The organism is Gemmatimonas sp. UBA7669 (assembly GCF_002483225.1).
Lineage (GTDB): Bacteria > Gemmatimonadota > Gemmatimonadetes > Gemmatimonadales > Gemmatimonadaceae > Gemmatimonas.
This window is the reverse complement of sequence record NZ_DLHL01000011.1, coordinates 57672-115342: the sequence shown is the minus strand read 5'-3', so window position 1 is coordinate 115342 and position 57671 is coordinate 57672. Positions and strand designations below refer to the sequence as shown.

Sequence of the window (57671 nt, the reverse complement as noted above, 5' to 3'; positions counted from 1 at the left end):
GAAGCCCTGCTCACCTGGTTGCGGGAGCGCTACGGCCTGCACATCGACCGCCTGCCGCGAGGAGACGGCTTTGGCGCTCCAAGCATCGAGGACCGGGCCGCGCTGCGCGAGAACACGGCTGCCTTCACTGCGCGTCTGCGAGAGGTGGGCTTCTACCGTGACCTCTCGGACGCGTACGTCTCGCAGACGGTGACGCCGCGCTACCGCATCGAGCCCCCGACAGGCGGCAACGGGGGAACGCCATGAGCCAGGGACTTCGCACGATACAGCCTCACGACCTGGCGGCCGAGCTCGAAGCCGAGCTCTTCCCCCGACTCGCCGACCTTCTCTGCTCGCGTGGCCGCGGTCACTGCATGCGCCTCACCGATCTCGACCGCGACCTGATGGTGCGGTTGTGCGGACGGCTCCGCGCTGAGGTGCCCGAGTCCCAGGTCGTCATTCTCGGCAACGGGAACAGCACTACACCTGCGACGCTGACGGTCACCTCGACGAAGCTCGTAGAGCTGCGCAATCCCCTCCCGGATGGCGCGCTGCGGGCACCGCTCCTCGTGTTCATCCCGAACGACCTCCGCGCTGCAGCGGAAGACAGCTTCGGGATCGCGACCTTCGAGGACGTCCCGGTGGGTGATGTCTACACCCGCCTCCGCACACGCCTGATCAGCGAGCTTCCGGCGGCGATCCGCGGCGCCGTCGCCGAGAGTCTGCGCAGGCTCGAGGGGGAGACCGCATGGCCCTTCGCCGAGCCGCTGTCCGTCGTGCGCTTCCTGCTCAGCGCGAAGCTGAACGACGGAGACCCCGAGGCCGTGGGGGCCGGCCTGTTCGAGCTCGCGCTCATCCCCGACTTCGAGCTGCTGAGCGACCCGACGAAGGCGCCCGCTCGCATCGCCCGCAATCGCGACGCCGTCCGCTCGCTGACGTGGTCGGCTCGCTCGGAGCGGGGGCGCGTGCTCGAGCTGGGACTGAAGAAGGGTGCGTTCCAGGCGCAGCTGGGGGAGTTTCTGACGGACGCTGGCGTCGAGGACCCGCGCGAGTGGACGCGCCGAATCGTCCTGGACCGGGCCTGTTGGAAGTTCGCCTTCCACCGGTGGGAGTTCGAGGAGAACACCGACGAGCAGGGCCACGTGTTCATAGGGGACGTTGTCGCGGATCTTCCGACAGTTGGCGATGAGCCGTCCGACGCGAAGCTCCAGGAGCTGAAGGCCGACGAGAAGATCCTCGTCGTCGGCAAGGGAGGGCTCCGGAAGTTCAACGTGGGGTTCCGTGTCGATCCCCACCCGTCTCGCGTCGAGGGGCTGGCCAAGTTCGTCGCGCAGGTCATCTCCAAAGAGACCGGCCCGGTTGGGCTCGTGCGCAGCAAGAAGGCATGGAGCTCGTCGCGGATCACGGCGACCATCGACCTCAACAACCTGCACAAGGTCGAATGGGAAGAAGGCTGGCACTTCGTCCGTGTGCTGGCCCAGACCGAGGACGGAGAGCTCATTCCCCTGGTCGACGATGCCGGCCACCCGCTCCCGTGGGCGGTCGACGACGCCGACGCAACGGTTCCGCGGCCGAACGAGAGTGACCTGTTCTACGTGGTGACGGAGGTCGACGAGCCCCCTCCGCCGCCGCAACGAGCGGTGCAGAACGACGAGAGCCTCGAGCACGCACGACTTCGGCTGCAGTTCAGCGCCGTGGTCGACGGCCGCGACCCCACGACGATCGCGCCCCAGAGTGTCGCGTGGGCCGAGCGCCGCCGCGGACAGGGCACGGGCTCCGAGATGCTCGAGGTTCAGTTCGGGCGAGACGGGACGGTGCACGTACCCGTGTCGCGGGCGCTGAAGGGTCTCGAGCAGTCGATCCTCGCCGCGCCGACCGGTCCGGTGGCTTGGCGCATCGCGGTGCGTATGGGACAGCCCGAGAAGCCGACGGTGGAAGAAGCGCGCTGGCCGGCGACGGACGAGTGCCGCGACTTCCTGGAGACCCGCACGGCTTGGTTCGATGCCGTCCGCTCCGGCGCGAGCGAGCTCGTGACGCAGGCCGCCGATATGCGAGCGTTTCGTCCCCTGGCAGTGGCCTATGCTGATGCCTACCAGGCCCTGATCGCCGCGCTCCTACAGCGCGCGGAGGCGAGCGAGAGCCCCGAGGGCAAGACGGCGCTGAGCGACCTCTGGCGCATTCTCACCTTGGACACGGTCACCGTCGCCGTGATCGACCACCGCGGGCGCCGTCGCGAGGCTGCCCTCGTGGCCCCGACGCATCCACTCCGCGTTCTCTGGTTCGCGGCGTGGGCGGAGACCGGAACGCAGTGGCTCGAGACGGCCCGCAAAGGTCCCGCCGAGTTCGTGGTCGCCACGCGCGACGCGATCCTGAAACAGCTCGCTCCGGTGGGCCATCCGCCGGTGCTCGCCACGCCTGGCGGCCAGTCCGTGAGCGGGCGCCTGATGACGCCGATCGACAACCTATCTCCCCACTGGACGCTCTACGCGCCGGCACACGAGCCCGACCCGCGCGGGTTACTCGGGGAGGTTTGTATTGCGCTCGGTCTGCCCGAGCCGGCAATCGGGGGCGCCGCGATCGATGGCGAGGCGCTCGCAGCGCGGGTGCAGCGGTACCTGGTTCAGCACCCCTACATCACCACGCTGGTCATCAACGCGTTCAACCCCGGCCGCGCCGGCGTGCTCGCCGACATGCTGCTCGGCCTTCAGAGCCAGCCGGTGTTCGAGGACATCCGGTACGACGTTCGCCTCTTTGTCCTAGATGCGGATGCGCCCGGTGTGGGCGAAGGACTGGCCGAGCTCTTCTCGCCCTCAAGCAGCCAGGCGGGCCGCGAGGCCGACGCGTTCGCCACGCCCGGCGGCGACCACCTTCATCCGAAGCTCGCTCTCGGGATTCGCGGCACGTCGGACTTCCGTGCCAACCCGGAGCGCTTCGCGGCCCACCTTACGTTCTTGTTCGACCTCTTCCCCGCCGAGGAGGTCGGTGCGACTACCGCCTCTGTGCGTGAGTCGGCGGCGCCGGTGCACGGGCTGTTGCAGGACTATCACGTCGACTACCAGGAGGACGACGCCACCATCGCTTGGCGGCGCACGCCTCGGCACGGCGTCGCCTTGCCGCTCCTCGGCTGCGAGGAGCTGACCGACCTGCTGTCGACCCTGCCTTCGATGCTGTCGAATGCGACCTCGGCAGCGGCCACTGGTCAGGCGGGAATCGGCATGCGTCCGGTCATCGGGCTCGCTCTCGACGCGACCGAGCGCGCCCTGCTGCACCAGGTGCACGAGGTGAGCGACTGGGTAATCACGCTCGACCGCAACATGGGCATCGAGTTCTTCGACCACGGCGGCCGGCGCGATCGACCGGATTACCTGATCGACCATTCGCCTGACGTCGGGGCCTCGCTCGGCCATCGCCTGACGATCACCTCGCGCTCTGTCGCCGAGCTCGAGGCGATGCTCATGCCGGTTCTCGAGGACTACGGCCTCCCGGCCGACGGCCGCCACGTAGTCGCCGTGCTCGACCAGCTGCGCTCCCTCTCGGGGCGGCTCGCGCTGAAGCTCATCTCCGCGCCCTCGCAGCGCGCTGAAGCACTCGGCCTCGCGCTGTCGCGAATGTACCTCGAGCACCAGGGCGCCTTCCAGAGCCAGATCGCAGTGCCGCTCGATGCTCACCTCGAGCTCTACAGGTCGCTGAAGCAGGTCGCTGACGAGCTCGGAAACGACGTGAGCTTCAAGCGAACCGACCTTGGGCTCTTCGACCTCAACGCCGCCGAACGGACCATCACGTGCCGCTTGGTCGAGGTGAAGTGCTACACGGCCGTCGGAGACCTCGCTGCCTACGCCGCTCTGAAGGACCGCATCGCGGCTCAGGTGGCGCAGAGCCAAGAGGTACTGTCTACGCACTTCGATCCGCATCGCGCTCCGACTGACCGAGCAGATCGCCTCATCAAGACCCGCGAGCTCGTCGCCTTGCTCGAGTTCTACCTAGACCGAGGCGTGCGCTATGGGATCATGGATGAGCAAGCGGCCGAGGAGGCGCGCTTTCTCCTCCGCTCACTCGAGGAAGGCTACCGCCTAGTTTTCACTCGAAGCGCGCTCGTCTTCGACTTCGAGAAGGACGGAAGCGAGGTTGAACACGAGCACGGCATTCAGTTCCATCGTGTGGGGGCGAGCCTCATCCGCGAGCTTATCGATGCCGCCGCTCCGACCGCCGACGAGAAGGCCGCGAGCATCGAGGTGCTCGAGCCAGAGGCTGAAGTAAGCGAGCGCAGCGAGGCCGAGCTCACGCGTCGTCGTCTAAGGGCACTGAGCATCCCCACACTGAATTCCGCAGCGTTCCTAGGAGAAAGCCGCGACCGAAGCGTGACGTGGGAGGAGCTTATAACCTCGCGCGGGCGCGATCAGACCGCGGTCTTGCGTCCCCGCCAGCCTGGCCGTGGAATGACGGAAGCGCCCGCATTTGGTTCGACGGTGGTTGACCGCGTGAGTGTGGCTCAACCTGCCCTCTACGAGACCAAGGAGCACAAGGCCGATACGCCGCGTGAGGCGGTCGTCGTGGCCCCGGTGTGCCCTACTGACCGCTTAGTCGCGGTCGGCGCAGAGCCACGCGAGGAAGAGGCGGCGCACGTCTTGCCGAGGAACGAGGAGTTGGCCTCCGGACATGGCGAGGCCGGCGACGGTCCGTCCTACGACGTCATGCTCGGTGTGACCGGCGAGTCGCCGCAGTACGGCATCCTCGGCGAGGTCTCGGGACGCACCATCGCGCTCGATCTTAACCAGACCCACACGATCAGCCTGTTCGGTGTGCAAGGCGGCGGCAAGAGCTACACCTTGGGCACCGTTGCCGAGATGGCATCGCTGCAGATCGAAGGTATCAACCGACTTCCGCAGCCCCTGGCGACAGTCATCTTTCACTACAGTCCGACCATGGACTACGCACCGGAGTTCACCTCGATGGTGGCTCCGAACAGTGACGAGGCACAGGTCGCCGCACTCCGAGAGCGCTATGGAGCGGTGCCACGGGCCCTTGAAGATGTCCTGCTACTCGTGCCAGCCGACAAGCTCGACGAGCGTCGGGATGAGTACCCCGGCATCGAGGTGCGACCGCTCAAGTTCGCCGCATCGGAGCTGCAGGCGAGCCACTGGCGCTTCCTGATGGGCGCAGTAGGAAATCAGGCCACGTATATCCGGCAGCTCAACCGAATCATGAAGCAGCTGCGGGATGACCTCACCCTCCTTGGTCTCCAGCAGGGCATCGACGCGTCGCGTATGCCAGACCACATCAAGGAGCTCGCACGGGGGCGCCTCGAGCTGGCCGAGGAATTCATCGACGATAACACGCACCTAGGCGAAGCAATTCGTCCCGGCCGATTAGTGATCGTCGACCTTCGCGACGAGTTCATGGAGAAGGACCAAGCCCTCGGGCTTTTTGTGGTCCTCCTTCAGCTATTCGCCGAGGTCACATACGAGGGCCGCAAGTTCAACAAGCTCGTCGTGTTCGATGAGGCGCACAAATACATCGAGAGTCCCGATCTCGTCGCCGGACTTGTTGAGGTGGTCCGCGAGATGCGACACAAAGGAACGAGCATCATGGTGGCGAGCCAAGATCCGCCATCCGTGCCTGTCCAGCTGATCGAGCTCTCAAGTCAGATCATCCTCCACAGATTCAACTCGCCCGCCTGGCTCAAGCACATTCAGAAAGCGAACGCGGCGCTCGGGGGGCTCACGCCCGAGAAGATGGCGCACCTGCGCCCAGGGGAGGCCTTTGTCTGGTCGAGCAAGGCGACGGATGATGCGTTCAGCAAGGGCGCAATCAAGGTCCGCTGTCGGCCGCGCGCGACGCAGCATGGTGGGGCGACGAAGACGGCGGTCTTACCGCCGGTTCCAGACCGTCTGATCTAGGAGTATATCGGTTGCCGTCGTGATACGAGCGTGCTCCACACGGTCTGTAAGAGGACCATAGGATAGACAGGAGATTTGTCCCATTGCTGCATTGGGGTGCGAAGTGATGCCTTCGCTGTATCTCGGGTAAATCGCTAGAATCGATAGCGTTACTAAACCGTTTGCTCCGCTAAGGTATCCGGATACGGCTCAAAATCATTCCCGCCCTCCGTCAGCAGCCGCATCAGCTTCTGGTGAATGAACAGCTTCTCCCGTGACACGGTGTGTTCGGTCAGCACACCAATGGATACCAGTTGCTTCAGGTACACCGATGCCGTCTGGCGCTTGGCAATGCCGCGCTCCGTGACGCTGCTGATACGGCAGTACGGCAGCTCGAAAATCCTGTCCACTAACTCGCGGCTGTAAAGTCGTGGCAGCGCGCGCTTCACATGTTCTGCCGTATTCTCCGATAGGGCGCGGAGTCCGGCGATCGTAGTAGTGGTGCACTGCGCGGCTTCGTCTACGCCGCGCAGCATGTACAGCAGCCAGGCTTCCCAGTCGCCGTGACTGGTGACCCCTTGCAGCAATCGATAGTACTCCGAGCGGTTGGTATTGATGTAGCGGCTGAGATAGAGAATGGGCAGCGTCAGCAGCTTCTGCTCGATCAGGAACAGCACGTTGAGCACGCGACCCGTGCGCCCGTTGCCATCCGTGAACGGATGTGTGGCTTCGAACTGGTAGTGAGCCATGCCCTCGCGATCCAAGGGGGCGAGGCCAGTGGGCCCATGCATGAAGCGTTTCCGAGCTCCCTCCCGCTCGAAGCAGTGGCGATGTACTTATGAGACTTGCCAAATGTGGGAATACCTGGCGACTGGTCTCAGCCCGGCTGCCGCGGCCCGCGCCTCGATGCACTGCCTGAGATCCGCCCCAGGCTATTTCCGGATCGTAGATCAGGTCGGCAAGCCTGCTCAGTGGCTGGTCGGGCTGCCATGCAGGAACAGACATGTTCACGTTTTAGCCTTTCATCGACATATGCAGAAAATGTGTCGATCCGATCGACGTTCCCGTGATTCGTGTCGAGGATTTCCGATTTTGTCGACATAGGTTCTGGGACAGGTGATGCAGTTCTACTAATTTAGAGTGTTCCGGTGAACTCGGAACTTGATAATTATGTGGATTCAGCATAATGTCAATAAAACGCCATATTCCGGCGGCAAGAGAACCATGGAATTTCAGGAAACTCCACAACGCGAACTCGATATCCTACGCGCCGCCGTCAGCAGACTGCGGGCTTTCTTACCGCGCGCATGGACCGTCGAAACGACCATGTCCGGCCAGGATAGAGAGACGGACGCGCTGCTCCGGCTTCGGGCGCCGGACGGAACTGAGCTGACGGCGCTCATGGGTGTAAAGCGCCTGGTGGCCACCCGCGATGTTTTCACCTTGCTGGAGCGCCTGCGTCGCGGCATCGGCGCCGAAGGCCAACCGCAGATCCCGGTTGTCGTCGCTCGCTACCTGTCACCCGCCACCCGCGACAAGATTGCTGAACTTGGCGCCGGGTATCTCGACGCCACAGGCAATCTGTATCTCTCCGCGGAAAGCCCCGCCTTGCTGATTCGCGGCCAGGGTGCGGAGAAGGACCCTTGGCGTGGCCCGGGACGCCCTCGTGGCACTCTCAAGGGCCCACCGGCCGCTCGAGTGGTCAGGGCTCTGATCGACTTTGCTCCCCCATACACCGTCCCAGAGCTGGCTGCGCGTGCCGGGGCCTCTATCGGAGCCACGTATCGCGTGGTCGAGTTGCTCGAAGAGCTCCAGCTTCTCAGTCGCGAAAATCGAGGACCGATCACCACCGTCGCGTGGAGAGCGGTCCTTGAGCGCTGGAGCCGCGACTACGAGTTCGGCACGTCCAACGTCGTTGCCCGATTTCTCGAACCACGAGGCCTTCCCGCTCTGATGGAACGTCTCCGCAATCGCGACGACACAGACTACGTCATCACGGGATCGCTGGCCGCACAGTCCGTTGCGCCATACGCCGCTTCGCGTCTCGCCGTGCTTTACGTGCAAGACATCGAGGCCGCCGCGGATGCGCTTGAACTGCGTGCAGCGACCACCGGCGCCAACGTGGTGCTCGCTGTGGGTGACTACGACGTGGTGTTTGAACGTGCACGCACGCTGAACGGACTCCAATACGCGGCACTGAGCCAGGTCGCCGTCGATCTCCTCAACGGTCCTGGTCGAAACCCCAGCGAAGCCCTCGCACTCCTCGATTGGATGGAACGCAATGAATCAAACTGGAGACGCTGAACTTCTGGTGGCGGCGCGCCGAGCACTGCTCGACGCGTTGCAGGCGCTGGAGCCACATCGCGATGCCTTGGTGCTTGTGGGAGCGCAGGCCATCTATCTGCACACCGGTCGCGCCCAGGTTGCGCTCGCCGAGTCAACCAAAGACTCCGATATCGCCATTCACACCGGTCGCCTTCAGGATGACCCGTTGTTGGAAGAGGCGATGCGCGGAGCAGGTTTCAGCCACCACCCCACGTCACGTCAACCGGGAAGCTGGCTATCACCAGCTGGCATCCCGGTTGACCTGATGGTGCCGGAGCGACTTGCAGGGAAAGGGAGCCGCCGCAGCGGTCGTATACCTCCGCACAACGACCACGCGACTCGCCGCACCAAAGGCCTTGAAGCCGCTGTCGTGGATTGCTCACCCATGTGGATTGCTGCGCTTGAGGCGTCGGATGATCGATCCTTCGAGCTCAACGTGGCCGGACCAGCGGCGTTGTTGGTTGCCAAGCTCCACAAGATCAGTGAACGGCGAAGCGCCCCCGGACGCCTGATCGACAAGGACGCGCACGACATCTACCGCCTGCTGGTCGCCACCAATAGTCAGGCCATGGCTGACAGTCTGCGTGCTCTCAAGACCAACGAACTGAGTGGTGAGGTGACCAACGAGGCAATCACGTATCTCACTGAGCTCTTTGCCTCCGGGCCAAACGCCGTCGGTTCAATCATGGCAGGTCGAGCGGAAACGCTGGTCGGAGATCCGGAGCAGGTGAGCGCCTCTGTTTCACTTCTTGCTCAGGACGTGATCACGCTCGTCTGAGTTGCCCAGCAGACAAGGCCGCGTTTCAGCGAAACGGCCGCGGCTCAAATGCGCACTCGGCCGACTAGGTGCGATTCCTACGCCCCAAGAAAATTCTCCTCAGGCGGGGCCAGACGTCGCTCCAGCAATGACTCCCACACGGCATCCAGGGCCTCGAGGGCTGCGGTATCCACGGCCGCCGCGTCGAGCCGATTGCTGAGGCGACGCCGGTTGCGCTGGTAACTCTGCGCGTAGCGTCGCCGTGCCTGGTCAGGTGGCAGCTGCTTCGCATACCAGCCGGCCACCACGGCGAGGGTCGCCTCATTCCATGCGCTCGACGGCAGTGAGCCGTCCTCATACTGCAGCACCAGTTCCCATTCCCAGGAGCGGTGTTCGGCGGTGAAGGTCAGCGGGGTTTCGTCGCTCATGGCGCACTCCGGCAGGTCAGGGATGCCCGAAGATACGACGCGGACCAAGCGCGCGGCGGGCGTCCTTCACCCGCGGTCCGCAACCCACCCCAGGAACCGCGCACGCATCCGGCTCTCGATGGGCGCGCCAATCGCCGCCATGAGCCCCGCCTTGTCCCGCGGCGTCTCGTGCCACAGCCGGAACAACGCATCGATGCTCGGCCACTCGGCGCTGCCGCGTGTCACCGTCCCGGTCATGCCGGCCTCCAGCACACCCGTCCGCAGCACGCGCACGTAGGCGCCCGGTCGCACGGCCCGCGCGAAGCGCCGTACGAACTGCGGGTCGCCCATGCGCGTGGCCAGCGTGTTGCACGGAATGCGCGGCGCCGTGAGCTCCAGCAGCACCTCGCCGAACTGCACGCGGTCGCCCACACGCGGCGCGGGCCACCAGGCGTCGAGCGTGAGGTTCTCGCCAAACAGCCCTGGGCCGCATTCCCGCCCCAGCTCCGTGGTCCACCACGCGTAGTCGGAAGCGCTGTACAGATAGAGCGCCTGATCCGGGCCGCCATGATGTGTGCGGTTGCCGATCGCGTCGCCAACGAGACCCTCGGCATCGCAGAGCACGGGCCCCTGCACGGAGTGCTTGCGAATGCCACTCTTGAGCGGCCGCTCGGCTGTCAGGCGCTCGAAGGCGCCCACATTCAGGGAACGCAGCTGGACAGTTGGCGGTGAGCCGATCATGGCAAGGCAACCATGGCAAACGGTGGATTGAAGAAAGCCGCGCTGGCATACTTCACACATGACCGAATCCACGCGCAAGCCCGACCCGCTGCACGGCGTCACGCTCAAGGCCATGGTGGAGCACCTGGTGGAGCGCTACGGCTGGCCGGGACTTGGTGAGCGCATCACCATCCGCTGCTTCACACACGATCCCAGCGTCAACTCCTCGCTCAAGTTCCTGCGCAAAACACCCTGGGCTCGTGAGAAGGTGGAGTCGCTGTATCTGCACTCGGTGGCGCACCCGCGGAAGAGCAAGACATCACAGGAAGCCGCGCCCTAGGGGCAGACGTCAGCGACGCCTCGCACGACGAATGCTCGATGCCGGCGCCTGCTCTTCGAGCCACGAAAAAGCCCCGCACTCGAACCACGTCGGTAGCGCAGTCAGCACGTACGATACCGCCTCGCTTTCGTCACCAATCCCGACCGTCATGGGTGGCTCCATCGGCAACTCCGTGCGCCCAAGCAGCATGGGGACCACGTGCTTGTTGGATGCCTCCGCGGTGCGCAGCAACTTCCTGGCTGTGGCGTCGTCGCCATGCGTCCGGAATCGATGCAGGGCCGCGCTGAAGCTCCAGGCGGCACTGCGTTCGTCCGCGTACGCGGCATGCAGCGCGTCAATCTCGGCAACGGAGCCGGCGCGCATGAGCCACTCCATCAGCACGTAGCGCATGCCCTGATTGTCGCCGGGATTGAGCGCAAGCATCGCGTGGGCTTCCTCGATGGCTGGCCGGCGATCCCCCATGTTCCAGAGCGTGTTGGACAAGAGAAAACGGGCATTCATGTAAGGGCGACCAATGGGATGGTACCACACGGGCGGACGGTCGTCGTCCGCGCCCTCTGCCAGCACCCGCTGCGCCGCTGCGATGGCGTTTCGGCAATGTTGCACGGTGTCCGACGGTGCCTCCGACAACTCGGCCAGTGCGAGATGGGCCATGACACAATCCGGATCCAACGCCAGGGCCTCCGCCAGACGCTTCTGCGCCTTGGCAATGGAGCGTTCCTCCTGCGCCGCCATCACCAGATCTTCGGCCCGCTCTCGGTTGGTCGTGCCCTTCACACGCGGTAGCGGTTTGCTCATCACCTCGCGCTGCAGGAACGCGTTGACCTCTTCAATGCTGTCGAACTGCTGCTGGCCAAGCAGCCGCTGCAGATCGCGCACCTTGGCGTCGCGATCGCTGGGGTCGAACAGCGGTTCGGGCGGCTGAGTAGGAGGGCGGCGTTTGGGCATGTGTGGGTGCGGGAAGCGTTTGGGTGTCGTACATATGACCATAACCCCAGTCGCGCACCTAAGTCGGATCGCCAACGACCAGGAGTTGCCATGGTGCATCAGATGCATTATCATCTGATGCATGCGCACCACCCTCGACATCGACGACGACGTGCTCGAAGCCGCCAAGGAGCGGGCGCGCCGGGAAAAAAAGACCGCCGGTCAGGTGGTCTCGGAGTTGTTGCGCCGCGCACTGACCACGGCCGAGTCGTCGAGTGTGGTACGTGAGCCCTCGGCCGTCTATGGCTTTCGTCCGTTTCCCGCTGGTGATGCGGTGGTGACCAACGCACTCATCGATGAGTTGCGTAGGGACGACGCATACTGAGCGGCCTGCAGCCACAACTTCCTGTTGCCATGCGCGCGCTACTTGACGTGAACGTGCTGATAGCGCTGCTCGATGCGGCACATGTCTCCCATCACGTAGCAATGGAGTGGTTCGCAACGCACGGTGATCTGGGTTGGGCATCGTGTCCAATCACACAGAACGGCTGCCTGCGTATCATGTCCTCGCCAGCCTACCCGAATGCGCGACCCTTTCCGGTGGTGGCGGAACGGCTGGCGGAAGCTACCAGACACGCGGCGCACCAGTTTTGGACCGATGACGTTTCCGTACTCGATTCGCTTTACATCAACACGAGTGCGGTGCTGAATGGGCGACATCTCACGGATCTGTATCTGCTCGCACTTGCGGTCAGACACCATGGGCGCTTGGTGACCTTCGATCGCTCTATACCTGCTGCGGCCGTTTTTGGCGCTGAGCCTCGACATCTCATCGTGCTTTGACCGTATGTCCCCCGACTGGAAACCCAGCCTGAGCGGCGCGCTCGTCACCGCCCGCCCGTTCACGCCGGCCGATGCCGACGCGCTCTACGCCGTGGCCAGCGACCCGCGCATCTGGGAACAGCACCCTGAGCCCACACGCTGGCAGCGCGACGTCTTTCAGCGCTTCCTTGATTCCGGTCTCGCACTGGCGGGAACCACGAACGGCGGCATGCTCGTGGTGCACGACGCCACAACGGGCGCGCTTATTGGCAGCTCCCGTTGGTACGAGTGGAACGCCACCGCGCGCGAAGTGGCCATCGGCTACACCTTTCTCGCCTGCAGTCACTGGGGCGGGCGCTGGAACGGCGAGCTCAAGCGGCTCATGCTGGCGCACAGTTTCCAGTGGGCCGAACGGGTCTGGTTTCACGTCGGCGTGGACAACACGCGCTCACAACGGGCGCTCGAACGCATCGGCGCGCAGTTCCACTCGCGCGCCGCCTCGCCGGCTGATCCCGCACGCGAGGCCGTGTATTTCACCGTCGACCGGTCAGGTTTCGCCCGATAGGCAGACCAGCAAGGTGGTGGCAGGCTGAGAGGTAGGCCGCGCTCAACTGGCGCGGCGGTTGTCGTGACAGCCCACCTGCCAAGGGGTCGCTCATGTGCTCGTTTACCGACCAGCGTTTTGATGCCGCGCTCGACCGCGCGGTGGCCGCTCAATTGTCGAGCAATGACAGCAGCGGCTCGGCAGACCTCGTGACCGAGGCGGACCTTGTGGCACTGCCCACACCCGTGGCCACCTATCTGCGGCGCTGCGGCGTGGTAGGAAAGCCCCGAGTACACAACGCGGTCATTGACATGCATGCCACGCTGTATCGCGCCCCCGATCAGCCGCCCATGGAAACGCCCGTGCTGCAGGTGAGCTTCGTGCACCCGCCCACGCGGCTCTTTCTGTTGCACACGCACATGTTCGGGCTGCCCGTGCACGGAGTGCATGCCTACAACAGCACCGACGCCAGCATGGACATTCGCCTGCTGGGTTTGCTGCCGGTGGTTCGCGAGTCAGGTCAAGCGCTGCACCGCGCGGAGTCCGTCACGGTGCTCAACGACTGGTGCATCATGATGCCAGCCGCCCTGCTCGATTCGCGTCTCACCTGGAAGGAACAAAGCGAACGACAGGTGGACGTGGCGTTCCGGAGCGGTGGGGACACGGTGCATGCTTCACTCGAATTTGACGTCCACGGCGATCTGGTGAACTTCAGCTCCGATGACCGCCACTTTCTGGACGCGGACGGATTCCGCTGGACCACCCCGCTGCGCTTCTACCGCGACTTTGGCGGCGTGCGACTGGCCAGTCAGGGTGATGCCATCTGGCACTACCGCGACCGTGAGCCCTTTACCTACGGCACCTTCACGTTGCGGCGCGTGCGCTACAACGTGCCGGCCGACGAGCTGCCACACGCGGATCAACTGCGGCGTGTGTGAATGACACAGTGAGGATACCGGCACTGCCGACGTTCTGAGCTGCATCGCGGCTCATCACCGTCTGGTGGTACCAGGCGCACGAAGAAGGGCCGAGTGACGTGACGAGACGAAGGATGTATACCTTTTGCGCTCTTCGCGAAACTCGATCCAACCCTTTTGCGTGGTTGAGGCGTCCAACGGTCGGATTGCAACACTCCCCGTGCCCCCAACCCGCTCGCCATGCGGTTCGTCGCCTTGCTCCTGCAGATCGCGTCCGCGAATACTGCGCCTGCCACACCGCCTGTTGACGCCGCCGGCGCCATGCCCATCCCGATCATGGTGGGCCTTACGCCCCGTGATCCCGACAAGGCCATTCGCGCGCCACGCATTGATGGTCGCGCTGACGACGACACCTGGCTGTCGGCCACACCCATTACGGCGTTCCGTCAGTGGGAGCCAACGGAAGACGGTGATCCGTCGTTCCGCACCGAGGCGCGCATTGCCTATGACACGCGCAATCTCTACGTGCTCGTGCGCGCCTACGATCCGCATCCCGACAGCCTGCTGTCCGTGTTGCAGCGGCGCGACGGCATGGCGCTGTCCGATGATGTGATCATCGGCATTGACTCGTACAACGACAAGCGAACCGGCTACATGTTCCGTCTCACGCCGGCCGGTACCATGTCCGACGGCTACATGTTCAACGACGGCAACGAGGACTGGGGCTGGAACGCCGTGTGGGAAGGCGCGGCGCAGATCGACTCGCTCGGCTGGACCGCAGAGTACCGCATTCCACTCAGTCAGCTGCGCTACGTCCCGCAGGGCGACAACACGTTCGGTCTGCTGGTCATGCGGCGTATCGCCCGACGTGGGGAGCGCATTTCGTGGCCGCTCTTCCGTCGCTCCAAGACCGGCATGGTGAGTCAGTGGGCCTCGGTGCCTGGCTTCTCCAACCTGCCCGCGCCGCGCCGCATGGAACTCATGCCCTATAGCGTGGCCAAGTACGGCGCGAGCCCGTTGGGCAATGGCACGCCGCGCAATGCCGCGGCCACGCAGGTCGGCGCAGACATCAAGGTGGGGCTCACATCCAACATCACGCTCGACGCGGCGGTGAATCCCGACTTCGGTCAGGTGGAAGCCGACCCGGGTGTGCTCAACCTCTCGGCCTTCGAGCAGTTCTTCGCCGAGCGTCGCCCCTTCTTTCTGGAAGGTGTGGGCATCTTCCGCTACGACATCGACTGCAACGACGGCCAGTGCACGGGCCTCTTCTATTCACGACGCATCGGGCGCTCACCACAGCTGCGCGGAAACTTCGGTGACGCAGCGTCACCACTGCAGTCGCGCATCATTGGCGCCGCCAAGGTCACCGGTCGACTGGGCAACGGCCTGTCGGTGGGTTTCATCGATGCCATCACGCAGCGCGAACAGGGCACACAGCTCCGCACCATCGAGCCGCAGACCAACTATGCCGTGCTGCGTTTGCAGCAGGATTTGCGCGGTGGTAACAGCGGCATCGGGCTCATGGTCACCAACACCGCGCGCCAAACCGATCAGTGGACGCAGGACATTCTGCGCGGCACTGCGTGGAGCGGCGGTCTCGATGGCCGGCACCGCTTCGGCAACAACCGCTGGCAGGTGTCCGGACAGATGGCCGGCTCGCATGTGACCGGCACCGCCAAGTCCATCGCGCTCACACAGCGCTCGAACGTGCATCTCTATCAGCGCCCGGACGCTGACCATCTCACCTACGACAGCACACGCACCAGTCTCTCGGGCATGATGGTGCAGGGGGCGCTCGAGAAGCAGGGCGGCGGCATCACGCGGCTGCATACGAGTGTGTGGTACATGACGCCAGGTTTCGAGATCAACGACCTCGGCTTCCGCACGCGCAGTGACGAGATGGGCCAGTCGCTGTGGTTTGCCCTGCGTCCGGTTACGCCGGTAGCCATGTTCCGTCGCGCCCAGGCCAACTTCAATGCCTGGCAGTTCCGCAACACCTCGGGCCTCCTGTTGGGCAATGGCGGCAACGTGAACGGCTGGGGCGAACTCAAGAACTTCTGGAACGTCAACGGTGGCATCGGCTTCAATGACCTCGTGCCGGCCTATTCCGACCGTGACTCCCGCGGCGGGCCGGAAATCTTCCGCCCCGCGCGTCTCAACAGCTGGTTCAACCTCAACGGTGATGGGCGCAAGAGCGTGGCACCCAACATCGGCGGCAGCGTGGGACGCCGACTCGATGGGCTGGGCAGCAGCTGGAACATCCATACCGGCGCCAATGTGCGCTTCGGCACCCAGTTCAACGGCAGTATCAACCTGAACTACACGCGCAACATCGACGATCAACAGTGGAACGGCAACTTCGTCGACAACGGCGTCACGTCGTACACCTTTGCTCGCCTGTACCAGCGCACCGGCTCGGTCACGGCACGCATCAATTACACGCTCACGCCAACGCTGAGCGTCGAGAGCTACGTGCAACCCTTCGTGAGCACCGGCTACTACACCGACTGGCGGGCGTTGGCTGATGGTCGTTCGTCCGATCGCGACGAGCGCTTCCGGCCTTACACGGCGCGTGGCAACCCGCAGGGTTTCCGCTTCGGGCAGTTGCGCACCAACAACGTCGTGCGCTGGGAGTATCGTCCCGGCTCGGTGCTGTTCTTCGTCTGGACGCAGGGCCGGGACGCGAGCGATGCCAACCCCGATCAGTTCGGCGTCACCCAGGGTTACTCGCGCATCTTCGAACGCCGGCCCGACAACGTCTTCCTGGTCAAGGCCAGCTACTGGCTCGGTCGCTGACGCGCCAATCGGTTCCACGTATTGCCAGATCAAAGCGCATGAGGCGAGAATAGCCTCATGCGCTTTGGCTTTGGAGCTTTCGTATACCATGTGTGGGCTGCAAGCATGTCCACCTTCTGCGCGCTGCACGCAGCAGAGGCGCAGGGGCCAGCCGTTGATGAACGCATTCGGGTGCTGACGCCCGACAGTGGAGTCACAGCCACTGTGGTGATGCCTACGGGGCGTGGGATGAGCGACACCATTGGCCTGGTGTTCTATGCCCTGCCCAACGGCAACAGCACGGCCGAGACCATGGGCCGTGCGATGGTCGACTCCACGATCTGGCGCTTCGACATTCAGCACATCGCCGCACAAACGCGCGCCGCCCGTGCGCGCGGACTGTCCAATCTGGTGGTGGTCTATCTCGAAGCGGCCGGCAAGAGCTGGCCGGCGTGGCGACAAAACCGCGGGTACACCGACGCCAACCGGCGCATTCGCCTACTGCTGCAAGCGCTGCGCGACTCGGTCGCTGCAGAGGTGACGGCGCAGTACGGCCACTCGCCCCACCTGCGCGTGACGCTGAGTGGGCATAGCGGCGGCGGGTCACTGATGTTCGGGCTCATCGAATCGCAGGACACCTTGCCGGCATGGCTTGATCGTCTGGCTTTTCTCGATGCCAACTACAACTTCGAAGCGCGGCATGGGCCCACTTTGGATGCCTGGCTGGCCGCGCACACCGCACGCCGACTGTACGTAGTCGCCTATGACGACCGCGAGATTCGCTTGGACGGTCGCAAGGTGGTCTCGGACTCCGGCGGCACCTGGCGCGCCACGGAGCGCATGCGGACCTGGTGGGGTCGGACAGCCTCAGCGCGCGTGCTGCGCCACGACTCGTCCGGCGCGTTCCACCGTTGGCGCGACCTCGCGAGCCAGGTTGAACTGCTTGCACATCCCAATCCGGACAACCGTATCCTGCATACGGAGCTGGTGGGGGAAATGAACGGATTCCTGTATGTGCTGCTGGCCGGTCGGGTGACTGGGTCCAACGCCCTGCCTGTCCCAGCGCCCCCGCGCCAATACACATCATTCATACGGGACTGATCGGTCCGTCCACACTTCCGGCGCTGGTGCGTTATTCTGAGAGGATGGCTGCGCCCGCGCCGGGCAGCCTGTCGTACCTCCCACCTCCATTCTGATCGACGGAAATGGTCGTTCGACCCAACACGCGGCGTCTTGGCCTCGTGCTCTGTGCCGCCATGCAACTCGCGGCCTGCAGCAGCAACCCTGCGCCTTCCCCCGCTGCCGCCCCAGTAGCCCCTGTCGCCGACGCGCACGCCGGTCACGCGCCGGCGGCCGCGCATGACCACGGCGCCGGCCTGCCACCGGTCACACTGCCGAGCGGCTCGCTCATCACCGAAGCCGACGTGCGCTTCATGCAGGGCATGATTGCGCATCACGCACAGGCGGTGGCCATGACGCGCCTGGCCGGCGCGGCCGGTGCCAATCCACGCGTGCTCAAGCTCGCCCAGAAGATCGATCTCTCGCAGGCCGGCGAGATCGTGCTCATGCAGGACTGGCTGCGGCACTACAAGCAGTTTGTGCCCGATACGTCCTCGTGGCGCAGCATGACCATGCACGGCATGCTCACGGCCGAAGAAATGGATCGCCTGGCCGCCGCCAAGGGCGGCGAGTTCGATCGCCTCTTCCTCACCTACATGATCCGCCACCACGAAGGTGCGTTGACGATGGTGCGGGATCTCTTTGCGGCCCCGCGCGCCGGTCAGGAAGTGGACATCTCGGTGTTTGCCAACGACGTGGAGTCCACGCAGTCGGCCGAAATCGGTCTCATGCGCGTGATGCTGTTGGACCTGTAGTCTGCACCCTGCTTCGCCGTGCTTCGGCATGGTGCTGCCCGTACGTTCCCGCCTCAATTCCCCACCAGGAGTTTCACACGATGCCTGCTGTCCGTTCGCTCAGGACGTCACTCGTCCTGCTTGCTCTGGCTGCGTCCACACCATCACTGGTGTCGGCCCAGACGTATCCCTCGGGCCCCGATCCGCGCAACGGGCTCAAGCACGGCCTGCATGACGCGGGCGAAGCCATCAAGGGCATGCGTCTGGTGTCCACCACCAGGAAGGCGGCCGAGTTCGATACGCTGCAGGGTCTGACCTTTGTGAACTCGGACCTCGCCTTCAAGGGCAACCTGGTCTATCAGGGCAACTTCGCCGGCTTCTCCATCTGGGACGTGAGCAACCCGGCCAAGCCGAGCATGGTGTCCGTGGTGCCCTGCATCACCTCGCAGGGTGACCCCAGCATCTACGGCAACCTGCTGTTCGTGTCGGCAGAGGGCGCGGGCAATCGCAATGACTGCGCCAAGGGCGGTGTGGCCGACCCCAAGGATCACATGGCCGGCGTGCGCATCTACGATGTGTCCAACCCGCGCGCGCCGAAGCTCATCAAGAACGTGCAGACCTGCAAAGGCTCGCACACGCACACGCTGATTCCCGACCCGAAGAACAAGAACGTCGTGTACATCTACGTGTCGGGTCAGCAGGGCGCGCGTCCTGCCACCGAGATGGCGGAGTGCAAGAACGGCGCCGATCCGGCTGACGAAAGCAACTCGCTTTACCGTCTCGACGTCATCAAGGTCGACGTCACCCGTCCGCAGGACGCCGCCGTAGTGACCGGTGCGCGCATCTTCACCGGCCTCACGCCGGCACCGGTGCGTGGTGGTGGCCGTCGCTCGCCGCGTGCGCTCACGGGTGCCGATAGCGCCATGATGGCGCAGATGGCGGCCGCGGGACCGCGCAACTGCCACGACGTGACGTCGTATCCGGAGATGGGCCTGCTGGCCGGCTCCTGCGGCAGCCACGGTTTGCTGGTGGACGTGTCCAACCCCGAGAAGCCCGTGCGTCTCGACGCCGTCGCCGACACCAACTTCTCGCTCTGGCACACGGCCGTGTTCAGCAACGATGGCAAGAAGGTCGTCTTCACCGACGAGTGGGGCGGCGGCACTTCGCCCAACTGTCAGGCCATGCATCCGCTCGAAATGGGCGGCAATACCACGCTGGTCATTGGTGAAGATCGCAAGTACAAGCAGCACGCCTACTTCAAGATCGGCACCGCGCAGAGCGCCCAGGAAAACTGTGTCTCGCACAATGGTGGGCTCATCCCCGTGCCCGGTCGTGACCTCATGGTGCAAGGCTGGTATCAGGGTGGCGTGAACCTCATCGACTTCACCGATCCCGACAAGCCGTACGAGGTGGGCTTCTTCGATCGCGGACCGGTGGATGCGCCGGCTGCCGAGGCCAACACGCGCGCACGTGGCACCATTGCCGGCTCATGGGGCGCGTACTGGTACAACGGCTACATCTACTCGTCGGAAATGGCGCGCGGTCTCGACATCCTCGAACTCGTGCCCAACGAACACCTCTCGGCCAACGAAATCGCCGCCGCCAAGCTGGTGCGCATGGCCGAGTACAATCCGCAGGCGCAGCCCAAGCTCGTGTGGCCGGCTGCCTTCCCGGTGGTGCGTTCGTACCTCGACCAGTTGGTGCGTGGCAACGGTCTCGCGAGCGCGCGAACCACGGCCATTGCCTCGGCGCTCGATGCTGCCGAAAAGCAGTCCGGCGCGGCGCGCAAGTCGGCGCTGACCTCGCTTGCCGCCGCGGTGGCAGGTGATGTGGCGGGTGCCAGCGACAAGGCGCGTGTGACCGCCATGGCCGCGGCCATTCGCGATCTCGCGAACGCGACGCGGTAACGCGACGCGGTAAGTCACGAGTCGCTACGGCGGAGAGGGCTGGCTGCGCTGCACATCAATACGCGCGGCCAGCCACACCGCCTGTGGTGTAATAACCAGCGTGTCCGGTGTGGCGCGTACCTCCACGCGCCTGTCGGTCATGGGCAGGGCGCCCTCAATGGACACCGGCAATCGCACGGCGCGAAAGAACTTCTGCGGAATGCGCACCGCGAATCCGCGTCCCACCAGTGCGAGAATGCGCTCCTCCACATTGGCCTTCTCCACCGCCATGTCGCAGAGACGGGACTTCTCTGCCAGCGTACGCTCGAGCGCCCGCACACTGGCGGCCGAGGGCTTGATTCGCAGGCGCAACTGCAGGCCCGGGAAATCGGGATCTATCAGCACGCCGCCGTTGGAGGCACTGAGCTTGAGACGACCGCGCGCCACATAGTCGGCCGGAATCACCGTCCCCGAGATGTTCTCGGCCGTCGTGAGATCACCGCACACCATGTTGGCCAGTCCGCGCGAGTCCCACTCGAACGTCATGCGACCACGCCCTTCGCCCTGCGTGAGTCGCACCGGCAGCACGATGCCAATCGTGTCGCCACCGAACGAAAGGGTGGGGGCGCCGGGTTCAAGACGACCACGCAGATCCGCTACGTCGAGCTGCAGGCTGTAGGTGCCGACACGACGGCGCCCCAGCAAACCCAGTCGGGCCTTCACTTCGCCCTGCTTGCGCACGCGCAGATTGGTGAGATGCAAGTCGACCCGGTCGAACCATCCCACAATCACCCCCGTCACCATGCGCTGCACGAAGGGGGTGGGCAGCGCCAGCAGCACGTCGCCCTCGGGACGACGATCGAGCAGCGCACTGTATTGCTGCGCCACTTCCAGCTCGGCCTGCAGGGCGTCGCGCTGCTCCTTGAGAACGCGCAGCTCCTCCACCACCACGCGTCGGTCCACTCCGCGGGTGGGTGAGGTGCTCCACCACCAGGCGGTAGCGCCTGCCACGACAAGCAGCAGCACGGCACCCAGGGCAAGCGCAATGCGACGCTTGCGAATGCGGAGAAAACGAATGCGCGATGCCGTGATGCGCGGCGTCATGGACGCGCCGCCTGCTTTCGCGGCGATCCGATGGTGTCCCGGGTTGCGTCAGACGCCGTATCGGCAACAAACGGACTGCGCTCCACCTTGAGCACCACCGTCAGGCGGTCCTGAAACGCCAGCACACGGCTGGCACTGATGGTGAGATCGGCACGCGCCGGCTCCACCGCCAACGCGCCCTCCGGACCAAATCCCGGCAGGCGCAGATCGTGATCGAAGCGAATCGGCAAGGTGACGTTGGGCAGGGCCGATCCGATCTGCGGCAAGGCCCGGTCCACCAGGCGCTGCAGAATGCCCAAGGCGAGATCGTTGAACGCCGACGGTACATCACGTGGCGAGGTGAGCACCGCGTCGTCGAGCCGAATGCGAGAATGCAGGGACCGTGTGCGATCCACCGCGAATTCATCGAGTGTGCCACGCACCGTGAGATCGGCCGTGGCACGCGGGAAGGCCGCGCGGTACACACGGCCCGCCACATTCACGCGGGCCACGTTGCCGCGGAAGGCGAGTTGCGCGTCGGTGAGTTGCACGGTCAGCGTGCCCGGAATGACCAGCGTCACCGGCAACGAGGCGGAGAGCATGCGTTGCAGGACCGAGTCGGCCACACTGAGCACCAGCTCATCGGGGTGACGCACCAATCCGCTGTCGCTGACGTGACGCAGGTCGCGCAGGCCCGCGACTTCACGCGTCAACTGTGCACGTTCTGCCAGCAGTGCCGCCGTAGCGCGATCGCTCGTGCAGCCAAGGATGCCGCACATCAGGAGCAAGACCACACTGGCGGCGATTCGCTTCACGGAATCCGGTCCTGCGCCACCAGGCGCGCAATGGCCGCGGCGCCCAGCTCACCGATGTCGAGACTGAAGCGATTCACGTAGAGCGCGATGTGTTGCGCACAGACGTCATCGGACATTTCCTGCGCGTGCGCACGCACGTAGTCGGCGCTGGCCTCCGGATGATCGAAGGCGTATTGCACGGACGCGCGGATGGCCTGCTCCATCTCCTGCGCGAGCGTCGGGTCGATGTCTTCGCGCACGGTAATGCCGGCCAGCGGCACGGGCAGCGAGGTCTCGCGCTCCCACCAGTCGCCGAGGTCGAGGATGCGCACCAGGCCGTGATCGGCGTAGGTGAAGCGACTCTCGTGGATGATGAGACCCGCGTCCACTTCGCCATCGGCGACGGCGCGGAGAATGCGGTCGTAGCGCAGCTCGTGGACGTCCTGCAAGGGCGGCGCCGCGAGGCGCAGCAGGCGATACGCGGTGGTCTCGCGTCCGGGAATGGCGAGACGTCCCTGGGCCACGTCGGCCAGTGGGCGCGGCGTGCGCGCCACCACAAGGGGCCCCACACCGTTGCCGAGCGCGGCGCCGCTCCGCAGCAGACGATAGCGCGAGCCCACGGCGGTCATGGCGCCCACACTGAGTTTGGTGAGGGCAAACGCACCCGTGTGTGCCTGGCGATTCAGTTCCTCGATGTCCAGCAGCACCGGCTCAACTGGCAGCGGCGAAGGAACCAGACCATGCACGAGCGCGTGAAACGCGAATGTGTCGTTGGGGCAGGGCGAAAAACCGAAGGTCAGTCGGCTCATGCGCGCGGCTCGGCAGCAAGGGCCCGGTCGAAGGCTTCGAGCAGGGGGGGCACGAGGGCGTGTACGACGCCGAAGGCTTCTTCGAAATGCCACTTCGTGCGGTCACGCTCCTCGATGGCATTGGAAATGACGCGAACCTCGAGCGCTGGCACCTTCGCGAGCTGACAGGCGCGCAGCACGGCAAAGCCCTCCATTGCTTCGACCTCGCCGCTCATCATCTCGCCGTCCGTGGTGCCACCCACGCGCGCGCTCGTGCCAATGTCCCGCAGCACGGCGTCTGGCAAGGTGTTCTGTGCGGCCTGCAGCAGAGTGGCGCTGGCCTCCACGATGCGCGGCGCGAAGCGGGCATCGATCACGAGGTCGTGGTACAGCGCACGCTGCCCGATCACCACCTGACCGGGCGCGAGCCCACTCGCCCGTCTGGCCCCGGCAATGCCCACGTGCAGAACGGCGCGCGGTGCGTACTGCTGGAGTGCGGCAGCCGTGTGCGCCGCCGCATCCACCGGGCCAACGCCGCAGCAGATCGCCACCTGCGCCGGAGTCGCAGGTGAGGGGGGCAATTCCATGGCCGTGGCGGCAATGAGCATCAGTGGAGCGGATTGCAGCATGAATCAAAACTAGGGGATGGCTGGGCCGCGCGGTCAATCGCTTAGATTTCCCTTGATGTATCCGAGTTCCAAAGTTCAGGCTGGCCTGCGCCTCCGACGGGTCGCCAGCGGTGGCGTGCTGATGGTGGCGGGCCTGCTTGGCCTGCCCTGTGCTGACGTGAGCGCCCAGGAGCGCGTCTCGCCCTCGCCGCGTGACTCGTTGGCCGGTGCGCTGTTTGCGTCAGCCATGCGTGCCGATTCGCTCGGACAGTTGAGTGAGGCGCTGGCCGGATTCCGTCGTGCGCTCGCCCGGGCGGAAGCGGTGCAGGATGCCCAGACATTGGGTGACGCCTGGCACAATGGTGGTGTGACGCATTGGACGCGGGCCAACTACGACAGCGCACTCGTGTGGCTGCAGCAGGCCCAGCGCTACCGCGAGTTCAGCGGTGACCGCGCGGCCTACGGGCGCACCATGAACACGCTCGGCTCGTCCTACTATCAGCTCGGACAGTACGGACCGGCGCTGGAGGCCTTCTTCCGCTCGCTCACCGTGTGGCAGCAGGCGCACGATTCGGTGGGGGTGGTGCGAACGCAGGTGAACATCGGCAAGACCTTTCAGGACTGGGGCCAGCTGGACCGGGCGCAGCAAGTGCTCAAGGAGGCTGAGGCGCTGGCGCGGCGATTGCCAGGACGGCACGCAACGCTCGGCTATGCGCTCAACAGCCTCGCCATGCTGGCCATTGATCGCGGTGACTACGCCTCGGTCCCGGCGCTGGTGGCTGAGTCCCGCGAGAACTACTCCACCCGTCATGCCGATGTGAGCCCCGCCGACTCGGCCGGAGCCTGGTCGCTCAACACCTCGGCCGAGGGTCTGCTCCTTATCAGGCAGGGTCGCCCGGCCGAGGCCCTGCCGTTGCTGGATAGTGTCTATCGCGTGGCCCTCGAACGACAGAGTGTTCGAGGGCTTGCTCGGGTTCAGCTGTATCTGGGTGAAGCGCATGCGGCGCTCGGGCATACCGATATGGCGCGCGAGGCGCTGCAGGCCTCGCTCGAGGCGTCCGCGTCAGTGAGTCAGCGCATTCTCAGTCTGGCCGCGCTGCGTGAATTGGCCACGTTGGAGGAGCGGACCGGCAACAGTCGTCTCGCCCTGGCGCGCCTGCGCGCGTATCAGGCGTTGCGGGACACGGTGTTCGATCAGGACGCGGCGCAGCGCATCGCCATCATGCAGGCGCGGGTGGAGACCGATCGCGCACGCATGGCCAACGTGCATTTGCGTGAGGCGCAGCAGGCGCAGGACGCCATCATCGCGCGGCAACGTACGGCGGTGGGCATGGGCGGTGTGGTGCTGGTTCTCGCGCTGTCGCTGGCGGGTGTGCTGGTGTCTACCAACCGCCGCGGACGGCAGCGCGAACTGGCGTTGGGTCTCGCCAATATTGAACTCAATGATGCCAACACCAGACTGCGTGGCGCGCTGTCCGAGGTGCGCACGCTCAGTGGTCTCATTCCGATCTGCGCCAACTGCAAGAACGTGCGCGATGACCAGGGCTACTGGGCGGCCGTAGAGACCTACGTCAGTCAGCATTCCGATGCGCGATTCAGCCATGGCATCTGCCAATCCTGTGGTCCGGCGCTGTACGGCGAGCTGTGGGGTGAAACGGAGGGCGGCGGCTCCAGGATGGTGGAGCCACCGCCCTCCCGCGCCGCGACGGACGAGCCGCACGGCGCACATCAATAAGGTCACACAGGCTATTCATTGCCGATTGGGGGCAGTGCTCGCCGCGTGCGGGGCGGCGGAGGTGATGCTGTCGCGGGGGGACGCTGCGCTACCGCTCAGACCTGCGAGAGCTCGCCCATCCAGCGGGCCAGTTCGGCGCGGCTGTGAATGCCAAGCTTGGCGTAGACCCGCTCGGTGTGGCGCTTGGCGGTGTGCACCGAAATGGCGAGATCGGCGGCGACTTCCGGGATGGCCCGGCCGGTGGAGAGCAGGGACGCGATTTCCCGCTCCCGTCCGGTGAGTTGCCGTGCCTCGAACAGGCGCCGCATGGGGTCCGGCGGCTCCGGACTCAGTACCATGAGGATTTCCGAATCGGCATCGGGAGATCCGATTTGTACGGCGCGTACCTTGAGGGCACCGCAGTGCCGGAGCCCAATGCGGGCCTCGGCCGCCCGCGGGCTGGCCCGCTGTGGTGGGATGCGCCAGTGACGCGGGCCGGCTGCCGTATCGCGGGCCAGTTCGGCGAGTTCGCGCAGCACCTGCGGTTCGTCGCCTCCCATTTGACGGCTGGCCGCCGGGGAGACTTCGAGGATTTCGCCGCGCACGGAAGCGCGGATGTAGGGTAGACCGAATTCGGTGAGGATCGTTGCCAGAGCGAGCATGGGCGGGGCCGGAGAAAGGTCCAGGCGGTCATGCGAACGGGAGGAAAGTGCGAGAAACCCCTCAATCCCCCCTCGTCAGGCGATCAATTCGTCATCAATTTTGAGTTTGCGGCAAAATTCTTCGATCAACTCCTCCCATCCGGCCACTCCTCAGGTGTAGATTCGGGCACTTTGACTGAATCGACCCGCCTCAGCTCTTTCGAACTTCGCCTGTTTGACGGCGTCCGCCTTCTGGAAGGCGGCGACGTCGTGCGGTCGAAAGCCACCCAGCGTCGCCGTCTCGCGGTGCTGGCGTACTTGGCGCTGTCCCCGAATCGCACCGCCACGCGGGAAGCCATCATGGGGCTTCTCTGGGCGGAGCTGTCGCCGGATAACGCGAAGCGCAATATGGCTGAGGCCGTCTACCAGATCCGCCGGGAGCTGGATCAGGACGTCCTGCGGTCTGAGGGTGAGGACCTGACGCTGTCGCCGCTGGTCCGCTGCGACGTCGACGCGTTCGAGCTGGCCATGAAGGCTGGAGATCTTCCAGCAGTGGTGGATGTCTACCAAGGGCCCTTGTTCGGTACGTGGTCCGTCGGTGACGCGCCAGAATACGAACAGTGGGCTGAAAACGTGCGCAGTGCACTGCGCCGTCGATTCCAGCAGGTCCTGCAGAAGGGAGCGGAGGAGGCGCTGGCTGCCGGCCAGTTCGAGGCCGCCTATCGCTGGTATGAGCGACTGGCCGTCGATGACCCGGACCTGGTGGCGGCGGTCGAAGGCAAGGCTCGCGCGCTGGTGGGGCAGGGCGAGCCGCGGCAGGCCGTGCGGGTGCTCGACGACTACGCCGCGCGCCTCGAGAAAAACGAGGACGGGCCGGTGCCGGCGGTACTCAAGCTGCTTCGGCAGGAGCTGGTCAACCGGACATCCGAGATGCCGACCTCCGTTCGGCCGCTCCCGGAGAGGCCCCAGCCGGAAATGCCGCGAGCGGCGGATCCATTGCCCGCGACTCCGGTCTCAGCGAGTCCGGCGTCAGCGACACCCACGTTGGCGACACCCTTGCTGGCGACACCCTTGCTGGCGACACCCTCGCCGGCGACGAGCACCAACGTTCCCGCACCCAAACCGCAGGCCGCCCGTGCGCCGAGCTCCGCGATCGGCCGCTGGGGCTGGGTGGGCCTCGCCGCGGTGCTGGTGCTTCTATTGGGAGCCACCCAGCTGTTCCGCGATCGCTCGACGCGTCCGGCGGCAGCGGGTATGGACGAGATGCCCGCGACGCGTGTCGCGGTGCTGCCAGCGCCCCTGCCGGCCGGTGACAGCTCGCTGGCGTATCTGCAGGATGCGCTGCTGACAGGTGTCACTGATCAGCTCACGACCAACTCGCTGTCCGTAACCACGCGCGGTGAGGTTCGCGCAGTGGAAAACGGCCGCGTGTCCTTGGATTCGTTGATCATGCTGCGCCGGATCGGGACGCTGGTGGAACTCGGTATGAGTCGGGTTGGCAGCACCGTGCGGATGACGGTGCGCTTGCTCGATGCGGCAACGCGTGAAGAGCTCGCATCCCAGATTTTCGGGAGCAACGGAAGCGACGCGCTGGCATTGGAAACCGACATCTCGCGCTATGTGGCCCAAGTGCTCGGGCGGCGCATGAACCAGGTGGTCGTGCTCCGCGACACCATGCAATTCAAGCGGGATGCATATGCGCGGAAGCTGCTGGTGGCGGCCGTGCGAACGCGTGAAGATGTCGAAGCTGTGTCAAGAAGCGTAGAAGGTACGGATCGGGACGCGGCTGTGCGTGCGCTCCGAAGCGCAGACTCACTGCTGGTACGCGCGCTGTCCCAAGAGCCTACCTGGTCTGCCCTTCGTGTCGAGCGAGCCCGTCTACGCGTTACACTGGCGCCCTTTGTGCCCTCGCGTGCAGTCCTCGATACGGGCATGAGGCTGATGGATAGCGTCCTTCGCAGCACGCCGGACGATCCGTCCGCCTTGATCGTGAGAGGTCAGCTGCGACTGATGGCCGCCAACCATGAAGGACAGTCCATCAGCGATACGACCCTGTTTCGGCTCGCCGCAGATGACCTCATGCGCGCCAGCGCACTGGCGCCGTATCGTGCGGATGCGTGGCTATCGCTATGGAATCTCTACAACAAGCGCGGCGAGTACGAGATGGCGCGCGGTGCCGCGCTGCGTGCTCTTGAAAACGATGCCTTTATGTACAACAGTGAGCGGGCATATTTCGCGCTCTTCGCGGCTGCCATCGGCACCAATGACCTGGAAGAGGCGTATCGGTGGTGTGAGCGTGGAAGGGTGGCGTTTCCCGATCATGCGACGTACTGGCTTTGCGAGCTCACATTGATGCGCGAGCGACCGCATCGTACTGGAGATGTGCAGCGAGCCCGGTATCTGGTTGCCGTCCTCGACTCGTTGGCTCAGCGGCCACGCGTGCCGACGGTCGACGTATATCAGCCAATCTATCCGCGCGTAGTTTTTGCCGGCGTATTGGCTCGTGGTGGCGATACCGTCGCGGCGCGTCGGGCGCTGGAACAGGCGCGTCGACTTTTGCCGGACGATCGCCGGGTGCCGCGCCAGAATTTCGCCTTCGATGAAGCATGGGTCCATTTGCAACTCGGAGATTCAATCCGCGGACTTCAGCTTTTGAACAACCTTATTCGCGAAGAGCCGCTCGTGCACAAGCGACTCCTGTCGGTACCAATGTATCGGGGCATTCGCGATCGGCTGCCGCCCTTGAAGGCGACAGCCGATGGTGAGTCCGCTACTTCTGCGACGCCAACCACTCGCTGAGTGGGACGAACTTGCCGTTCAGCGTAGCGCCTGCTGACGGCAGCACCAGCACGTGGTCGGTGATGGGGTCAAAGTTGGTCGGATACTCGTGCGCAATGGCAATGATCTCCTCGTTCGTGATGGCTTCACGCAACGTTTGCATGAAACCCTCCGACTGGAAGCGCACATAGTACGGCACGAGAAACTTCTCGATGGCCGCCTCGCCCCAGAATACGGCATCGAACTTTTCCGTATCGATGTAGATCATCTCGCCCGTACCGGGGTGCTGGACATACACCGCCTTGGGGCGTGGCTTGCCGGGCGCCTTGAGCGGCGTCACGACACGAATCTCGCCCGGCGCGGTCGGCGCCTTGGGGTCCACGGGCACAAGGCCAAGGCCGGTACCGCCGTCGCGCAGCGGGGCATTGGCCGACAGCGTATATGTCGTACCACGCAGGCCGTCAGCCGCTTCGGCAACCCGGCGCAAGTCGTTGGCTGTGACAGTCACGGATGGTGTGGTCGAGTCGGGTTCCTGGGGCATCGTCGCTTCTCCGATAGGTGGGCCTGACCTCGGGGTGCGTATAGTATGGACGAGGTCGGCGGAATCGGAGATAGGACGATCGACCTATTGGTGGCGTCCCGGAATGGTGGCAAGCTTCCTTGCACTCGCAGCAATCCATTGGGAGGGCCCATGGCCAAGCATTTGCCTGTGCAGTTGATGACCGTGCCCCTGCTCGCCTGTGTCGTGTCTGGCGCTGCATCGGCTGACCTTTCGCATGCCGCCGAAGACGGGGCATATGGGTCAGCCATGAGCGAGCCGGTCTGCGTCACGGCGGTCTTGTCGCCTACGCAAGCGCAGTGGGTCGACGCCCCCGGAGTGAGTGGGGCACAGTTCGCCGTCGTCTGGGACGCACAATTCCAGACGTACGACATCCTCTGGGCCAATCGCACGCGGGCGCCATTGCGGCTGCACTTTGTGGCTGATTCGCTGGCCCGCACCGACGATGCCGAGACCAGCGCCAAATCGCGTCTGGCTCGCCGTGAGCTGGGGCCGCGTGAGGTGGAGTCGTTGCCCGGGGCCACCGTGGTGCCGTCGCAGGCCAGCAAGTCGGTGTGTGTCCGCACCCTCCGGCCCGCCGACGGAAACAGCCCCTAGCTCGTCGGGGATCTCCGGTCGGGGATTTCCGGTCGAGGATTTCCCGTCGGGGAATGCCCTGCACGCCTACGGCCCGACCGCGATATGTTCCCGGCATGGACTCCAATGCCATTCGCTCGGCGGCGCTGCTCGACAAGTTGTCGGCGCAAGTGCCCGGTGTCATTTACCAGTTTCTGCTCCGGCCCGATGGGACCTCGTGTTTCCCGTTCGCCAGCAACGGCATCGTGGACATCTACGAAGTCGCGCCGGAGGAAGTGCAGCACGACGCGTCGGCCGTCTTCTCGCGACTGCATGCCGATGACCTGCCGCATGTGGCCGCGTCCATCAGTGAGTCGGCCCGCGAGCTGACCCGCTGGCAGTGCGAGTATCGCGTGCAACTGCCACGCGCCGGCCAGCGCTGGCTGCGTGGTGATGCCCGTCCTGAACGTCTGCCCGACGGCAGCACCCTCTGGCACGGCTACATCGGTGACATCACGGCGCAGCGGTACACACTCGAGGCCCTGGCGGAAAGTGAGGCGCGCTACCGGGTGCAGGTGGAGCACGCCCCGGAGGCCATCATCGTGTATGACGCCGACACCGGCGTCTTCACCGAACTCAATGGCAATGCGGTCACGCTGTTTGGCTATCCGCGTGATGTGCTGCTGCGCAAGACGCCCATGGCGCTCTGTCCGCCCGTGCAGCCCGATGGACGTCCCAGTCTGCCGGCCGCGCTTGAAGCCATGCAGGCGGCACTCGACGGTCAGACCGTCGTGCAGCGCTGGACCTATCGGCACGCCGACGGCCACGACATTCCCTGCGAAGTGCGCCTCGTGCGCATGCCGGCCGAGGGACGGCGACTGGTGCGCGGCAGCATCACGGACATCACGGCGCAGCAGCGCCTGCAGGATGAGCTGCTGCAGGCCAAGAAGATGGAATCGGTGGGACGTCTGGCCGGTGGCATCGCGCACGACTTCAACAACGTACTCACCATCATTCGCACCTCGGTGGATCTCGCGCTCAGCGGCCTGGCCGTCGATGATCCGCTACGCGACGATCTGACGCGCGTGGCCGAGGCCACCACGTCGGCCACCAGTCTCACGCGACACTTGCTGGCTTTCTCTCGGCGTCAGGTCATCGCGCCGGTGGTCCTCGACGTGAATCAGGTGGTACAGCGTGTCTCCGGCATGCTTCGGCGGGTGATGGGCGAATCCATCAGTCTGCGTCTGGCCACCGCCACGCGTCCAGCCATGGTGCGCTTCGACGAAGGCCAACTCGAGCAGATCCTCGTGAATCTCGCCATCAACGCCCGCGACGCGATGCCGGGCGGTGGGGTGCTATCCATCGCGGTGGATGTAATGCCGGACGAACTCGAGAGCCGTCATCAGGAATTCGTGCGCCTGCAGGTGACCGACACCGGACAGGGGATGACCGCCGACGTGCGCGAACGCGCCTTCGAACCGTTCTTCACCACAAAAGACGTGGGGCACGGCACCGGTCTCGGTCTCGCCATGATTCACGGGGCGGTGTCACAGAACGGCGGACGCATTCAGCTCGACAGCGAGCCCGGTCACGGCACGCGATTCACCATTCTGCTGCCGCATGTCAAGGCGGTGGCGAGCGGACCCGAAGCGGGTCAGGATGCCATGTTACCGACCGGGAGCGAGCAGGTGTTGGTGGCCGAAGACGACGAACGTGTTCGCACGCTCATCGTGCGGCTGCTCACACGACAGGGCTATGTCGTGCGGGCCTTTGCCTCAGCCGAAGAGTTGCTGGACTGGACCGCGCAGCATCCGGGATCGTTCGATCTCCTGCTGACCGACGTCATGATGCCCGGCATGAACGGCCGCGAACTGGTGCACTATCTGCGGCTGGCGCACCCGGACGTGCCCGTGCTATACACGTCCGGATACACCGCCGATATCATTGGGGCTCATGGCGTGCCATTGAATGGCACGCCCATGAGCGGTGCGTCATTCCTGGCCAAGCCGTTCACGGCGGCGGACCTGGCCGTCAAGGTCCGCGCCGTGCTCGATGAGGCGAAGCGCTGACGCGAAGCGCTCAGGCCGCGACCAGCGAGCGAGCGGACCGGCGTGACCGTCCGGCGTGGCGGTTGCTGCCAGAAATGGCAGACCGCGACGCCGATTCCTGTCCACTCAGCGCAAACTCGCCGATGAGCGCCGTCATGGTCGTGGCCTGACTCGCGAGTTCCTCGGCCGCGCTGGCCGATTCTTCCGCGTTGGCCGCCACCTGCTGCGTGACGCCGTTCATGAGCTCCACAGCCTTCTCGATGGTCGTGATGCCCTCGCGCTGCTGCTGGCTGGCGGTGGCCACTTCCACCATCACCGCTCCGACGCGCGTGACCTGACGATCGATCTCGTGCAGCTGCTCGAGCACGAGTTCGTTGCGTGTCACGCCTTCCGCCGCCGTGGTGACCGCCTGCTCGATGAGGTCCGAGGTTTGCCGCGCGGCCTCGGCGCTGCGCAGCGCGAGGCTGCGCACCTCTTCGGCCACCACTGCGAAGCCGCGGCCCGCGTCACCCGCACGCGCCGCTTCCACGGCCGCGTTGAGCGCCAGCAGGTTGGTCTGGAAGGCAATCTCGTCGATGGTTTTCACGATACGGGCCGTGGCGTCGCTGGCCTGCTTGATGCGCGCAATGGCATCGGACAGACGACCCATCTCCTCCACCCCGCGGCTTGAAGTCTGCTGCGCCTCGTGCGTGAGTTGCTGCGCCTCAGCGGCGTACTGCGCGTTCTGACGCGTGACCGCGCCCACTTCCTGCAGACCGGAGGCCACTTCTTCAAGCGACGCGGCCTGGTCGGAGGCAGAACGCGCCAGACCCTGACTGCCGTCGGCAATCTGCAGCGAGGCGGCGTTCACCTGTTGCGCCGACGACGCGACCTCAGCCAGCGTGCTGTCGAGGGCCTCGGCCGCCGTGTTGAGCGCGGTGGCCAATACGCCATGATCACCCTGCCAGGTGGTGCGCATGCGCGCCGAGAGGTCGCGGGTGGCCAGGCGCTCCAGCGTGCCACGCGCTTCGTTCACCGGCTCGAGCAGATTGTCGAGCACCGTATTGAGACCAATGGCGAGCTCGCGGAAGGAGCCACGGAACTGTTCCGTCTCCGCGCGCACCTGCAAGCGGCCAGCCACCGCGGCCTCCGTGAGTGTGCGCATCTCACCGTCGAGCGCCACGAGCGTCTGTTGCACGCGCGTCATGGCCTGACCAAGCACGTCCCGCTCCGAGCGCACATGCACCGTCACCGACGCATCGCCATCGGCGAGATGCTGCGCCACATCGGCCAGTCGGGCGTCGGCTGCGGCCATGCGCTGCATGGCCACTGCCAACTCCGCCACTTCGTCACGCGCGCCCTGCTGATCGATGGAGACATTGCAGTCGCCCTCGGCCAACTGATCCGCCACGCGCGTGAGCTGCGCGAGGGGGACGGTGATGCTGCGATAGATGAACCAGGCAACGGTCAGACCGGCCACGATGGCCACGAGGCAGAGCGCCACGATGAGCACGATGCCCCGAACCGCCTGTGCCTCCGCGGTGGCCGCCTCGGCGGCCAGCGCCGCGTCCTGCGCGTCGACCAGCGCGGAAATGGCGGCCACATACGTTGACAGTGATGGCAGCACTTCGCTCGTGAGCATGGCTTCGGCGCGGGCGACATCACCGCTCTTGCGTACTTCGGCCGCCGCGTCGAACGAGGCTGCATGTACCTTGCGCAAGGCCTTGATCTCGGCCACCTGGCGCGCCATGGCGGTGTCGGCACTGCCGCCAGAATCCGCCACGACGGAATCGAGACGCGCATAGGCCGCGTTGATGCGTTCGCGTGAGTGCGTTACGCCCTCGGACGAGCTGGCAATCAATTCCTCCGAGCTGGCAGCAAACAGCGCGAGCTTGAAGCGCGCTGCTTCGTTCACTGCGTCGATGAGTTCGTTGGCGGCGCGCACCTTGCCAGCCACGTCGCGCGTGGCGAGATCGACCGTGTGGCGCAACGAGTACACGCGCAACGTGGCGATGCTGCCCACGGCGGCCAGAAGAATGAGCAGAAAGCTGAAGCCGGCAAGCAGCCGGGTGCGGACGGTCCAGTGGCGCATGTGATGCTCTATGAAGAGGGGAGTGATGGAGCGCTCAGAACGTGAAGGCTGTGCCGACGAAGCCCCAACGCTCCGTTCGCGCACCACCCGGTGTGTTTCGCAGGAAGGCGCCCGGCAGCACGAGCGCGCCGCCGAAGATCACCTGCGTGTGTGCGGTGGCCTTCCACACACCGGTCAGATCCAGCTCATCGGCGGCATGCCGCGCCGTATTCCCACTGGCTGCGCGGAACACCGAGTTCTGCTTCGTCCACACCCCGTCGTCGAGACGGAGGCGGTCGAAACGATAGGCGGCAAAGCGCAGGTTCACGCTGCGCACCGGTGACCAGGTGCTGAAGAGGTGCAGCTCACGCACGTTGGTGCGACCGATGACATCGGCATAGCCACCGTGTGCATGCGCGGCCGGATACAGCACGGCGAACGCCTCCTGCCGATCGCCGGTGCTGCGATTCTCACCGCTCGCCTCTTCAATGCCAAGGGCGAGACTGGGTGCGCCACGCAACCTGGTCCAGCGCACTGTGGCTTCACCGACCCAGAACCAGCCATCCAGACGGCGCGCGCCGATCGCCCCGCCCTGTTTCGCGCCTTCGAATTCCAGTGAACGCGCGAGCGCCGACTTCTTGCCCCAATCCCACATCAGGCGGCCGCCGGTGGTAAGGCGGCGAACCGGTGCGCTGGCGGACTCAATCTGCTGCTCATACCAATACGCCTGCCACGTGGCAGGCAAGCCACGCCACAGCGGCGCCGCGCCAGTCGCGTTGCCCAGCGAGAGTGTGCGAAACTGCTGCGTCGTATCTGCGTGATTGCGCGCATACTGGCGCACGACCATGGGACGGGCCTGAATGCCCTCGAGCGCGAAACGTCCACGTTCCGTGTACAAGCGCACACCCTGTGAGCCGCGGCGCGTATTGGACCAGTCGGGTACGCCAAACAGGCGCTGTGCACCGAGGGCGATCTCCTGTCGTCCGACGCGCACGTACGACTTGTTGCTGCCCAGATCGATCCAGAGATTCTGCACGTCGCTGCGGTCGGCGTCATTCGGGCGCGCACCACCAGGCAGCGTACGGCCATAGCTCTGCGCGTCCCGGCCTTCGGCGAAGAGACGCGCGTAGCGCCCCTTGCGCTCACCGACTACGAGATCCGCGCTGATGAGCAGGCGCGACTGGCCGTGATCGTCATCGAGTTCGCCGGTGTTGAAGGCGCGGAAGAACTCCTCGCGCCAACGGGCCTGACCGCTGATGGTGAGGGTGATCGGACGCTCGCCGGCCAGTGGGATGTCCTTGATGACATCATCCCACTGCTCGAGCAGCCGTGCCTTGGGCGCGGCAGCCTCTGACGATACCGGGGCGGTTGAAACCGCCGAGGTCGTCGAAGAAACCGTTGTAGTAGTCGCTGTGGTACGTGATGCTGCTGCTGGCGCCTGGGACGACTGTGCCAGCGCCGGCACCGCCACGACCAACAACAGCGTGCACGCCCACCGGGTCGCTGTCAGCATGTGCTTCCTGACTCCGGGGTGGTGATTCGCTGTCTACGAGGGGCGCATCACGCGCCCATACACAGGGTATCGGCAGCTTCGGGGGAAGCTGTACTTTCCTGTGACTGAAACACTGGCGCCGCGCGCACCGCGTGCGCGTGAGAAATGCCAGTGCCACGGGTGTGATGTTGCGGTGTCACGAAACGGCCACTCATGTCACGAATTCTGATCGCTCTCAACGCGGCGCTGTTGTGGGCTGCGCCGTCGTCGCCGGCTCCCCTGCCGGCGGTGTCGGGCATCTCCCGTAGGGTCGAAACCTGTGACGGGCGACCGGTCACGCGCGTGGAGGTCGTACGCTCGTCGCGACAGGTGCTCGATCGCGCCCGTGTGCCCGGTGGGCTGCGTCAGCTGGTGGCACCACTGTTGATTGGTACCCCGAGCCGTTCCAACTCCATCACACCGTGGCTGTTGCTGCGCGAGGGGCAGGAGTGCACGGAATGGCGACGCGCCGAGTCGGAGCGTCTGCTGCGCACCCTGCCGTATATTGCCGACGCCACGGTGTCCGTGGTGGAAGAAGGCAATGGCGTGGCCATCGTAGTCGAAACCGTCGACGACCTGCGACCGATCCTCGGGCTCGGAGTGCGCGGCGCCGCCGTCACGTCGGCGGAGCTTGGCTCCACGAGTATAGACGGATCAGGGCAGCTCGCGAGTGTGCGATGGCGGGACGGGCGCGCGTATCGCGATGGCTTTGGTCTGCGATATACGCACTACCATGCGTTGGGTGGCCCAAACCTCGCGAGTCTCGTGGCGCAGCGCGCGCCGCAGGGCAGTGTGCTCTCGGCCACGCTGACGCGTCCTTTCGCGTCGTCGGTGCAGCGGCTGGCCGCGTTCACTGGCGTGTCCCGCGAAGATGACTATGTGCGCTTCGTACGCGAGTCTGACGAGCCGCTGGCGGTCGCCGTGCGTCGTGAGCGCGCCGACATTGGCTTCGCTTCACGCGTCACGGCCGCTAGCCGTGAAACCTGGTTGCTTGGCGCGGTCATGGGATGGGATCGCCGGCGCGTGGATGGGCAGGCGGTGTCGCTCACCGACACCGGCCGAGTCGCCGTACCCAATACGGAACTGGACAATCGCTTCGCCGACGGCGAGGCGTTCCGAGTGGGCGTGGTGGGGGGATTGCGGGCCCTGTCATTCGCCAAGGCCCGCGCTTTCGACGGGCTGGAGGCCGTGCAGGATGTCGCGCGTGGTGCCCAGCTTCTGTTGCAGGTGGGGCGCAGTCTGCAGGGCACCGAAGTGGGCCCCTTTGTGCGTGGCGATCTGTTCCTGGGTGTCGGCACGGCGTCGTCGTATCTCGGACTGCAACTGCGTGGCGATGCCCGGCGTGTGGGCAGCGACTTTCGTGAGAGTGTGCTGAGTGGTCGGCTGGCCTGGTACGCTCGCCCCACGGAAAGGCAGACGCGGGTGTGGTCGGCCGAGTACGCCGGTGCGTCGACGGCGCGTGTGCCGTATCAGCTCAGTTTTGGCGATGACGAGACCGGGCTTCGCGGATATCGTGCGTCGCGGGTTGGCGGTGGGCGGCGGCTGGTGCTACGCGCGGAGCGTCGCCTGTTGTTGCCGTCATTGGGCGAATCATTGGCATCCGGTGTGGCCGCATTCACTGATGTGGGGCAATTGTGGGCCGGTGGTGTGCCGTTCGGTGTGAACGCCTTCCGCGCGGGAGCCGGGATATCGCTGCTGGCCGCCGTGCCACGCCGCTCGCGCTCTGTAGCCCGCGTGGACCTTGCGTATCCGCTGGTGCCGGACGCCCAGGCGAAAGGTCTCGATGTGCGTGTGACCTATCGCCTGGCGTCTCGATTGTTCTGGCGTGAGCCCGCCGGTATTTCACGGGCGCGATCGGCGGCTCCCACGAGCGATGTGTTCAGTTGGCCGTGAGCCCTGGTTGGCTACGGCCGTGTGTCGATCAAGGCACGATCTTGCCGGGCGGCACGGTCTTGATGCCGTCGGCGAACGTCGCGGTGAGCAGATAGAGCAGCTTGGTGGACGGCAGCGCCGTTGACGCCAGCGCGTACTCGGTCAGCTGATGTGCGCCATTGGCGCGTGAACCACCAATGGCAATGCTCGGAATCTTGCGCACCACGCCCGGGTTGGCATCGGTGGCACCTGTCGGTACCGCTTCCCGTGCGCCCGGCATGCCCGAGCTGATGCCGAGAAAGCGGTTGATGTCCACGGCCGTCTGCACCAGCGGATGGGCGCGCGCGCCTTCGAGCTGCTTCTCGGTGCCACCGGCCTGATTCTTCTGGTCGACTTCGACACGCAGCCCCACCTTGTGCTTCTCTGCGACTTCTTTGGTGACGCGCGTGATGGTGCGATCGAGGGAGTCGAGCAGCACCGGGTCGGGGCTGCGCAGGTCCACCGTGAAGTACAGCTCCTGCGGCACCGAGTTGAAGATCTCGCCACCGTGGATCTGTCCGATGTTCATGACCGCGCCATCGGGCAGCGCAGGGAACTCGATCTCGTAGAGTCGCTGCACGGCTTCCGCCACCGCGCGCACCGGCGTGGGCCGGCCGCGCGACGCCAGCGTATGGGCACCAGGGCTGGTGAACACGTACTTGGTCCAGAAGATGCCCAGTGCGCCATAGGACACACTGCCAAACGCGCCATCGGGTACGATGAGCAGATCGGGACGCGGGTTGTGGGCCAGCCAGTATTCCGCGCCCTTGAGACCGACTTCTTCCTGCACGGTGCCAATGAAGATGATGTCGCCCTTGTGCGTGAACCTGGTGGCGTTCATGGTGCGCAGCGTGGACAGCATGTTGGCCACTGACGCGGTGTTGTCACCAACACCCGGTGCAAACAGCGTGTCCCCGCTGCGCCGGACCTTCTTGGGCGTGGTGTTTTCGAACACCACGTCCATGTGAGCCATGATGACAATGGTGGGGCCACCGCCGGTGCCCTTGCGCACACCAATCACGTTGCCGATGGAGTCCACCGACGTGCGCAACCCCTCCTTCTCGAACGCGGCCTTCACGTGCGCCGCGCGTGCCTCTTCCTTGCCCGACTTGGCGGGCATCTCGGTGAGGCGGATCCACTCCTCCACCTGCTGCGGGAAGTTCTGTTCAAGGCGCGCCATGGCGGCCTTGATATCGGCGCGCTGCATGAGCGCCGGATCCCAGCTCGTGGGATACTGCGTGGCCGGTTGCGCGGTGGCCGTGGCCGAGAGCGTCAGGCTGGCGGCCACGCCGAGGATCAGGCGATGGGAACGTGTCACGGGAGGCTTGGGCAGGTGGGAACGGACGTGCGGCTACCGAAATCTAACTGGCGGTGCGCGAATGCATGATTGGAACTGATTACCACGGATTTCGCGGACAACCCACGGAAACAACAGGACACTGCGTCGGAATGATCACGCAGTCAGGGCCACTGCGCGGCAACTTGAGTCATGCGATCCCGAAACGAAGAACCCCACTCAACAAGCCAATGCGACTCATCCACGGCGAGGTGACCGACGCGATATTGGCCGTGTACTACGAGCTGTACAATGAACTTGGATGGGGATTCTCAGAGTCGGTCTACGGCAGTGTGATGGCGTCCCTGTTGGCGCAACGCGGGCTCACCGTCGAGAGGGAGCAGGTATTGCGCGTGCGCTTCCGGGGCGAGGATCACGGAGAGTTCAGGGCGGACCTCGTGGTGGCCGGGCGCGTTCTCATAGAGCTCAAATCGTGCAAGCAGATCATTCCTGCTCATGAGGCGCAGTTGCTCAATTACCTCCGGGCGTCGGGCCTGGAGGTAGGATTGTTGCTCAACTTTGGTCCAAAGCCCGAGATCCGTCGACTTGTCTGGAGCCAAACCTCTCGACGACTTGAGGTCTCGTGATTGGCGAGACTGTTCAACTACCTTGTCGCGGATTTCACGGATGAGGCGGAAACAGCACGGATACTGCAACAGCTTGAACTGTTGTTCATCCGTGCTGTTTCCGCCTTATCCGCGTCATCCGCGACAAAGTGGTTCAACTACCTGCCGCACACGAAGTCCTGCCGATGCAGGGCAGGACGTGTTGGCCTCACGCCAGCACCGGCAGCCCCTTGCGGATCTTGTCCTGCCACTCGGCCGGGCCGCTTTCATGGACGTTGTCACCCGCCGAGTCGACGGCCACGGTCACGGGCATGTCCTCCACCGTGAACTCGTAGATGGCCTCCATGCCGAGGTCTTCGAAGGCCACCACACGCGAGTGGCGGATGGCCTTGGACACCAGGTACGCCGCACCACCGACGGCCATGAGATACGCCGCCTTGTGCTTGCGAATGGCCTCGAGCCCCATGGTGCCGCGTTCCGCCTTGCCGATCATGGCGATGAGCCCCGTCTTGGCCAGCATCATCTCCGTGAACTTGTCCATGCGGGTGGCCGTGGTGGGGCCCGCCGGGCCCACCGCTTCATCGCGCACCGGATCCACGGGGCCCACGTAGTAGATCACGCGGTTGGTGAAGTCCACTCCCGCAGGCAGTCCCTCGCCGCTGGCGTAGAGGTCCGCGATGCGCTTGTGCGCCGCGTCGCGGCCCGTGAGCATGCGGCCGTTGAGCAGCAATCGGTCGCCCGCCTTCCACGTGGCCACCACTTCCGGCGTGAGCGTGTCGAGATCCACGCGCTTCGCATTCACATCCGGACGCCAGGTGACGTTGGGCCAGTCGCTGAGGCTGGGCACCGGCAGTTCCGCCACACCGCTGCCGTCGAGCACGAAGTGCGCGTGCCGCGTGGCCGCACAGTTCGGAATCATGGCAATGGGCTTGGAGGCCGCATGGGTGGGGTAGTCCCAGATCTTGACGTCGAGCACCGTGCTGAGCCCACCCAGACCCTGCGCCCCGATGCCCAGCGCGTTGATCTTGTCGCAGAGCTCGATGCGCAGTTCCTCGATCTTGTTCTGCGGGCCGCGCGCCTTGAGCTGCGCCATGTCGATGTGCTCCATAAGCGATTCCTTCGCCATGAGCATGGCCTTCTCCGCGCTGCCGCCAATGCCGATGCCCAGCATGCCGGGCGGGCACCAGCCGGCGCCCATGAGCGGCACCGTCTTCAGCACCCAGTCCACGATGTTGTCGCTGGGATTGAGCATGGCAAACTTGCTCTTGTTCTCCGAGCCGCCCCCCTTGGCGCCAAGCTTGACGTCCACCGTGTCGCCCGGCACCAGCTCCACGTGCACCACCGCCGGCGTGTTGTCGCGCGTGTTCTTGCGCGAGAACGCCGGGTCGGACACGATGGACGCCCGCAGAATGTTGTCTGGCTGCAGGTAGGCCCGGCGCACGCCCTCGTCCACCATCTCCTGGATGGACAGCGTGGCGTCCCAACGCACATTCATGCCCACCTTGAGGAAGACCACCACACTGCCCGTGTCCTGGCAGATGGGGCGATGCCCCTCGGCGCACATGCGCGAGTTGGTGAGGATCTGCGCGATCGCGTCCTTCGCGGCGGGCGACTGTTCCTTGTCGTAGGCGTCAGCCAGCGCGTGAATGTAGTCCAGCGGGTGATAATAGGAGATGTGCTGGAGTGCGTCCGCGATGGACTGGATGAAGTCGGCTTGGGTGATGGTGGTCATACCTGAAAAATAGTGGAGGGGTGCCGGCGGGGCACCGCTCGCCCCCGTGCCGGGGTTGGGCTAACTTGAAGCGCGCCTCATCGACGACAGGTGAGCCGTACGCTGCTCCCGCGGTCCGGTCGCCGATGTTACCAACGCCTCTCAACTTGCGAGTGCCATCCAAGCTCCGGACGCGGTCGCGCCTTGGCGTTTGGCTCGCCACTGTGGCCGTTGCCTATGGGGCGGTTGCACACCCGGCTAGTGGGCAGAGCGCGCCGGATCTGCGGCGGCGCGCAGACTCATTGGCCAGCACGGGCCGGGATGACAAGTCGGCGAGTGCTGCGTACCTGCAACTCGGCCTTGTCCTTGAAAATGTGGAGGACCTCGCGCCGGCACTTGGTGCGTATGACAGCGGGCGGCGATACGCCGACCGGGCAAGCGATTCTCTGGGGCTGGCCGACATCGAGCATCGCATCGGTCTGCTTTTCTGGCGCTCAAATCAGTACGACAGTGCGCTCGTTCACCTCGATCTCGCCAAGCGTCTGCGAATCGCCGTGAATGACCAGCGGGGCCTGTCGTCCGAGTACAACAGCATCGGCGCGTCGTACTATCAGCTGGGCGTGTATGAACCGGCGCTGGAAGCCTTCCTCGAGGCGCTCACGCTGCGTCGCGCCGCCGGGGACTCTGCCGGTGTGGCGCGCACGCTCACCAACATCGGCAAGACCTATCACGACTGGCGTCAATACAGCCGTGCACGCGAGATGTTGGAGATGGCGGTGAACGCGTCTCGCCATTCGGACAGTCCGGCCGCTGTCGGTTACGCCCTCAACACGTTTGCGCAACTCGAGATCGACCTGCGCCGATTCAGCGACGCGCGTCGTCTGCTCCAGCAATCCATCGAGGCGTACAGCCTGCCAGGAGCGTTGCCCCAGCGGGCTGACACGCTGGATGCGTGGACGCTCAATGCCGTAACGAGCGCGCTGCTGCTCGTGCGTGAGGGGCGACCAGCCGAGGCGCTCCCGGTACTGGACTCGGTGCTGCGCGTCGGGGCTGATCGTGGAAGTGTACGTGGTCAGGCACGCACACTGGCCATTCAGGCCGAGGCGCACGCCACCATGGGCCACCGTGATGTCGCCCGCAGGCTGTATGTCGAGTCGCTGCGGCTCGCGCGCAGTGTGGTACAGCGCGTAATGGCACTGGATGCCCTGCAGCATCTTGCCAGCCTCGAGGAACAGGCCGGCAACAGTGCACAGGCGCTGCGCTACCTGCGGGAGTACCAGGCCCTCGGTGATACCATTTTCGATCAGGCGGCTGCCCAGCGCATCGCGTCCATGGAAGCGCGTGAGGAAACCCAGCGGGCACGGGAGGCCAATGCGGCGCTCATGGCCACGCAGGCGGCGCAGGAAGCCGTCATCGCGCGGCAGCGTCTGGTGGTGACACTGGGCTCGCTCATTCTGGTGTTGGTGGTGGCGCTGCTGGCCGTGCTGGTGCGATTCAATCGGCGCGACCGGGCCCGCCTCGCGGTGCTGTCGCAAACCAATGCCGAACTCGAGAAAGCCAACGGCGAGCTGGCGGTGGCGCTCAAGGAAGTCCGGACCCTGTCCGGGCTCATTCCCATCTGCGCCAACTGCAAGAACATCCGTGACGACCAGGGCTACTGGGCGTCCGTGGAGTCCTACCTGGCCCAGCATTCGGGGGCGACGTTCAGTCACAGCATCTGTGAAACCTGCGGCCCGCAGCTCTATGGTCCGATGTGGAAGGACGGGGCGGAAGCCGTCAGCGACGCCAATGCTTGAAGTTTGAAGTATCGGGCCCTATCGTGGCCCCATGCGCATCGTTTGTGTCGGCGGCGGACCCGCCGGCCTGTATTTCGCCCTCCTGATGAAACGGCTCGACCCGCGCCACCACATCACCGTGGTGGAGCGGAATCGGCCCTACGACACGTTCGGCTGGGGTGTCGTCTTCTCCGACGCCACCATGGACACCATGCGGCGCTGGGATCGCGAAACGGCCGACGCCATTGAGGCGGCCTTCGCGCACTGGGATGACATCGAGCTGCGCTTCAAGGGACGCCGTATCCGATCGGGGGGCCACGGCTTCGTGGGCATCGGGCGAAAGCACCTGCTCAACCTGTTGCAGGCCCGCTGCGAAGCGCTCGGCGTGGAACTGCGCTTTGAGCAGGAGGTGGACTCCGATCTCGATTTCCCGGACGCCGATCTCATCATCGCATCCGACGGCATCAACTCGAAGATCCGTACGGCCTACGCCGAGCACTTCCGGCCTGACATCGTGGTACGGCCCAATCGCTTCATCTGGCTGGGCACACCGCGGCGCTTCGAGGCCTTCACCTTCGATTTCCGCCGCACCGAGCACGGTTGGTTCCAGGCGCACATCTACCAGTTCGATGCCGAGACGTCCACATGCATCGTGGAGTGTCCGGAGCATGTCTGGCGGGCGCACGGACTCGATGAAGCCGACCAGGACACGTCGGTGGCCTTCTGCGAGCAGCTCTTCGCCGAGACGCTGGACGGATCGCCGCTCCTCACCAACAGCCGGCATCTGCGCGGCTCGGCCTGGCTCAACTTTCAGCGCGTGGTGTGTGAGCAGTGGTGGCTGCAGAATGCGAACGGCAGTCATGTGGTGCTCATGGGCGATGCGGTGCATACGGCACACTTTGCCATTGGGTCGGGCACCAAGCTGGCGCTTGAGGATGCCGTGGAGCTGGTGCGTCAGTTTCAGCGTCTCGGTGACGAGCCCGCGCAGTTGCCCACGGTGTTGGCGGCCTTTCAGGAAGCACGACGAATCGAAACGCTGCGCATTCAGAATGCGGCCTGGAACGCCATGGAATGGTTTGAAGTGTGCGGCGCGCGGTACTGCGATCAGCTCGAGCCCGAGCAGTTCATGTACTCGCTGCTCACGCGCAGTCAGCGCATCAGTCACGAAAACCTGCGTGTGCGCGACAGGGCCTGGCTGGAGGGCTACGAGCGCTGGTTTGCGGCGCGTCGCCTGAGTCCTGCACAGAACGCCGATGAGTCACACGCGCCCACGCCGCCCATGTTCACGCCGTACACCGTGCGGTCGGTCACCCTCAAGAACCGCGTGATGGTGTCGCCCATGGCCCAGTACATGGCGGTCCATGGCGTGCCCGGAGATTTCCATCTGATCCATCTCGGCGCCCGCGCCTTGGGCGGCGCCGCGCTGATCATGGCCGAGATGACCTGTCCGTCGCCTGAGGCCCGCATCACGCCGGGCTGTCCGGGTCTCTGGAATGACGAGCAGCAGGCGGCATGGACGCGCATCGTGGACTTTGTGCACCGTCATAGCGACGCCAGAATGGCGCTGCAGCTCGGACATAGCGGTGCCAAGGGGTCCACACGCCGTGGCTGGGACGGCATCGATCTCCCGCTGCCCGACGACGGGCCCGAGTCCAACTGGCGACTGGTGAGCGCGTCGCCGCAACAGTACCTCGCCGGTGTGAGTGCCGTCGCACACGAAATCACGCGTGACGAGATGACCGTGGTGCGCGACCAGTTCGTGGCCAGTGCACGCCGCGCTGCGGCCGCCGGCTTCGATTGGCTCGAGCTGCACTGCGCGCACGGGTATCTGCTGTCGAGCTTCATCTCGCCGCTCACCAATCAGCGTCGTGACGAGTATGGCGGCCCACTCGAACATCGCCTGCGCTATCCGCTGGAGGTGTTCACCGCCATACGCGCCGTGTGGCCGGATCATCTGCCCATGTCGGTACGTATTTCCGCGCACGACTGGGTGGAGGGCGGCATCACACCCGCCGACGCGGTCCACATCGCACGAGCGTTCAAGAACGCCGGCGCTGATCTCATCGACTGCTCATCCGGCCAGGTGACCTCACGGGAGAAGCCCACCTACGGACGCATGTACCAGACGCCGTTTGCCGATCGCATCCGGCAGGAAGCCGGAATCGACACCATTGCGGTTGGTGCCATCAGCGAAGCCGATCACGTGAATTCCATCATTGCGGCCGGCCGTGCGGATCTCTGCGCGGTGGCGCGTCCGCATCTCGCCAACCCCGCCTGGACGCTGACCGAGGCGGCGCGCATCGGCTACACGGCCATTGACTGGCCCAATCCCTATCTGCGCGGCAAGCCGCAACTGGAAGCCGGGTTTGCGCGCGCCCAGGCCGCCGCCGCGCCGGCCGCTGCCGATGGGTTCGACGTCTTACGGAGCACCGCATGACGACATCGACCACACCGTTTCTCTCCGTGTCCGATCGCCCGCTCCACGGGCGTCATGCCCTGATCACTGGTGCCAGTCGTGGCATTGGAGCAGCCGTTGCGCGCCGGCTGGCACAGGACGGCGCCACGGTGAGCCTGCTGGGCCGTGATCGTGCCGCCCTGGAGGCGCAGGCGGCGCAGCTTGGCCATGCCGCCGGTCAGGTGCTCGTGTGTGACGTGGCGGATGCCGATGCCGTGAGTGCCGCGCTGGGCGCGCTGCCAACGGTACACGTGCTGGTCAACAACGCCGGACAGGCAGAGAGTGCGCCGCTCGTGCGCACGACCGATGCGCTCTGGGCGCGCATGCTGGGCGTCAACTTGAGCGGCACGTTTCACTGCACGCGTGCGGTGTTGCCTGGCATGCTGGCGGCGGGCTGGGGTCGCGTGGTGAACGTGGCCAGTACCGCGGGGCTTCGCGGTTACGCTTACACGGCGGCCTACAGCGCCGCCAAACACGGCGTCATCGGCCTCACGCGGGCGCTGGCACAGGAGGTGGCCGCCAAGGGCATCACGGTCAATGCCGTCTGCCCCGGCTTCACCGAAACGGATCTGCTGGCCGAAAGTATTGCGCACATCGTGCAGCGCACGGGGCGCAGCGAGGACGAGGCGCGGGGCACACTGGCCGCCCTGAATCCGCAGGGACGCTTCATCACGCCGGACGACGTGGCCAACACCGTCGCGTGGCTGGTTGGCCCTGGAAGCGCCGCCGTGACTGGCGTGGCGCTGCCGGTCAGCGGCGGGGAGGTGAGCTGACATGGCCACCCGCAAGTTCTCGCGTGTCCACGTTGTCAACGACGCGGACATCGGTCAGGAAGCGCGCGCCACGGTGGACGATCATTCGGCCGTGCGCCTGTGGCTCCGGCTCTTTTCCTGCAGCGCACAGGTTGAACGGCTCATTCGCAGCCGCTTGCGTGAGCAGTTCGATATCTCGCTGCCGCGTTTCGACTATCTGGCGCAACTGGAACGCCATCCGGGCGGGCTGCGCCTGAGTGATCTGTCGCGCTATCTCATGGTAACCGGTGGCAATGTCACCGCGCTCACCACGCAGCTCGTGGCGGCCGGATTTGTGGAACGCCTCCCGGATCCGAGTGACGCCCGGTCCGCCCATGTGCGGCTGACACCCAGAGGGCGGCGTCGCTTTCTCCGCATGGCTGCGGCGCATGAACAGTGGCTCGTCGAGTTGTTTGATGGCTTCGAGACGCCACATCGTGACGCGCTCTACGCGCTGCTCGGCCGACTTCGCGTGCAGTTGGCCACGCCACAACCCACCCGTTCCTCCACACCGCGCAAGGCGCGTGCGTCATGAGCACTTCGCTATGAACACGACACTCCATGCAGGACTCGATGCCGGCACCCTGCGGCAGATGGCGTCGTACCGCGCCACGCACTTCGGCTGGTCACTGCATGAGAGCGTGGCCACCATCACGCTCTCGCGACCCGAGCGCAAGAATCCCCTGACGTTCGAGAGTTACGCCGAACTGCGCGACTGCTTTCGGAGTCTGCGGCAGGCGACGGATGTGCACGCCGTGGTGCTGACCGGCGCCGGTGAGAACTTCTGTTCGGGCGGTGATGTGCACGAGATCATCGCGCCACTGGTGGCGCTCGAGGCTCCCGATCTCCTGCGCTTCACCCGGTTGACCGGTGATCTGGTGTTGGCCATGCGCGCCTGTCCGCAACCCATTGTGGCGGCGGTGGACGGCGTCTGTGCCGGAGCTGGCGCCATACTCGCCATGGCCTCCGACCTCCGTGTCGGCACGGCGCGCGCGAGTGTGGCCTTTCTGTTCAATCGGGTCGGGCTGGCCGGATGCGACATGGGTGCCTGCGCCATGTTGCCTCGCATCATCGGGCAGGGCCGCGCCAGCGAACTGTTGTTCACGGGTCGCAGTCTGCGCGGTGAGGAGGCGGAGCGCTGGGGCTTCTTCAATCGGCTCGTGGCTCCCGAAAGCCTGATGGCCGACGCGACCAGCCTGGCGGAGAGCCTGGCCAAGGGGCCCACATTTGCCAATGGTCTCACCAAGACCATGCTGCACCAGGAATGGAGCATGGGCATCGAGCAGGCCATCGAGGCCGAGGCGCAGGCGCAGGCGCTCTGCATGCTGACCGAAGACTTTCGCGCCGCCTACGAAGCCTTTGTGGCCAAACAGCGCCCTGTGTTCACGGGTCGTTGAACCATGGCCGACACTCAGTATCTGCACTGGCCGTTCTTTGCGCCGCATCATGCCCGGTTCGCGTCCACTTTGGATGCCTGGGCTGCGGAGCACGTCGATGCCGCGTCGGCCCCCGAGGCAAATGGGCGAAACGTCGACGATCGCTGCCGGCACTACGTGCGCGTGCTGGGAGAGGGAGGTTGGCTGCGGCACGCGGTGGCCGGTCAGGCGTACGGCGGGGCATCCGATGTCATCGACACCCGCGCGGTATGCCTTGCGCGCGAGACGCTCGCGCGGCATGACGCGCTGCTGGACTTCGCATTCGCCATGCAGGGGCTCGGATCGGGCGCCATTTCGCTGGCCGGAACCCACGAGCAGCGTGTGCGCTATCTGCCGCGCGTGGCAGGTGGTGAGGCAATCGCCGCCTTTGCGCTGTCCGAACCGGATGCGGGCTCTGACGTGGCTGCGCTGCAGTGCGCCGCCACCGTTCACGCCGACCACGTGCTGCTCAACGGCGAAAAGACCTGGATCTCCAATGGTGGAATCGCAGACTTCTACGTGGTGTTCGCACGCACGGGTGACGCGCCGGGCGCCCGTGGCATCTCCGCGTTTGTGGTGGACGCCGATACACCGGGTCTCGAGGTGGCCGAACGCCTCGATGTGATGGCGCCGCATCCACTGGCCCGTCTGCGGTTCACTGATTGCCGCGTGCCGCTCAGGGCACGCATCGGCGCATCCGGTGAGGGATTCAAGATTGCCATGCGGACGCTTGACGTGTTCCGCACCTCCGTGGCGGCCGCCGCGCTGGGCATGGCGCGGCGTGCCCTTGACGAGGCGCTGGCCCGCACCACGTCCCGCCGTCTCTTTGGTGGCGTGCTCTCCGATCTGCAGCTCACGCAGGCCAGTCTGGCGCAAATGGCCATCACCATCGACTCGGCGGCCCTGCTCACCTATCGCGCGGCGTGGCAACGGGATCAGGGGCGGCCGGTCACCCGTGAGGCGGCCATGGCCAAGTATGCTGCCACGGAAGGGGCGCAGCAGGTCATCGATGCCGCCGTGCAGTTGTGGGGAGGACTCGGTGTGTTGCACGACATGCCGGTGGAGCGACTGTATCGCGAGATTCGTGCGCTGCGCATCTACGAGGGAGCTAGCGAGGTGCAACAGCTGATCATTGCGCGTGAGTTGCTGCGTGAGACCGCATCGGCCGGGGCCGCTCCGGCCCCCAGCACCTGAGCGGTGCCCATGCCGAGTGCCCACGTCGATACCTTCGCCCGGGATCATCTGCCGCCGCCCGAGACCCAGCCGGAGTTTCTGTTCGAGCTGCCGGCGCTGCAGTTCCCGCCAACACTCAACTGTGCGGCGGCGTTGCTGGATGCGCCGGTGGCCGCAGGTCGCGGTGACCGGCCGTGTCTCATCGCGCCGGGGCTGCGGTGGACCTACCGGGACTTGCAGGCGCAGTGCGACCGTATCGCGCATGTGCTCGTGCACGACATGGGGGTAGTGCCCGGCAACCGCGTACTGTTGCGCGGTGGCAATCATCCCATGCTGGTGGCGTGCTGGTTCGCCGTCATGAAGGTGGGGGCCATTGCCGTCACCACGATGCCCATGCTCCGGGCCAAGGAGCTCAGCACGATGATCGCGATTGCCGAGGTCACGCACGCGCTGTGTGACGCGGCACTGCGGGAAGAACTGGATGCGGCGCGTGCCGTGACACCGGTGCTGCAGCATATCTGCTGCTATCACGACGAGGGTCCCGACGGGCTCGAGCAGGCCATGTCGCGCCATGAGGCGCCGTTCGTGGCAGTCGACACAGCGGCCGACGACACCTGTTTGCTGGCCTTCACGTCGGGTACGACGGGCATTCCGAAGGCCACCATGCACTTTCACCGTGATGTGCTGGCCATCTGTGCCTGCTGGCCGCCACACGTGCTGCGGGCCACCGAGGACGATGTGTTCATCGGCAGTCCGCCACTGGGGTTCACCTTTGGCCTCGGGGGATTGGTGCTCTTCCCCATGTCCATTGGTGCCTCGGCCGTGCTGTTGGAGAAGGCCACGCCACCGCATCTGCTCGACGCCATTCGTGCATTCGGTGCCACGGTGCTCTTCACCGCGCCCACGTCATATCGCGCCATGGCGGCTCATCCCGAGGCGTTGCAGGGCACCTCGCTGCGCAAGTGTGTCTCGGCCGGTGAGGCCCTGCCTGCCGCCACGCGGGCCCTGTGGCGCAACGTGACGGGACTGGAACTCATCGACGGCATTGGGGCCACGGAGCTTCTGCACATTTTCATCTCGGCCGATGAAGCCCATGCGCGGCCCGGGGCCACCGGTGTCCCGGTGCCCGGCTATCGGGCGGAAGTGGTGGACGAGCAAGGCGTGCCCGTGCCGCCGGGCACCGTGGGACGTCTGCGCGTCAAAGGCCCGACGGGCTGCCGCTACCTGCGCGATGAGCGCCAGCGGCAGTATGTGCAAGACGGTTGGAACTACACCGGTGACGCCTACGTCATGGACGGCGACGGGTATTTTCACTATCAGGCGCGCACCGACGACATCATCATCTCGTCGGGCTACAACATCGCGGGGCCTGAGGTGGAGAACGTGCTGCTGCTGCATCCGGCCGTCGCGGAATGTGGCGTCATCGGAGTGCCAGACGAGGAGCGCGGTCAACTCGTGAAGGCCTTTGTCGTGTTGCGCCCCGGATATGAACCGACACCGGAAACGACCAAGGCCCTGCAGGACTTTGTGAAACAGTCGGTGGCCCCCTACAAGTATCCGCGCGCGGTGGCGTATGTGCCGGCCTTGCCACGCACCGATACCGGCAAACTGCAGCGCTTTCGCCTGCGTGACCTCGAACCTCCCGTCGCCTCATGAACACGCCACTGCTTCCGCCACACTGGCCGCGGCCCCGCGGCTACGCCAACGGCGTGCTTGCCACCGGCCGGCAGGTGCATGTGGCCGGCATGGTCGGCTGGGACGCGCAGCAGGTCTTTCACAGTGACGACATGGCCGAGCAGACCCGGCAGGCGCTGGAAAACGTGCTGGCGGTTCTGGCGGTGGCCGGCGCCGGGCCACAGCACATCGTTCGCATGACCTGGTACGTAACCGATCGGGCAGCGTATCGCGCCGCATTGCCTGCCATAGGAAAGCATTTCCGTGAGCTGATCGGCCACTACGATATTGCCATGACCGCCGTGCAGGTCGTGGCGCTCATGGAAGATCAGGCCCTCGTGGAAATCGAAGTCACGGCGGTCATCCCGGAGTAACCGACGCCGGTTGCCTCCGCGCAGTTGTGGTACGCAGGACCCGACACTCCCCTCCTCTCCCCGTGTTTCCCATGACGCTCGTACTGCGGGCGCTGCTGCTGGCATCAGCGGCGGTGCTGACGCCTGCCGTTCTTTCGGCGCAGCCCAACACCGGCAACGCCACGCCCATTCGTCTCGATGCCGCGGTGGCGGATTCGTTTGCCCGCGCCGCCCGCGCCCGCCCCCTGCCCACGGCTGCCGCCCTGCGCATCACGACGGCGCCCACCATTGACGGCCGTCTCGACGAAGCATTCTGGCGTGAGGGCACACCCATCAGCGAGTTCGTGCAGCGCGAACTCAACGAGGGCGTGCCAGCCTCGGAGCGCACCGAAGTGCGGCTTGCCACCGATGGGGTGAATCTCTACATCGGTGCGCGCATGTACGACCGCGAGCCGCGGCTCATCGTACCCGGCGAAAAGATTCGCGACGTGCAGCTCGCCAACAGCGACTACATCGCCTTCATCTTCGACACCTATCGCGACCGACAGAACGGCTTCGTCTTTGCCACCACACCCGCTGGTGTGGAGTACGATGGCCAGGTCATTCGCGAAGGTGAGGGCGGCGGCGCCAACGTGGCCGGTCAGAACCGCATGATGGCTGGCGCCATGGGCGGCTTCAACGTCAACTGGGACGCCTCCTGGACGGTGGCCACACGCATTGACTCGCTGGGGTGGACGGCCGAGTTCCGCATCCCTTTCTCCACGCTGCGCTACCAGTCGGGTGACGACGAGCAGTCGTGGGGGCACAATGTGTCGCGCATGATCCGGCGCAAGAACGAAGAGTTGTACTGGGCGTTCATTCCGCGGCAGTTCAATCTGTATCGCTTGTCGCTGGCCGGCACGCTCGACAATCTCAAGGTGCCGGTGCGCCGCATTCAGACCATCACGCCCTACGTGCTCACCTCAAGCCAGGCGCAGTGGACCGATGGAGTGCGCGCCACGCGCAGTCCCTCGGACTTCGGTGGCGAGATCAAGTACGGTGTCACGCCGTCGCTGACACTCGATCTCACGTACAACACCGACTTTGCCCAGGTGGAGGTGGACGATCAGCGGGTCAACCTCACGCGCTTCCCGGTGTTCTTCCCCGAGAAGCGGCCGTTCTTCCTCGAGAACGCCGGCGTGTTCAGTGCCGGGACGCCGCAGGCCGTGGATCTGTTCTTCTCCCGGCGCATTGGCATTGCCGAGAACGGTGCGCCGCAGCCCATCCTGGGTGGTGGGCGCCTGTCGGGTCGCATTGGATCGACCACGGTGGGCCTGCTGCAGATGGTCACCGATGCGCCCGATCAGTTCAGCACCGGACAGTCCTTCTCGGTGGGTCGTGTCATCCGCGAGTTGTCGTCGCGTTCGCGAGTGGGTGCGATGTTCGTGCAGCGCATGAGCACGGACAGCAGCGCCGATGTGAATCGCACCTATGCGCTCGACGGCCGCATCGGTATTGGGCAGGCCTGGACCAGTGACCTCTGGGCGGCACGGACGGAAACGCCTGGCCGCGCCGGCGACGAATATGCGTACAGTGCGCGTGTGGCCTACCAGACGAACGTGTGGAACCACAGTGCGCGCGTGGCCCAGGTGGGCGACGGCTTCAACCCCGAGGTGGGCTTCATGAGCCGGCCCGGTGGTTATCGCAGCTACGATGTGTCCATGATGCGCCTGGTGCGCAAGCCGGAGTGGTCCTAGTTCCGTCAGTGGAATCCACACGCCAGCTATCGCGGCGTGTTCGGACAGCGCGACGGTTTCTACCAGACGGGCTACTGGCACATCGATGTCACGGAGATCGAGTTTGCCAACAGCTCGCGCTTCGGGCCCGAGTACAACATCTCGCACGAGGGGCTGCAGGCGCCGTTTGAGATTGCGCCCGGTGTGGTGCTGCAGCCGGGGCAGTACAGCTGGGGCACGCTGGGCTTCGACTATCAGACCGACCCCAGTGAGAACATCTGGGCCAACGGCCGCTTCGATGTGGGTGATTTCTGGACGGGCACGCGGCGCGGCGGATCGGGTACCGTGACGCTGCGGCGTGGCGCGACCTTCTCCGGTTCGCTCACGGTAGAGCACAACGACGTGCGACTGCCCGAGGGGGACTTCAAGCGCACGCTCGAAGCCGTGCGACTCAACTACTTCTTCACGCCACGCGTGTTCGTGCAAACGCTCACGCAGTTCAACAACCAGCAGCGCATCTGGTCCGCCAACGTGCGATTCGGTTGGCTCAACACGGCAGGTACCGGTCTCTTCGTGGTGTTCAACGACGGCCGCGAGGCCAACGGTTTCTTCGACTGGGTGCGGCCGCAGCAGCGCACGGTGTTCGTGAAGTTCACGCGGCAGTTCGGCACGGGCGGATGAGCCAGCGACGTGGAGGTCGCGCGGTCGAGGTCGCGTAAAGGATTCCCCTATGGCGACAAGGCCCGAACGGTTGCACTATGGTCGTGCAGAGTGAGGGCGATGCCTCCACGATGCCTCGGCGGGTCGGGGATCGATCCCGATTCCTCGGGGTGAAAGAGGCGTAGCGAGACGGCACCGCGCGCATCGACCCGCTGCAACATTCCACCGCAGTGTGGAACGCGCCGTTGGCCGGGCTGCATGCCCGCCCAATCGGGTGTCAACGGGGACTCAGATGGCTGCAGGCGCCATCACGACCACAGGTCGTCACGAACCTCCTCGGACGGCACAGAGAAGCGCCGACTCAGCTGAGTCGGCGCTTCTTGCTGTGCGGTCATGGCGTTCTCGGCGCTATCTTTTGGACATGGCCGACATCTCCGCCACCATTCGCGCGCTGCGCAAGCAGTCCAACGCCGCCATCGCATCACTCGACGCGCACTACGTGGTGTCGTTCATGAGTGAAGACATCGAAGTGCAAGTGGCAGGCGGGCCGCTCCTGCGCGGACGTGCCGCCAACCAGGACGCCTGGGAAGCCCAAATGCAGGACCGGGGATTCGGGGGCTATGTGCGCTCGCCCGAGGTGGTACATGTCGCCGCTGACGGCCGCACCGCCAACGAGCGCGGGCAGTGGGTTGGCCGTTGGCGACAAGGCGGGCGCACCCGTGAGCAGCATGGGCAGTACACCGCCGAATGGCGGCTCGGCGCCATGGGCTGGGAAATCACGCGCGAAACCTACATCGAACGGTGATGACGAAATTCCTCTCCCTCCTCGTCGCCGGGCTGCAGGCCACGGCACTCGCCGCCCAGCCGGCCCCGCCATTGGCGGTGCAGGTGGAGGTGCAGCTGCCAGCCGGCAAGGCCACCACGCCACTCGATGGGCGATTGCTGCTGCTCATCTCCACCGACAGCACCCGTGAGCCACGCTTTCAGGTCAGCGACGACGTGGCCACGCAGCAGGTGTTCGGTGTCGATGTGGAAGGATGGGCGCCTGGCGGTACGCGGCTGGTGGACGCCCGCGCCGATGGCTATCCGCTGGTTTCCCTGCGTGAGTTGCCGCGTGGACGCTACTGGGTGCAGGCCGTCCTCAATCGCTACGAGACCTTTCGCCTGAGCACGGGCCACAGCGTCAAGCTGCCGCCCGACAAGGGGGAGGGGCAGCAGTGGAGCCGCAAGCCGGGCAATCTCTACTCGACGCCGCGCTGGATCACACTCGATGCGCGGCAACGCATGCGCCCGCGCGTCGTGCTTGAGCGTGAGATCGCTCCCATCGCGCCGCCAGAGGACACGCGCTGGATCAAGCACGTCACCATCCGTAGCGAGCGCCTCTCGAAGTTCTGGGGGCGCGACATGTTCATCGGCGCCAACGTGTTGCTGCCGGCGGGCTTCGATACACATCCCAACGCCCGCTACCCGCTGGTGGTCTATCACGGACATTTCCCCGCCACCTTCGAGGGATTTCGCGAAACACCACCCGATCCCAATCTGGCCCCGGACTTCTCCGCCCGCTTCAATCTGCGCGGCTACAATCGCATCCAGCAGGAACTGCATCACCAGTTCTACAAGGACTGGACGGGGCCGGACTTCCCGCGTGTGCTGCTCATGGAAGTCCGTCATCCCACGCCCTATTACGATGACTCGTATGCGGTGAACTCCGCATCGCAGGGGCCCTGGGGCGACGCCATCATGTACGAACTCATCCCCGAGATTGAGCGCCGTTTTCGCGGCATCGGTCAGGGGTGGGCGCGCATCACCTACGGCGGCAGCACGGGTGGCTGGGAAGCCATGGCGGTGCAGGTGTTCTATCCCGACGAATTCAACGGCGCCTACATCGCGTGTCCCGATCCCATTGATTTCCGCGCCAACACGGTCTTCAACCTCTACGAAGATCGCAACGCCTACTTTGCCGAAGGGCCGTGGCGGCGCACGCCGCGTCCGGGCCAGCGCAATTGGCTCGGTCAGGTGCGCAACACCATGGAGGAAGCCAATCGCCGCGAGGCCGCGCTGGGCAGCAAGGGGCGCAGCGGCGATCAATGGGACATCTGGCAGGCCACCTACTCGCCCATGGGGCCTGACGGCTACCCCAAGCCCATCTGGGACAAGAAAACCGGGGTGATCGACACCGCCGTCGCCCGCTACTGGCGCGACAACTACGACCTGTCCTACATCCTGCGGCGCGATTGGAACACGCTCGGGCCCAAGGTCCACGACAAGATCAACATCTACGTGGGCGACATGGACAACTACTACCTCAACAACGCCGTGTATCTCACCGAGGAGTTTCTGCGCTCCACCAGCAACCCGAAGTGGACCGGGGAAATTCTCTACGGAGATCGTGCGGAACATTGCTGGAACGGTGACCCCACGCGCAGCAACGCCTACTCGCGTCTGCGCTATCACCAGATGTACATCCCGCGCATTCTCGATCGCATGCGTGCCCGTGCGCCCCGTGGCGCGGACACGCTGAGTTGGCGCTACTGACTTCCACCCTTACCCCTCGCTGAACGTGTCACGCAAGAAACATCCGGATCACCACGACGCCGAGCTGGTCCTCAAACTCTATGAGCTCCGCCGCGAGGCGGTCATGCGCGAATCGCGGCGGGCGCTCGTGGCCAACTTTCTCCCGCGCAGTCTCGACGACGTCATGGCGGTGATGGCCCCTGACCATCCGCTCAACGCCGCCTTCCGACAGGTGTTCTCGTACTGGGAGATGGCCTACGCCATGGCGCGGCACGGCATCGTGAACGCCGACTATCTGCTGGAGAGCAACAACGGCGAAGGCATCCTGCTCTTCACGCGGGTCGAGCCCTGGCTGGCCGGCTATCGTGAGGCCTCGGGCAATCCGGTGGCCCTGCGCAACGCCGAATGGGTGGCCACGGAGTGCGACATGGGTCGCCTGCTGGCCGAGCGATTCCGCAAGCGCGTGCAGGCGTATCTCAAGAGCTGAGTCGGGCGTTACAGAACGGGCGATCTGTCGGTCACTATGACCGCTGGATCGCCCGTTTGTCGTTGGCAGGTCCGGCCTTCTGCAACGGACCGTCCACGGCTGTGTAACGGACCTGTCACGCAAGCCATTTGTGTGTAACGGTCCGTTACGGTTCGGTCGCAGTACGCCGGTGAATCGGTGACCGACCTCAAACCGTGGCCATGATCCGCAAGCGCTCGACTCCGCTCCTCCTGAACTCCAAACAGCCCATGGGGCTGCTCCGGCCAGCCGTGCTCGCCATCGCGATCACCGTAACCGGGTTGGTGCAACCGGCACACCTGCGCGCCCAGACCACGGCGCAAGGGCAGAGCCAGGGAGCCAGGACTGACACCACGGTGGCCGCGCAGGCCAAGCCGGCGAAGGCCAAGGCCTGGTACGAAAACATTCGCATCCGCGGCTATGGGCAGGTCCGCTACAACCGGCTGCTCGAGAACAACCCCCAGTTGCAGTGCGAGCAGTGTGACCGCAGTTGGGGGGAGAACGGCGGGTTCTTCATTCGTCGGGCGCGCATCATCTTTCAGGGGTACGTGCACCCGCAGGTGTTCATCTACCTGCAACCCGATTTCGCTTCCTCGGCCGGCACCACGGGCAACATCGCGCAACTGCGTGACTGGTACGTGGACCTGGGCCTCGACAAGGCCAACGAGTTCCGTCTGCGCGTCGGGCAAAGCAAGGTGCCGTTCAGCTTCGAGAACATGCAAAGCAGTCAGAACCGACTGCCGCTCGATCGCGCCGACGGTACGAACAGCGCCAACGCCAATGAGCGCGACCTCGGTGTGTTCTTCATGTGGGCGCCGCGCGTGGTGCGTGAGCGGTTCGCGCATCTGGTCAACGACAATCTCAAGGGTAGCGGCGACTATGGGGTCGTCACCGTAGGCGTCTACAATGGCCAGACGGCCAACCGGGCCGAGGCCAACGACAATCAGCATGTGGTGGCGCGTGTCACCTATCCCTTCCTGGTGCGCGGACAGATCATCGAGCCCTCAGTGGCCGCCTACACGGGCATGTATCGCATCACCCCCGATCAGCGAACCGCCGGTGTGAAGGGGCGCGCCGACTGGGATTACCGCGACGAACGGGTGCTGGCCACGCTGGCCATCGCGCCACAGCCGCTGGGTGTTTTGGCCGAGTACAACGTGGGCCGTGGCCCGGAGTACAATCCCGCGACGGACAGCATCGAAACGCAGTCTCTCCGGGGTGGCTTCGTCACCGTCACCTGGCAGCACCGGGCGCGTACGCAGGTCTGGTCGCCCTTCGTGCGATACCAGGTGTACGATGGGGGCAAAAAGCACGAGCGCGATGCCCGCAGCTACGACGTGAACGACGTGGAGTTCGGCGTCGAGTGGCAGCCTCATGCCAACTTCGAGCTGGTGGCCGCGTGGTACCAGGGCGATCGGCGCTTCGAAGACAAGACGCGCCCCATCAACGAGCAGGTGGGCCGCCTCATGCGTTTGCAGGCCCAGTTCAACTTCTGAGCGCGACCCGGACGCCTGGGCCTGCCAGACCAGTGACGGAATGGGTCACGCCGGGGTAGCATGGGTATGCTGTCATCCCGCCTGCGTCGTCACATGGTCCCGCTGCTTCTGCTGGGGGTGGTGTCCACCTTCACCGGCTGCGGTAGCGATGCGCCACCCGCCGGTGTGGTGGAGCTGCGGGACCTCGAGCGCGCCGAACTGCTGTGGAAGCAGCGCGGCTTCCGCAACTACCGCATGGTGGCGGCCAAAGAGTGCTTCTGTCTGCGGGAGATGGTACAGCCGGCGCTGGTGACGGTGCACGGCAGTACCATTGTGGACGTGCGCCGCGTCGATGGCACGCCCAT

Annotated in this window: 47 protein-coding genes and 1 pseudogene (2 of these 48 cut by a window edge); 34 read left to right on the top strand and 14 right to left on the bottom strand. The window is 65.3% G+C overall.

The window, feature by feature from the left end:
• Both mads7 and mads8 read left to right on the top strand, forming a co-directional pair.
• A protein-coding gene (gene mads7 / locus B2747_RS02920; RefSeq protein ID WP_291156685.1) for a methylation-associated defense system protein MAD7 crosses the window boundary here: on the top strand, window positions 1-246 show its 3' portion. 1440 nt of this gene lie to the left of the window's left edge; only the last 246 of its 1686 coding nucleotides appear in the window; its start codon lies off the left edge, out of view; its stop codon occupies window positions 244-246.
• Window positions 243-5876: a methylation-associated defense system ATP-binding protein MAD8 gene (gene mads8, locus B2747_RS02915; RefSeq protein WP_291156682.1), complete on the top strand. Its 5634-nt coding sequence runs from the start codon at window positions 243-245 to the stop codon at window positions 5874-5876. The genes mads7 and mads8 overlap by 4 nt, the downstream gene beginning before the upstream one ends.
• A 152-nt stretch (window positions 5877-6028) precedes the next feature.
• Here the strand turns inward: mads8 and B2747_RS02910 are convergent.
• Window positions 6029-6655, bottom strand: a pseudogene (locus tag B2747_RS02910) (Fic family protein); the annotation flags it as partial.
• 370 nt (window positions 6656-7025) lie between these two features.
• Between B2747_RS02910 and B2747_RS02905 the strand changes: the two are divergent.
• A complete protein-coding gene (locus B2747_RS02905; protein ID WP_291156677.1) occupies window positions 7026-8159 on the top strand; it encodes a hypothetical protein in 1134 nt (377 codons plus the stop codon).
• Complete coding sequence (locus B2747_RS02900) at window positions 8137-8958, top strand: GSU2403 family nucleotidyltransferase fold protein (RefSeq protein WP_291156675.1); 822 nt, start codon at window positions 8137-8139, stop codon at window positions 8956-8958. The genes B2747_RS02905 and B2747_RS02900 overlap by 23 nt, the downstream gene beginning before the upstream one ends.
• Window positions 8959-9035: 77 nt before the next feature.
• Here the strand turns inward: B2747_RS02900 and B2747_RS02895 are convergent, their stop codons facing one another.
• Together B2747_RS02895 and B2747_RS02890 are read right to left on the bottom strand one after the other, a co-directional pair.
• Entirely contained in the window at window positions 9036-9365 is a 330-nt protein-coding gene (locus tag B2747_RS02895) for a hypothetical protein (RefSeq protein ID WP_291156672.1), read from the bottom strand.
• Window positions 9366-9431: 66 nt separating this feature from the next.
• On the bottom strand, window positions 9432-10085 hold the full coding sequence (locus B2747_RS02890; RefSeq protein ID WP_291156670.1) for an MOSC domain-containing protein: 654 nt from the start codon (window positions 10083-10085) through the stop codon (window positions 9432-9434).
• A gap of 58 nt (window positions 10086-10143) precedes the next feature.
• On the opposite strand from B2747_RS02890, the gene B2747_RS02885 reads away from it, so the two are divergent.
• Window positions 10144-10404, top strand: coding sequence for a VF530 family protein (locus B2747_RS02885; protein ID WP_291156668.1), 261 nt, complete (start codon window positions 10144-10146; stop codon window positions 10402-10404).
• A 9-nt stretch (window positions 10405-10413) separates the two neighbouring features.
• On the opposite strand, the gene B2747_RS02880 is transcribed toward B2747_RS02885, so the two are convergent.
• Window positions 10414-11352, bottom strand: coding sequence for a hypothetical protein (locus B2747_RS02880; RefSeq protein WP_291156666.1), 939 nt, complete (start codon window positions 11350-11352; stop codon window positions 10414-10416).
• Between the two features lie 121 nt (window positions 11353-11473).
• On the opposite strand from B2747_RS02880, the gene B2747_RS02875 reads away from it, so the two are divergent.
• The 8 genes from B2747_RS02875 to B2747_RS02840 all read left to right on the top strand — a co-directional run bounded on the left by B2747_RS02875 (window position 11474) and on the right by B2747_RS02840 (window position 20149).
• Window positions 11474-11716, top strand: coding sequence for a hypothetical protein (locus tag B2747_RS02875; protein WP_291156664.1), 243 nt, complete (start codon window positions 11474-11476; stop codon window positions 11714-11716).
• Window positions 11717-11745: 29 nt separating this feature from the next.
• Window positions 11746-12174 (top strand): TA system VapC family ribonuclease toxin, encoded by a 429-nt coding sequence (locus B2747_RS02870; RefSeq protein WP_291156663.1) that lies wholly within the window; start codon window positions 11746-11748, stop codon window positions 12172-12174.
• A 4-nt stretch (window positions 12175-12178) separates the two neighbouring features.
• Window positions 12179-12718 carry a GNAT family N-acetyltransferase gene (locus B2747_RS02865; protein WP_291156661.1) on the top strand — a complete coding sequence of 180 codons (540 nt, stop codon included), beginning with the start codon at window positions 12179-12181 and terminating at the stop codon, window positions 12716-12718.
• 92 nt (window positions 12719-12810) lie between these two features.
• Window positions 12811-13635: a DUF6544 family protein gene (locus B2747_RS02860; protein WP_291156658.1), complete on the top strand. Its 825-nt coding sequence runs from the start codon at window positions 12811-12813 to the stop codon at window positions 13633-13635.
• A 219-nt stretch (window positions 13636-13854) separates the two neighbouring features.
• The gene (locus B2747_RS02855) at window positions 13855-16410 is read left to right on the top strand and encodes a DUF5916 domain-containing protein (RefSeq protein ID WP_291156656.1); all 2556 of its coding nucleotides are present in this window, start codon (window positions 13855-13857) and stop codon (window positions 16408-16410) included.
• A gap of 105 nt (window positions 16411-16515) precedes the next feature.
• Window positions 16516-17490, top strand: a complete 975-nt coding sequence (locus B2747_RS02850) for a hypothetical protein (RefSeq protein ID WP_291156654.1) — start codon at window positions 16516-16518, stop codon at window positions 17488-17490.
• A gap of 104 nt (window positions 17491-17594) precedes the next feature.
• Window positions 17595-18263 (top strand): DUF305 domain-containing protein, encoded by a 669-nt coding sequence (locus tag B2747_RS02845; protein WP_291156652.1) that lies wholly within the window; start codon window positions 17595-17597, stop codon window positions 18261-18263.
• A gap of 80 nt (window positions 18264-18343) precedes the next feature.
• Window positions 18344-20149, top strand: a complete 1806-nt coding sequence (locus tag B2747_RS02840; protein ID WP_291156650.1) for an LVIVD repeat-containing protein — start codon at window positions 18344-18346, stop codon at window positions 20147-20149.
• Window positions 20150-20173: 24 nt separating this feature from the next.
• On the opposite strand, the gene B2747_RS02835 is transcribed toward B2747_RS02840, so the two are convergent.
• From B2747_RS02835 to B2747_RS02820, 4 genes are read right to left on the bottom strand one after another with little or no spacing between them, the layout of a single operon-like run.
• The gene (locus B2747_RS02835) at window positions 20174-21232 is read right to left on the bottom strand and encodes a hypothetical protein (protein WP_291156647.1); all 1059 of its coding nucleotides are present in this window, start codon (window positions 21230-21232) and stop codon (window positions 20174-20176) included.
• A complete protein-coding gene (locus tag B2747_RS02830) occupies window positions 21229-22026 on the bottom strand; it encodes a hypothetical protein (protein ID WP_291156643.1) in 798 nt (265 codons plus the stop codon). Before B2747_RS02830 ends, B2747_RS02835 begins: the two co-directional genes overlap by 4 nt.
• Window positions 22023-22814 (bottom strand): 1,4-dihydroxy-6-naphthoate synthase, encoded by a 792-nt coding sequence (locus B2747_RS02825; RefSeq protein WP_291156640.1) that lies wholly within the window; start codon window positions 22812-22814, stop codon window positions 22023-22025. Before B2747_RS02825 ends, B2747_RS02830 begins: the two co-directional genes overlap by 4 nt.
• Complete coding sequence (locus tag B2747_RS02820; protein ID WP_291156638.1) at window positions 22811-23422, bottom strand: hypothetical protein; 612 nt, start codon at window positions 23420-23422, stop codon at window positions 22811-22813. Before B2747_RS02820 ends, B2747_RS02825 begins: the two co-directional genes overlap by 4 nt.
• A gap of 55 nt (window positions 23423-23477) precedes the next feature.
• On the opposite strand from B2747_RS02820, the gene B2747_RS02815 reads away from it, so the two are divergent.
• Window positions 23478-25136 (top strand): tetratricopeptide repeat protein, encoded by a 1659-nt coding sequence (locus B2747_RS02815; protein WP_291156635.1) that lies wholly within the window; start codon window positions 23478-23480, stop codon window positions 25134-25136.
• Between the two features lie 95 nt (window positions 25137-25231).
• Here the strand turns inward: B2747_RS02815 and B2747_RS02810 are convergent, their stop codons facing one another.
• Window positions 25232-25777, bottom strand: coding sequence for a helix-turn-helix transcriptional regulator (locus B2747_RS02810; protein ID WP_291156632.1), 546 nt, complete (start codon window positions 25775-25777; stop codon window positions 25232-25234).
• Window positions 25778-25948: 171 nt separating this feature from the next.
• On the opposite strand from B2747_RS02810, the gene B2747_RS02805 reads away from it, so the two are divergent.
• Complete coding sequence (locus tag B2747_RS02805; RefSeq protein WP_291156628.1) at window positions 25949-28555, top strand: hypothetical protein; 2607 nt, start codon at window positions 25949-25951, stop codon at window positions 28553-28555.
• Here the strand turns inward: B2747_RS02805 and B2747_RS02800 are convergent.
• Entirely contained in the window at window positions 28527-29075 is a 549-nt protein-coding gene (locus B2747_RS02800) for a hypothetical protein (RefSeq protein ID WP_291156626.1), read from the bottom strand. The two genes, B2747_RS02805 and B2747_RS02800, sit on opposite strands and share 29 nt — an antisense overlap.
• 150 nt (window positions 29076-29225) lie before the next feature.
• Between B2747_RS02800 and B2747_RS02795 the strand changes: the two genes are divergently transcribed.
• On the top strand, window positions 29226-29690 hold the full coding sequence (locus tag B2747_RS02795) for a hypothetical protein (RefSeq protein WP_291156623.1): 465 nt from the start codon (window positions 29226-29228) through the stop codon (window positions 29688-29690).
• 95 nt (window positions 29691-29785) lie between these two features.
• Window positions 29786-31717, top strand: a complete 1932-nt coding sequence (locus B2747_RS02790; RefSeq protein WP_291156620.1) for an ATP-binding protein — start codon at window positions 29786-29788, stop codon at window positions 31715-31717.
• A gap of 10 nt (window positions 31718-31727) precedes the next feature.
• Here B2747_RS02790 and B2747_RS02785 read toward each other — a convergent pair whose 3' ends face one another.
• Both B2747_RS02785 and B2747_RS02780 read right to left on the bottom strand, forming a co-directional pair.
• Window positions 31728-33767: a methyl-accepting chemotaxis protein gene (locus tag B2747_RS02785; protein WP_291156617.1), complete on the bottom strand. Its 2040-nt coding sequence runs from the start codon at window positions 33765-33767 to the stop codon at window positions 31728-31730.
• Window positions 33768-33801: 34 nt separating this feature from the next.
• The gene (locus tag B2747_RS02780; protein ID WP_291156614.1) at window positions 33802-35259 is read right to left on the bottom strand and encodes an alginate export family protein; all 1458 of its coding nucleotides are present in this window, start codon (window positions 35257-35259) and stop codon (window positions 33802-33804) included.
• Between the two features lie 192 nt (window positions 35260-35451).
• On the opposite strand from B2747_RS02780, the gene B2747_RS02775 reads away from it, so the two are divergent.
• Window positions 35452-37170, top strand: coding sequence for a hypothetical protein (locus B2747_RS02775; RefSeq protein WP_291156611.1), 1719 nt, complete (start codon window positions 35452-35454; stop codon window positions 37168-37170).
• A gap of 28 nt (window positions 37171-37198) precedes the next feature.
• Here the strand turns inward: B2747_RS02775 and B2747_RS02770 are convergent, their stop codons facing one another.
• Window positions 37199-38506 (bottom strand): M20 family metallopeptidase, encoded by a 1308-nt coding sequence (locus B2747_RS02770; RefSeq protein ID WP_291156608.1) that lies wholly within the window; start codon window positions 38504-38506, stop codon window positions 37199-37201.
• A gap of 209 nt (window positions 38507-38715) precedes the next feature.
• On the opposite strand from B2747_RS02770, the gene B2747_RS02765 reads away from it, so the two are divergent.
• Entirely contained in the window at window positions 38716-39111 is a 396-nt protein-coding gene (locus tag B2747_RS02765; RefSeq protein WP_291156605.1) for a GxxExxY protein, read from the top strand.
• A 187-nt stretch (window positions 39112-39298) separates the two neighbouring features.
• Here B2747_RS02765 and B2747_RS02760 read toward each other — a convergent pair whose 3' ends face one another.
• Window positions 39299-40822 carry a fumarate hydratase gene (locus tag B2747_RS02760; protein ID WP_291156602.1) on the bottom strand — a complete coding sequence of 508 codons (1524 nt, stop codon included), beginning with the start codon at window positions 40820-40822 and terminating at the stop codon, window positions 39299-39301.
• 353 nt (window positions 40823-41175) lie between these two features.
• Here B2747_RS02760 and B2747_RS02755 point away from each other — a divergent pair, with 353 nt between their 5' ends.
• From B2747_RS02755 to B2747_RS02685, 15 genes are all read left to right on the top strand, one after another.
• Window positions 41176-42597, top strand: coding sequence for a tetratricopeptide repeat protein (locus tag B2747_RS02755; RefSeq protein WP_291156600.1), 1422 nt, complete (start codon window positions 41176-41178; stop codon window positions 42595-42597).
• A 31-nt stretch (window positions 42598-42628) separates the two neighbouring features.
• Complete coding sequence (locus tag B2747_RS02750) at window positions 42629-45013, top strand: bifunctional salicylyl-CoA 5-hydroxylase/oxidoreductase (protein WP_291156598.1); 2385 nt, start codon at window positions 42629-42631, stop codon at window positions 45011-45013.
• Complete coding sequence (locus B2747_RS02745; RefSeq protein WP_291156596.1) at window positions 45010-45804, top strand: SDR family NAD(P)-dependent oxidoreductase; 795 nt, start codon at window positions 45010-45012, stop codon at window positions 45802-45804. Before B2747_RS02750 ends, B2747_RS02745 begins: the two co-directional genes overlap by 4 nt.
• A 1-nt stretch (window position 45805) precedes the next feature.
• Window positions 45806-46357: a MarR family winged helix-turn-helix transcriptional regulator gene (locus B2747_RS02740; protein ID WP_291156594.1), complete on the top strand. Its 552-nt coding sequence runs from the start codon at window positions 45806-45808 to the stop codon at window positions 46355-46357.
• 10 nt (window positions 46358-46367) lie between these two features.
• Window positions 46368-47219: an enoyl-CoA hydratase family protein gene (locus tag B2747_RS02735; protein ID WP_291156591.1), complete on the top strand. Its 852-nt coding sequence runs from the start codon at window positions 46368-46370 to the stop codon at window positions 47217-47219.
• Between the two features lie 3 nt (window positions 47220-47222).
• Window positions 47223-48431 (top strand): acyl-CoA dehydrogenase family protein, encoded by a 1209-nt coding sequence (locus B2747_RS02730; RefSeq protein WP_291156589.1) that lies wholly within the window; start codon window positions 47223-47225, stop codon window positions 48429-48431.
• Between the two features lie 9 nt (window positions 48432-48440).
• On the top strand, window positions 48441-50066 hold the full coding sequence (locus tag B2747_RS02725) for an AMP-binding protein (RefSeq protein WP_291156586.1): 1626 nt from the start codon (window positions 48441-48443) through the stop codon (window positions 50064-50066).
• Window positions 50063-50458 (top strand): RidA family protein, encoded by a 396-nt coding sequence (locus B2747_RS02720; protein ID WP_291156584.1) that lies wholly within the window; start codon window positions 50063-50065, stop codon window positions 50456-50458. Before B2747_RS02725 ends, B2747_RS02720 begins: the two co-directional genes overlap by 4 nt.
• A gap of 71 nt (window positions 50459-50529) precedes the next feature.
• Entirely contained in the window at window positions 50530-52173 is a 1644-nt protein-coding gene (locus tag B2747_RS02715) for a carbohydrate binding family 9 domain-containing protein (RefSeq protein ID WP_291156581.1), read from the top strand.
• 36 nt (window positions 52174-52209) lie between these two features.
• Window positions 52210-52833, top strand: a complete 624-nt coding sequence (locus B2747_RS02710) for a hypothetical protein (RefSeq protein ID WP_291156578.1) — start codon at window positions 52210-52212, stop codon at window positions 52831-52833.
• 400 nt (window positions 52834-53233) lie between these two features.
• Window positions 53234-53617: a YybH family protein gene (locus tag B2747_RS02705; RefSeq protein ID WP_291156575.1), complete on the top strand. Its 384-nt coding sequence runs from the start codon at window positions 53234-53236 to the stop codon at window positions 53615-53617.
• Window positions 53617-55347 carry a hypothetical protein gene (locus B2747_RS02700; RefSeq protein WP_343125854.1) on the top strand — a complete coding sequence of 577 codons (1731 nt, stop codon included), beginning with the start codon at window positions 53617-53619 and terminating at the stop codon, window positions 55345-55347. The genes B2747_RS02705 and B2747_RS02700 overlap by 1 nt, the downstream gene beginning before the upstream one ends.
• Window positions 55348-55372: 25 nt before the next feature.
• Window positions 55373-55813, top strand: coding sequence for a DUF4760 domain-containing protein (locus B2747_RS02695; RefSeq protein ID WP_291156570.1), 441 nt, complete (start codon window positions 55373-55375; stop codon window positions 55811-55813).
• A 200-nt stretch (window positions 55814-56013) separates the two neighbouring features.
• Window positions 56014-57327 (top strand): porin, encoded by a 1314-nt coding sequence (locus tag B2747_RS02690; protein WP_291156567.1) that lies wholly within the window; start codon window positions 56014-56016, stop codon window positions 57325-57327.
• Between the two features lie 66 nt (window positions 57328-57393).
• Window positions 57394-57671 carry the 5' portion of a DUF6174 domain-containing protein gene (locus tag B2747_RS02685; RefSeq protein ID WP_291156564.1) on the top strand. The gene runs 208 nt beyond the window's last position, so only the first 278 of its 486 coding nucleotides appear in the window; it begins with the start codon at window positions 57394-57396; its stop codon lies off the right edge, out of view.

What these genes read in the sequence shown, in the direction of transcription:
- mads8 (WP_291156682.1), top strand. Translation starts at nt 243, where the DNA reads ATGAGCCAGGGACTTCGCACGATACAGCCTCACGACCTGGCGGCCGAG.
- B2747_RS02905 (WP_291156677.1), top strand. Translation starts at nt 7,026, where the DNA reads ATGTGGATTCAGCATAATGTCAATAAAACGCCATATTCCGGCGGCAAG.
- B2747_RS02900 (WP_291156675.1), top strand. Translation starts at nt 8,137, where the DNA reads ATGAATCAAACTGGAGACGCTGAACTTCTGGTGGCGGCGCGCCGAGCA.
- B2747_RS02895 (WP_291156672.1), bottom strand. Translation starts at nt 9,365, where the DNA reads ATGAGCGACGAAACCCCGCTGACCTTCACCGCCGAACACCGCTCCTGG.
- B2747_RS02890 (WP_291156670.1), bottom strand. Translation starts at nt 10,085, where the DNA reads ATGATCGGCTCACCGCCAACTGTCCAGCTGCGTTCCCTGAATGTGGGC.
- B2747_RS02885 (WP_291156668.1), top strand. Translation starts at nt 10,144, where the DNA reads ATGACCGAATCCACGCGCAAGCCCGACCCGCTGCACGGCGTCACGCTC.
- B2747_RS02880 (WP_291156666.1), bottom strand. Translation starts at nt 11,352, where the DNA reads ATGCCCAAACGCCGCCCTCCTACTCAGCCGCCCGAACCGCTGTTCGAC.
- B2747_RS02875 (WP_291156664.1), top strand. Translation starts at nt 11,474, where the DNA reads ATGCGCACCACCCTCGACATCGACGACGACGTGCTCGAAGCCGCCAAG.
- B2747_RS02870 (WP_291156663.1), top strand. Translation starts at nt 11,746, where the DNA reads ATGCGCGCGCTACTTGACGTGAACGTGCTGATAGCGCTGCTCGATGCG.
- B2747_RS02865 (WP_291156661.1), top strand. Translation starts at nt 12,179, where the DNA reads ATGTCCCCCGACTGGAAACCCAGCCTGAGCGGCGCGCTCGTCACCGCC.
- B2747_RS02860 (WP_291156658.1), top strand. Translation starts at nt 12,811, where the DNA reads ATGTGCTCGTTTACCGACCAGCGTTTTGATGCCGCGCTCGACCGCGCG.
- B2747_RS02855 (WP_291156656.1), top strand. Translation starts at nt 13,855, where the DNA reads ATGCGGTTCGTCGCCTTGCTCCTGCAGATCGCGTCCGCGAATACTGCG.
- B2747_RS02850 (WP_291156654.1), top strand. Translation starts at nt 16,516, where the DNA reads ATGTCCACCTTCTGCGCGCTGCACGCAGCAGAGGCGCAGGGGCCAGCC.
- B2747_RS02845 (WP_291156652.1), top strand. Translation starts at nt 17,595, where the DNA reads ATGGTCGTTCGACCCAACACGCGGCGTCTTGGCCTCGTGCTCTGTGCC.
- B2747_RS02840 (WP_291156650.1), top strand. Translation starts at nt 18,344, where the DNA reads ATGCCTGCTGTCCGTTCGCTCAGGACGTCACTCGTCCTGCTTGCTCTG.
- B2747_RS02835 (WP_291156647.1), bottom strand. Translation starts at nt 21,232, where the DNA reads ATGACGCCGCGCATCACGGCATCGCGCATTCGTTTTCTCCGCATTCGC.
- B2747_RS02825 (WP_291156640.1), bottom strand. Translation starts at nt 22,814, where the DNA reads ATGAGCCGACTGACCTTCGGTTTTTCGCCCTGCCCCAACGACACATTC.
- B2747_RS02820 (WP_291156638.1), bottom strand. Translation starts at nt 23,422, where the DNA reads ATGCTGCAATCCGCTCCACTGATGCTCATTGCCGCCACGGCCATGGAA.
- B2747_RS02815 (WP_291156635.1), top strand. Translation starts at nt 23,478, where the DNA reads ATGTATCCGAGTTCCAAAGTTCAGGCTGGCCTGCGCCTCCGACGGGTC.
- B2747_RS02810 (WP_291156632.1), bottom strand. Translation starts at nt 25,777, where the DNA reads ATGCTCGCTCTGGCAACGATCCTCACCGAATTCGGTCTACCCTACATC.
- B2747_RS02800 (WP_291156626.1), bottom strand. Translation starts at nt 29,075, where the DNA reads ATGCCCCAGGAACCCGACTCGACCACACCATCCGTGACTGTCACAGCC.
- B2747_RS02795 (WP_291156623.1), top strand. Translation starts at nt 29,226, where the DNA reads ATGGCCAAGCATTTGCCTGTGCAGTTGATGACCGTGCCCCTGCTCGCC.
- B2747_RS02790 (WP_291156620.1), top strand. Translation starts at nt 29,786, where the DNA reads ATGGACTCCAATGCCATTCGCTCGGCGGCGCTGCTCGACAAGTTGTCG.
- B2747_RS02785 (WP_291156617.1), bottom strand. Translation starts at nt 33,767, where the DNA reads ATGCGCCACTGGACCGTCCGCACCCGGCTGCTTGCCGGCTTCAGCTTT.
- B2747_RS02780 (WP_291156614.1), bottom strand. Translation starts at nt 35,259, where the DNA reads ATGCTGACAGCGACCCGGTGGGCGTGCACGCTGTTGTTGGTCGTGGCG.
- B2747_RS02775 (WP_291156611.1), top strand. Translation starts at nt 35,452, where the DNA reads ATGTCACGAATTCTGATCGCTCTCAACGCGGCGCTGTTGTGGGCTGCG.
- B2747_RS02765 (WP_291156605.1), top strand. Translation starts at nt 38,716, where the DNA reads ATGCGACTCATCCACGGCGAGGTGACCGACGCGATATTGGCCGTGTAC.
- B2747_RS02760 (WP_291156602.1), bottom strand. Translation starts at nt 40,822, where the DNA reads ATGACCACCATCACCCAAGCCGACTTCATCCAGTCCATCGCGGACGCA.
- B2747_RS02750 (WP_291156598.1), top strand. Translation starts at nt 42,629, where the DNA reads ATGCGCATCGTTTGTGTCGGCGGCGGACCCGCCGGCCTGTATTTCGCC.
- B2747_RS02745 (WP_291156596.1), top strand. Translation starts at nt 45,010, where the DNA reads ATGACGACATCGACCACACCGTTTCTCTCCGTGTCCGATCGCCCGCTC.
- B2747_RS02740 (WP_291156594.1), top strand. Translation starts at nt 45,806, where the DNA reads ATGGCCACCCGCAAGTTCTCGCGTGTCCACGTTGTCAACGACGCGGAC.
- B2747_RS02735 (WP_291156591.1), top strand. Translation starts at nt 46,368, where the DNA reads ATGAACACGACACTCCATGCAGGACTCGATGCCGGCACCCTGCGGCAG.
- B2747_RS02730 (WP_291156589.1), top strand. Translation starts at nt 47,223, where the DNA reads ATGGCCGACACTCAGTATCTGCACTGGCCGTTCTTTGCGCCGCATCAT.
- B2747_RS02725 (WP_291156586.1), top strand. Translation starts at nt 48,441, where the DNA reads ATGCCGAGTGCCCACGTCGATACCTTCGCCCGGGATCATCTGCCGCCG.
- B2747_RS02720 (WP_291156584.1), top strand. Translation starts at nt 50,063, where the DNA reads ATGAACACGCCACTGCTTCCGCCACACTGGCCGCGGCCCCGCGGCTAC.
- B2747_RS02715 (WP_291156581.1), top strand. Translation starts at nt 50,530, where the DNA reads ATGACGCTCGTACTGCGGGCGCTGCTGCTGGCATCAGCGGCGGTGCTG.
- B2747_RS02705 (WP_291156575.1), top strand. Translation starts at nt 53,234, where the DNA reads ATGGCCGACATCTCCGCCACCATTCGCGCGCTGCGCAAGCAGTCCAAC.
- B2747_RS02700 (WP_343125854.1), top strand. Translation starts at nt 53,617, where the DNA reads ATGACGAAATTCCTCTCCCTCCTCGTCGCCGGGCTGCAGGCCACGGCA.
- B2747_RS02690 (WP_291156567.1), top strand. Translation starts at nt 56,014, where the DNA reads ATGATCCGCAAGCGCTCGACTCCGCTCCTCCTGAACTCCAAACAGCCC.